Source organism: Variovorax sp. 01N425, from assembly GCF_056399465.1.
Genome location: NZ_JBFTRJ010000029.1, coordinates 1 through 47,824 on the forward strand (window position 1 = coordinate 1; position 47,824 = coordinate 47,824).

36 protein-coding genes and 1 pseudogene are annotated in these 47,824 nt (G+C 63.1%); 27 read left to right on the forward strand and 10 right to left on the reverse strand.

Translation table 11 applies throughout. The features are described from left to right. The first annotated feature begins 222 nt into the window (after positions 1 to 222). The 3 genes from AC1DSC_RS31260 to AC1DSC_RS31270 all read left to right on the forward strand — a co-directional run bounded on the left by AC1DSC_RS31260 (position 223) and on the right by AC1DSC_RS31270 (position 4,348). Complete coding sequence (locus tag AC1DSC_RS31260) at positions 223 to 1,503, forward strand: transposase (RefSeq protein WP_478131999.1); 1,281 nt, start codon at positions 223 to 225, stop codon at positions 1,501 to 1,503. 312 nt (positions 1,504 to 1,815) lie between these two features. Beyond that, positions 1,816 to 2,631 (forward strand): hypothetical protein, encoded by an 816-nt coding sequence (locus AC1DSC_RS31265; RefSeq protein ID WP_478132000.1) that lies wholly within the window; start codon positions 1,816 to 1,818, stop codon positions 2,629 to 2,631. Between the two features lie 574 nt (positions 2,632 to 3,205). After that, complete coding sequence (locus AC1DSC_RS31270) at positions 3,206 to 4,348, forward strand: protein NO VEIN domain-containing protein (protein ID WP_478132001.1); 1,143 nt, start codon at positions 3,206 to 3,208, stop codon at positions 4,346 to 4,348. Positions 4,349 to 4,507: 159 nt separating this feature from the next. Here the strand turns inward: AC1DSC_RS31270 and AC1DSC_RS31275 are convergent, their stop codons facing one another. Then, positions 4,508 to 4,780, reverse strand: a complete 273-nt coding sequence (locus tag AC1DSC_RS31275) for a helix-turn-helix domain-containing protein (protein ID WP_056586223.1) — start codon at positions 4,778 to 4,780, stop codon at positions 4,508 to 4,510. A gap of 253 nt (positions 4,781 to 5,033) precedes the next feature. On the opposite strand from AC1DSC_RS31275, the gene AC1DSC_RS31280 reads away from it, so the two are divergent. After that, a complete protein-coding gene (locus tag AC1DSC_RS31280; protein WP_478132002.1) occupies positions 5,034 to 5,606 on the forward strand; it encodes a helix-turn-helix domain-containing protein in 573 nt (190 codons plus the stop codon). 264 nt (positions 5,607 to 5,870) lie between these two features. Here AC1DSC_RS31280 and AC1DSC_RS31285 read toward each other — a convergent pair whose 3' ends face one another. The 4 genes from AC1DSC_RS31285 to AC1DSC_RS31300 form a co-directional block, all read right to left on the reverse strand. Further along, positions 5,871 to 8,111, reverse strand: coding sequence for an AAA family ATPase (locus AC1DSC_RS31285; protein ID WP_478132003.1), 2,241 nt, complete (start codon positions 8,109 to 8,111; stop codon positions 5,871 to 5,873). Between the two features lie 276 nt (positions 8,112 to 8,387). Further along, a complete protein-coding gene (locus AC1DSC_RS31290; protein ID WP_478132004.1) occupies positions 8,388 to 9,161 on the reverse strand; it encodes an HNH endonuclease in 774 nt (257 codons plus the stop codon). Further along, positions 9,158 to 11,629, reverse strand: a complete 2,472-nt coding sequence (locus AC1DSC_RS31295) for an AAA family ATPase (RefSeq protein ID WP_478132005.1) — start codon at positions 11,627 to 11,629, stop codon at positions 9,158 to 9,160. Before AC1DSC_RS31295 ends, AC1DSC_RS31290 begins: the two co-directional genes overlap by 4 nt. 226 nt (positions 11,630 to 11,855) lie before the next feature. Beyond that, complete coding sequence (locus AC1DSC_RS31300) at positions 11,856 to 12,779, reverse strand: SOS response-associated peptidase family protein (protein WP_478132006.1); 924 nt, start codon at positions 12,777 to 12,779, stop codon at positions 11,856 to 11,858. A 169-nt stretch (positions 12,780 to 12,948) separates the two neighbouring features. Here AC1DSC_RS31300 and imuA point away from each other — a divergent pair, with 169 nt between their 5' ends. The 4 genes from imuA (at position 12,949) to AC1DSC_RS31320 (ending at position 18,730) form a co-directional block, all read left to right on the forward strand. Beyond that, positions 12,949 to 13,791, forward strand: coding sequence for a translesion DNA synthesis-associated protein ImuA (imuA, locus tag AC1DSC_RS31305; RefSeq protein WP_478132007.1), 843 nt, complete (start codon positions 12,949 to 12,951; stop codon positions 13,789 to 13,791). Then, on the forward strand, positions 13,733 to 15,091 hold the full coding sequence (locus tag AC1DSC_RS31310) for a Y-family DNA polymerase (RefSeq protein WP_478132008.1): 1,359 nt from the start codon (positions 13,733 to 13,735) through the stop codon (positions 15,089 to 15,091). Before imuA ends, AC1DSC_RS31310 begins: the two co-directional genes overlap by 59 nt. Positions 15,092 to 15,101: 10 nt before the next feature. Further along, a complete protein-coding gene (locus AC1DSC_RS31315) occupies positions 15,102 to 18,224 on the forward strand; it encodes an error-prone DNA polymerase (RefSeq protein WP_478132009.1) in 3,123 nt (1,040 codons plus the stop codon). A 128-nt stretch (positions 18,225 to 18,352) separates the two neighbouring features. After that, positions 18,353 to 18,730 carry a thiamine pyrophosphate-binding protein gene (locus tag AC1DSC_RS31320; protein ID WP_478132010.1) on the forward strand — a complete coding sequence of 126 codons (378 nt, stop codon included), beginning with the start codon at positions 18,353 to 18,355 and terminating at the stop codon, positions 18,728 to 18,730. Positions 18,731 to 18,854: 124 nt separating this feature from the next. Here AC1DSC_RS31320 and AC1DSC_RS31325 read toward each other — a convergent pair whose 3' ends face one another. After that, positions 18,855 to 19,097, reverse strand: a complete 243-nt coding sequence (locus tag AC1DSC_RS31325) for a helix-turn-helix domain-containing protein (RefSeq protein WP_015867300.1) — start codon at positions 19,095 to 19,097, stop codon at positions 18,855 to 18,857. 188 nt (positions 19,098 to 19,285) lie between these two features. Between AC1DSC_RS31325 and AC1DSC_RS31330 the strand changes: the two genes are divergently transcribed. The 3 genes and pseudogenes from AC1DSC_RS31330 (at position 19,286) to AC1DSC_RS31340 (ending at position 20,804) form a co-directional block, all read left to right on the forward strand. Further along, positions 19,286 to 19,858, forward strand: coding sequence for a helix-turn-helix domain-containing protein (locus AC1DSC_RS31330; RefSeq protein ID WP_041945567.1), 573 nt, complete (start codon positions 19,286 to 19,288; stop codon positions 19,856 to 19,858). Positions 19,859 to 20,014: 156 nt separating this feature from the next. Next, a pseudogene (locus tag AC1DSC_RS31335) lies at positions 20,015 to 20,257 on the forward strand (transposase domain-containing protein); the annotation flags it as partial. 58 nt (positions 20,258 to 20,315) lie between these two features. Continuing rightward, the gene (locus AC1DSC_RS31340) at positions 20,316 to 20,804 is read left to right on the forward strand and encodes a hypothetical protein (protein ID WP_478132011.1); all 489 of its coding nucleotides are present in this window, start codon (positions 20,316 to 20,318) and stop codon (positions 20,802 to 20,804) included. Between the two features lie 277 nt (positions 20,805 to 21,081). Here the strand turns inward: AC1DSC_RS31340 and AC1DSC_RS31345 are convergent, their stop codons facing one another. Then, positions 21,082 to 21,759 carry a tetratricopeptide repeat protein gene (locus AC1DSC_RS31345; RefSeq protein WP_478132012.1) on the reverse strand — a complete coding sequence of 226 codons (678 nt, stop codon included), beginning with the start codon at positions 21,757 to 21,759 and terminating at the stop codon, positions 21,082 to 21,084. A gap of 249 nt (positions 21,760 to 22,008) precedes the next feature. Then, a complete protein-coding gene (locus tag AC1DSC_RS31350) occupies positions 22,009 to 22,221 on the reverse strand; it encodes a helix-turn-helix domain-containing protein (protein WP_047787280.1) in 213 nt (70 codons plus the stop codon). Positions 22,222 to 22,426: 205 nt separating this feature from the next. Here AC1DSC_RS31350 and AC1DSC_RS31355 point away from each other — a divergent pair, with 205 nt between their 5' ends. The 13 genes from AC1DSC_RS31355 to AC1DSC_RS31415 all read left to right on the forward strand — a co-directional run bounded on the left by AC1DSC_RS31355 (position 22,427) and on the right by AC1DSC_RS31415 (position 43,859). Next, a complete protein-coding gene (locus AC1DSC_RS31355; RefSeq protein WP_478132013.1) occupies positions 22,427 to 22,999 on the forward strand; it encodes a helix-turn-helix domain-containing protein in 573 nt (190 codons plus the stop codon). A 673-nt stretch (positions 23,000 to 23,672) separates the two neighbouring features. Next, entirely contained in the window at positions 23,673 to 24,254 is a 582-nt protein-coding gene (locus tag AC1DSC_RS31360; protein ID WP_478132014.1) for a hypothetical protein, read from the forward strand. Positions 24,255 to 24,261: 7 nt separating this feature from the next. Beyond that, entirely contained in the window at positions 24,262 to 25,353 is a 1,092-nt protein-coding gene (locus AC1DSC_RS31365; RefSeq protein WP_478132026.1) for a relaxase/mobilization nuclease domain-containing protein, read from the forward strand. Positions 25,354 to 25,834: 481 nt separating this feature from the next. After that, the gene (locus tag AC1DSC_RS31370) at positions 25,835 to 26,032 is read left to right on the forward strand and encodes a hypothetical protein (protein WP_478132015.1); all 198 of its coding nucleotides are present in this window, start codon (positions 25,835 to 25,837) and stop codon (positions 26,030 to 26,032) included. A gap of 36 nt (positions 26,033 to 26,068) precedes the next feature. Next, positions 26,069 to 26,197, forward strand: a complete 129-nt coding sequence (locus AC1DSC_RS31375; RefSeq protein ID WP_268969341.1) for a hypothetical protein — start codon at positions 26,069 to 26,071, stop codon at positions 26,195 to 26,197. Positions 26,198 to 26,662: 465 nt separating this feature from the next. Then, entirely contained in the window at positions 26,663 to 38,314 is an 11,652-nt protein-coding gene (locus tag AC1DSC_RS31380; protein WP_478132016.1) for a hemagglutinin repeat-containing protein, read from the forward strand. A 25-nt stretch (positions 38,315 to 38,339) separates the two neighbouring features. Further along, the gene (locus AC1DSC_RS31385) at positions 38,340 to 39,290 is read left to right on the forward strand and encodes a hypothetical protein (protein WP_478132017.1); all 951 of its coding nucleotides are present in this window, start codon (positions 38,340 to 38,342) and stop codon (positions 39,288 to 39,290) included. A gap of 83 nt (positions 39,291 to 39,373) precedes the next feature. Continuing rightward, complete coding sequence (locus tag AC1DSC_RS31390) at positions 39,374 to 39,982, forward strand: hypothetical protein (RefSeq protein WP_478132018.1); 609 nt, start codon at positions 39,374 to 39,376, stop codon at positions 39,980 to 39,982. 76 nt (positions 39,983 to 40,058) lie between these two features. Next, positions 40,059 to 41,807 carry a ShlB/FhaC/HecB family hemolysin secretion/activation protein gene (locus tag AC1DSC_RS31395; RefSeq protein WP_478132019.1) on the forward strand — a complete coding sequence of 583 codons (1,749 nt, stop codon included), beginning with the start codon at positions 40,059 to 40,061 and terminating at the stop codon, positions 41,805 to 41,807. A gap of 9 nt (positions 41,808 to 41,816) precedes the next feature. Further along, positions 41,817 to 42,260, forward strand: a complete 444-nt coding sequence (locus AC1DSC_RS31400) for a hypothetical protein (protein ID WP_150106815.1) — start codon at positions 41,817 to 41,819, stop codon at positions 42,258 to 42,260. Between the two features lie 395 nt (positions 42,261 to 42,655). Next, complete coding sequence (locus AC1DSC_RS31405; RefSeq protein WP_015867286.1) at positions 42,656 to 42,922, forward strand: helix-turn-helix transcriptional regulator; 267 nt, start codon at positions 42,656 to 42,658, stop codon at positions 42,920 to 42,922. Positions 42,923 to 43,248: 326 nt separating this feature from the next. Then, positions 43,249 to 43,359, forward strand: a complete 111-nt coding sequence (locus AC1DSC_RS31410) for an AlpA family phage regulatory protein (protein ID WP_478132027.1) — start codon at positions 43,249 to 43,251, stop codon at positions 43,357 to 43,359. Then, positions 43,356 to 43,859, forward strand: a complete 504-nt coding sequence (locus AC1DSC_RS31415; protein ID WP_478132020.1) for a hypothetical protein — start codon at positions 43,356 to 43,358, stop codon at positions 43,857 to 43,859. Before AC1DSC_RS31410 ends, AC1DSC_RS31415 begins: the two co-directional genes overlap by 4 nt. Before the next feature lie 362 nt (positions 43,860 to 44,221). On the opposite strand, the gene AC1DSC_RS31420 is transcribed toward AC1DSC_RS31415, so the two are convergent. After that, positions 44,222 to 44,545 (reverse strand): hypothetical protein, encoded by a 324-nt coding sequence (locus tag AC1DSC_RS31420; protein ID WP_478132021.1) that lies wholly within the window; start codon positions 44,543 to 44,545, stop codon positions 44,222 to 44,224. Between the two features lie 454 nt (positions 44,546 to 44,999). Here AC1DSC_RS31420 and AC1DSC_RS31425 point away from each other — a divergent pair, with 454 nt between their 5' ends. The 3 genes from AC1DSC_RS31425 (at position 45,000) to AC1DSC_RS31435 (ending at position 46,194) form a co-directional block, all read left to right on the forward strand. Then, on the forward strand, positions 45,000 to 45,260 hold the full coding sequence (locus tag AC1DSC_RS31425; RefSeq protein WP_478132022.1) for a hypothetical protein: 261 nt from the start codon (positions 45,000 to 45,002) through the stop codon (positions 45,258 to 45,260). 114 nt (positions 45,261 to 45,374) lie between these two features. After that, positions 45,375 to 45,524 carry a hypothetical protein gene (locus AC1DSC_RS31430; protein WP_478132023.1) on the forward strand — a complete coding sequence of 50 codons (150 nt, stop codon included), beginning with the start codon at positions 45,375 to 45,377 and terminating at the stop codon, positions 45,522 to 45,524. Positions 45,525 to 45,666: 142 nt separating this feature from the next. Beyond that, positions 45,667 to 46,194 carry a hypothetical protein gene (locus AC1DSC_RS31435; RefSeq protein ID WP_478132024.1) on the forward strand — a complete coding sequence of 176 codons (528 nt, stop codon included), beginning with the start codon at positions 45,667 to 45,669 and terminating at the stop codon, positions 46,192 to 46,194. 259 nt (positions 46,195 to 46,453) lie between these two features. On the opposite strand, the gene AC1DSC_RS31440 is transcribed toward AC1DSC_RS31435, so the two are convergent. Further along, on the reverse strand, positions 46,454 to 47,824 hold a 1,371-nt coding region (locus tag AC1DSC_RS31440; protein ID WP_478132025.1), incomplete at its 5' end, for an IS1182 family transposase.

A 47,824-nucleotide genomic window follows, 5' to 3' on the forward strand; every position in this document is an offset into this window, starting at 1 on the left:
CGGGAGTGGTCCGCCTGCGGACAGCATGAGGCGCGAGGAACGCGGCGCAACGCGCCTGAAACGCGTGAAGCATCGGCGTTCTTGCGGCTTGACGCAGGTCGAACGGCTGAACGTGATCGCGTTTGCACGTTGTTCAGACCTTCCCTAGTGCCGTGCCTCACGTAACGTGCTGCCTGCTGGATGGTCCGGCCGGAGCACACGAACATGACGAGGCAAGTGAGCATGTCAACACGCAGAGAGTTGGTCGACTCCGTCGGCGCTCGGTATCGGCTGGGATCCAAGAGCGAACGTAGCTCGATCCTGGACGAGTTCGTGGCGATCACCGGCTACCACCGCAAGCGCTGCATCCGATTGCTTTCCAATCCTCCGGTGCCGCCGAAGGAGCGCCGTCCAAGCTCAAGATATGGGCCAGTCGTGCGCGAGGCCCTGGGAGCGCTCTGGGAGGTCTCCGATCGGGTCTGCTCGAAACGTCTGAAGGTCATGATCCCGGCGTTGTTGCCGGCGATGGTTCGACACGGAAGGATCACCGACGACGCGAGCTTGCACGCGCAACTGCTCGCGGTCAGTGCGGCCACCATCGACCGCCTTCTCGCGTCTCTGCGACTCGCTGCCAGCAAAGGCAGGCGGCGGGCCGTAGGCCAGAGTTCGGCTGTCCGTCGCGCGGTCCCGATCCGCACCTTCGGCGATTGGGATGATCCTGCACCTGGTTACCTGGAAGTCGACTTCGTCGCCCATTGCGGTCCTCAGCTCGCGGGCACCTTTATCCAGACGTTGGTCCTGACGGACGTTGCCACCGGCTGGACGGAGTGCGTGCCGATGCTGACGCGCGACGGCACCCTGGTCATCAATGCCATCGACAGAGCACGTTCTCTGTTCCCATTCCCGATGCGCGGCGTGGACTTCGACAACGACAGCGTCTTCATGAACGAGCGCGTCGTGGATGGTGTCGAGCGCAGGGCCTTGAGGTCACGCGAGCGCGCGCCTACCGTAAGAACGATCAAGCATGGGTGGAGCAGAAGAATGGGGCTCGTTCGCAGGCTGGTTGGTTATGGCCGCTTCGAGGGCTTGGAGTCCTTGCGCGTGCTTACCAAGTTGTACGCCGCGGCTCGCATCCACACGAACATATTGCAGCCATCGTTCAAGCTGCGTAGCAAGTCGCGCATCGGCGCCAAGGTCGTCAAGCGATATCACCCGCCCGTGCCGCCGGCCGACCGGGTGCTTGCACACGATGCGATCGGCCAGATGTCCAAGAAAAGGTTGGTGCAAATGCAGGCAAACGCCGACCCCGTCGAACTTCTGAGCGAGATCCGGGCTGCTCAGGATGAGCCGGGACGCCGGGTAGATCAACGCGGCGAGGCCGGGGCACTTGGAGTGCGGGGACGGATCATCGGCGCCTTCGTTCCTCCGAGGACCGCCGAAAGCGGAGAGCAGCGCGCGATTCATCGTCGACCATATCGCCGAATCAAGCCCGTGCCCCTCTTCTCGGAGACCGCTATGGAGTAGAAGCCGTGAGGTCACAGTGCAGCCCCGGCTGACGGCAAACCGCTGCAAAGCGACTGCGATAGAGGGGGCTAGCCCGGCTGATGCCGACTGCGGGCCGCCGCTCGGTCACGGCATTTGAATGGCGGCGGTTGCCAAAACATGGCAGCTGGCTTTCGTCAACGGCCGCTTGCTGGCAACTGGACTGCGCAAGCCGTACACACAGCATCTTTTGCGGGCGGCACGGTTGCATGCTCAAATGCTGGTAAGCACAAGGGCTTCGCCCTTGCACCGACTCTTAGGTCAAACGTTATGTCGCTTGTGGCAAGGTCGCGAATGTTCACGTCCACGTTCAATGCGCTGCTTCGGGAAGCGCAGTTTACGAAAGAGATGCTCGGAACTGGCGCAACACAGATTCGTCGCGCGAACTACGCAACCAAGGGCGTCTACTTTCAAGCGTTCACCAGTCTTTCGACGGGGTTGGAGCGGATCGGAAAACTGTGTCTGATGCTCGACCATTTCATCGAAACGGACGGAACATTTCCGACACTGAGAGAGATGAAGCATCAGATCGGTCACAAGTTGGAACTACTGTACGAGCGTTCGCAGGAGGTGACCAAAAGGCGCTCGATTCAACTGCGAATGACGCGCGACCTTTCCGATCCTGTGCACACGGCAATCATGCGCGTGCTACACGACTTCGCGGAAGGCGATCGGTATTCAAACATCGACGTCCTTGTCGGAGGGAGTTTATCGGCTGACCCCGTTGGAAGGTGGTTCGACGAGGTCGATACTCCCTTGTACAAGTCGCGCGTGTCGCAAAGGAGAAAGGACCAGATAGCGCGCAACGCGAGAATCGGCGCTCAGCTGCCTGGTGCTATGTCAATGGTTCGGCACACCGCCGAGACAGGCGAAGAAATCACCAACTTTGAGGAGGGTAGCCTGCGAACAGGTATGTGGGAGGCGGTTGCTCCCTATCGACAGTTAGCGGTTCTACAGGTCATTCGATACTGGACGGAACTCATCGGAGAGCTGGGGTACGCCGCACATGCCGTGCCGGGGGAAGCCGTACCGCGTTTCGGTGAGGTTTTTGCAATGTTCTACAACGAAGACTCATATCTCAAGTCAAGGAAAACATGGGAGAAGCTCTGAGACGGGACAACCTAGCATGACTTTCCATCGGGCCGCCTTTGGCATCCGCTGAATCCAATCGTTGGATGTCAGTCTTGGTTCTCTGAATTCATCCCCGACTTTGACTGCGCCAGGTCGAGAGCAGCAGTACCCGATCGCAAGCAGCGGACGTTCAAGATGCCGCCTGCAGCGGTACGCCGCCAATATTGGAGCTGACCCCCTCAAATCAGCTGTCGGGCCGGCAAGATTGCCGGAGCTCGGATGATTGCTGCGAGGCAGGCACCGTGAGGTCAAGCTGCGGCCACAGCCGACAGCAATCGCTGCATTGCGGACGCCAGAGGTAGTTTTGCCCGGCCAAACGCTATCGCGACGCCGTGCAATTGAGCCGGCCCAACCCTCAGCTTCAATGTGCGCGTACAGGAGTCTGGCGAATCTAGGTACCCAAGAAATTGTCCAAGGTACTCCCGGCTTTCACACCACAGGCGGAACACCAGCTTGCAAAGAGCAGACGTCCAGAAAGTTCTCGCCACGTTCAATTTTTGAAATGTATGACTGCCCTATTTATCACCGCTGAGGCGGCTCTTCCCAAACGCTGATGGCTGTTGAACTTTCGCGCCTCCAAAGTCCCGCTGCCATTCAAGCCGCACTGGACGAGTTTTCCCGCGTCGGTCGAACGGCGTTTCTGGTGCGATATGGGTTTGGAAAGTCGCGCGATTTTCTGGTTCGCGATGGGAAAACCGGGCAGTTGTGCGATTCCAAAGCCATCGTGGGAGCCGCTTTCGGCCATCAATTTCCTGACGAGGGCCCGCTCAAACCTGCGGACTTTTCCGGCGGTGAGGCCACCGTCGTTCCCAAGCTGCAGCGCCTCGGCTTCGAGGTCGTGCGCATCGGCGAGGACTGGACCTCGGACGAGGTGGAGGCCACGGTCGCTTCCTATTTCGAGATGCTCCGGCTAGAAGCGGCGCAGCAGCGCTACACCAAGACGGAGTTCAATGCGCAGCTTCGCCAACACTTGCGCGGGCGTAGCAAAGGCTCGGTTGAGCTGAAGTACCAGAACATCAGTGCCGTCTTGCACGACCTCGAACTGCCCTTTGTCCGCGGCTACAAGCCTCGTAGCAACGCGCAACTCCTGTTGCGGCAGGCGGTCCAGCAATTCGTCGTGGATCAACCGGGTCTGGTGTCCCAGGTTGTCGATGCGATGGAGGAGGTCAAGACGCCGGGCCAACAGGCTTTTCACGCCTCCTTGGTGGGGCCTCCGAACCTTGAGACCGTGGTGGAGGTGGCCGAGCCAGGGCCCAAAGTGAGGTTCCCGCGCAAAACGAACTGGGCTCAGCGCGACGAAGCGAACCGAAATCTTGGCCGTGCCGGTGAACAGTGGGTCATCGGCTTCGAGCAGCGGCGGCTCGCTGACGCCGGGTACCCGGAACTGTTCCAGCAGCTGGACTGGGTCTCGGACCGCCTCGGTGACGGGATTGGCTACGACATCCTTTCGCATGAGCGGCCCGGCGAGCATCGCTTCATCGAGGTCAAGACCACCAACGGTGGCCATGCCTCCTCATTCATCATCAGCCGCAACGAGTTGGACTTCGCCGCAGAGGCGGAGGAGGCGTTCCATCTCTATCGTGTGTTTCAGTTCCGCGAGGAACCGAAGCTCTACATCCTCAAGGGCAGCCTGGCGAATCAGGTTCATCTGGAACCCCTCGACTATCGAGCGTCGTTCCGACGTTTGGTCGGGTGATCTGCAATGACTGAGAAATCGTGCCCCTTTTGCGCCTTGCCTGCTGAGCGTGTCTTCGGGCAGAACGCCCATGCACTCTGACTTCGGAGCCGGTCAGCGGCATCTACAGAGATGGCTTCAATCGGAGAAGCAATTGCCCTGGATGATCGGCGAGATCTCCTACTCGGCCGCCGACTTAGTCCGCAGCTCCTTCTTGTAGCGCTTCATCAAGGAACTCATGAGTTCCGACGGCTCTACCTCGAGCCCATTGCACAAGAAGATGAGACTGGTCAATGAAGGGCTGGTCGTGGCTGTCTCCAATTTGGCAATGAATGTGCGATTGAGGCCCGACGCAAAACCGAGCTCTTCTTGATTGAACCCGCGCACTGCCCGCCGAGCCTTCAGCTCGGCCGCAAAGGCTTTCAATAGTGCGGGATCCTGCGTCGATCGCATGCAGCGAATCTCGCCGCATGGACTTCTTTATGCACCCGCTTGTATGGTACATAATGGGTTGCGCCGCTGCGCTTCAAGCCTTGAATGAACCGCTTCTCGTGCCGGTTGCCTCAGTTGCCAAGCTTCCCAGCTTTACCGCTGCCAACGAGTTCAAATGACGCGTCGACAAGTTGCCTCGCCTCTGCCAATGGCCCGAACCCTGCGGTTACCGGTCTCGGTCACGCGAGCCCGACCGCGGCAACCCGCACCTGTCGTGCGCAGCCTGTCTGCAGCGCGCATCGGGACGCAGGTGAGGGCGCTTCGCATGGCGGCCGATGTGTCTGGCGGCGAGCTGGCCAGGACCTCGGGGATTTCTGCCTCGATGCTTTCTCGCATCGAGCGCGGTTTGGTCTCGCCTTCGGTGGAGACCCTGGAGCGTCTCGCGAATGGTCTTGGGGTGCCGACGTCGCGGTTCTTCGGGGATCAGGCGCGGCGGACGGACTTTTGCCATGTGCGTGCAGGACATGGTGTCTTGGTCGATCGCATCGGCGCGGTGGCGGACTACCGCTACGAGCTGCTGGGCCATTTGCTGTCGGGCAACCTGTTCGTCGAGCCCTACCTGGTCACGTTGTTGCCCGGCGCCGATCCCTATGTGACCTTCCAGCATCCGGGTCTCAAGTTCCTGTACTTCCTGTCCGGTGAGGTCACCTACCGCTATGGCGGCAAGTCAGTCGGGGTGGCGGCAGGGGACTCGCTGCTGTTCGATGCGAGCGCACTGCATGGGATCGAGGCCATCCAGACCCAGCCGGTCTCATACCTGTCGGTGGTGTTCACGCTGCGAGAGTAGGCTGTTATTGGCGGCCTTGCCGCGCAGTGCGCGGCGATGCGGATGCCCATTCTCTCGGTGTCCTGCGAGATCTGATCGATGAGTTGGAGCGCGAGCTGCAACTCGGCTGGCGCAACGGTGACTTTTTCGATGTCCTGGTCCTGCAGGGAACGGACCTCGTCCGCGTACAGGATCTGTTGCAGGATGAGTCCGTCCTCCACGGGGCGGACCTGAACGACATGCTGCTTGGGCCAACGCTATCGCTCAACTGCGATGTTCGACCCACTATTGCGAAGCGCGAAGCGCCTCAAGATGCATCGGATCGTTTGCGGCGATCAGCGAGACGAGGTCCTGCACCGCGCCCTCAATGTCGCACATGAGATCATTGTTGGTGGCTATCCGCTCGATGTTGTTGCCGTGGCTGAAGTAGTGCAGGACCTTCAAGATGCGCTTTGACTTCTCGGGGCCGAATAGACGGTCGGCTCGAGTGTCGACGCTGCCGTCGGGATACTTTGCGTACGTATAGAGTTCAACGAAGCGGCGCACGGCATTGGGGACATGCATGAGGACCTTGAAGTCGGTCTTGTCTGGCGCCTTCTGGAACTCGTCGAGAACCGAGAATAGGAAATGGTACTCGGATGAGTACTTCGCCATCGAATCCGGCATGTTCACGAAGGTCGAAGAGGTAGGTGACAGGCGCTTCACCAAATAGTTGCGCACCTTCGTCTGCTTGGTCGGACCGATCTCGCGCAGCAAGCCGAAGAATTCGAAGTTATGGGTAGAGAGGAAGACCTGTTTGCATTTCGTCTTCCACTCGCCCGTTCCGGCAGCCTGCTCGAAGAAAACATCCTTGATGATCGAGTTGACTTGAAAGATGTGGTTGCTATCCAAACTAGAGATCGGGTCATCAATGAAGACGATCGCCTTGTCGAACTCTTTGATCTCCTGGAGTTTGGTGAGGAAGAACGAGAACGCGATGGCCGTCTTTTCCCCCTCGCTTAGATGCTTGGCAGTGGTGCCGTTGCGGCGCACGAGTTTGAATCGCTCCTCGCCATTAAATTTCGTCACGGCAATCTGCACGCCGTCGGAGCCCAAGAGCGTCTCGATGCGCCGATTGATCTCTTCGCGTCCCTTTTGGGCTTGGCTGATCTTCGCCTCGAGGTCGAGCTTGTGCTTGTCGATCGCGTCACCCAGCTTTTGAAATTTCTGTACGCGGGCCTCCCATTGGGCCTGCTTCTTGGCTCGGTCGTCGATTCTCTGCTTCTCGACGAACTCTTGGGCGTAGTGCCACTTGGCACGTTTGATGGCATTCGCCTTCTCGACCTGGAAGTGGTCTGCGATCTTGTTGTGCTCGGTGATGATCGCGTCGATCTCGGCGCCTGCGAGTATCCAAGCGTCCACGACGCCATCGGGCATTTTCGGCACGGTGCGCGAGACGAAAGGCGATGCGATCTTTGCCTCCACTTCCGCCGCGAGGATCCCTGCCGCCGAGTCGTGGGCACCGGCCGCCTTTTTGACCGCTTCGTTGGCCGCGCGGAAACGGTTCCTGAATTGGGCCGAGACCTGCCGCGGATTGAAGTCCACGAAATCCAGACGGGCGCCCTCTGCATCCTTCAAGAAGGCTTGTAGCTCCGACTTAAAGTCGGCCTGCGCCTTGGAAAAGTGGGCTCGGAGGGCGTCAAGCCTCTCGCCTGCGAGCTTATTGCCGCAGAACTCGCAGTCTTTTTTGTGCTCGTGCAAGTCCAGCCCGCGCTCAACCCAGTTCGCCACTGACGGGTTCTCGGTCAGGTATTGGATGGCGTTGGCGAACTCCGGTGTCTTGGCTAGCAGAGGCCCGGCCTGCTCCCAGAGCCCGACAAGCCCGGACTTGGGGTTGACCTTCGCCACCGAGGGGAGCGCGTCCTGATAGGAGGTGTGGGCGAGCTTCGTGTCCGCTTCGAGCTGCTCGGGCAGGAGCTTGTAGTTCTCCATGCCCAGACTCACGAGTTGGATGTCCGGCGCCATTTGAGTCGCCGTGTAGATGCCCGTAAGCAACAGGGCCGCTTTCGTCGCCGCGGCGGCCGTCTTCCTCGCGTCGGCGAGTGCCTCAGCATCCGCCTTCGCCGCCTTTTGCTGGTTTGCGATCGCTTGAATGATGCGCCCCCGTATTTCCGTGAGCCGCGCGATCTCCTTTTGGGTCTCCTCCGACTCGGACCCCAGTAGCAGGATGGGCCGGCTGGGGGAGCCACTAAAATTCAGGTTGGCGTGGATGAAGTCCGTATTGAAGACGCGCACCAAGTGACCGCATGTCTTCGCATTCACTTCCGTCACGTTTCCAGTGTCTGTTTCGAACAGGAAGCTGTATCCCGTGATGTCCGGGTCGTAGTCGCCGCGCTCGAGGTGGGCAAACAGGCGCGACAGCGTCGTCTTGCCGGAGTAGTTCCAGCCGTAGATCAGGTTTTTGATACCAAACTCAACGGTATCGGCTGACGACGAGTAGTCGCCATACACCCCAAGTCCTTTGATCTTCTTGATCCCCTTCAGCATTGTCCCTCCTGATACAAGCGGCGCCAGGTTGAAAAACGTTGCCGAAGCGAGGCATGAAGTAGCTCGGGCAGCGAGAGGCCGCTCTCTGGCGGCTCCGACCCAAAGGCGCCGATCGAACTCGCACCACTATAGGGTTATAGCTTTCCATCGTAACGGAATGGGTCGGAGGCCATTCGTCAGACCGATGGCGAATCGGCGATGGCTCCCTCGGATGTTGTAGTCGACAGGCGCGTGCTTGCCTCGCATGCATCCCGCTTTGTGCGCATGCAGATTGTCCTACTCGAGCAGACGCACGACGCTTTGGTCAAGCGCGGCACGGAAGGCTTCGAACCGTTCCAGGCGTAGGCCGTCGGCCTTCGCCTCGAAGTTGCGGATCTGCTCAATTGCGGGCGCCAAGATTGAGTTGTTCGCGACCAGGGTTTCCTTTGCAGCAATGCGGTGCAGCAAAGATCGACACAAGTGCCGCCCCTGGGCCGTCAGCCCGGTGAAGAGTACTACGGCGCTTACATCGGTCTCCGACCTCATGTAGCGAACGTGTTCATCGTATCGATGAAACCTTGGGTGGAACGCATCTGTGAACTCCCGGGCCCTCGGGTATCGGCGCCGCGCCTTCGCGATGGTGCCCCACACGCTATCAGTCTTGGCGCCATTGCAGTCGCTGCAGGCCACCGCCAGATTCCAGAACTCGAACGAGAACTGCGGATAGTGCCGCCGCGGTAAGACGTGCTCGATGGGCTTGGCGTACGCCGTGCTAACCAACCATCGGCGGCAATAGCAGCATCGTCCACCCTGCAACTCCAACAGCCTGCGCCTGAAGGCAGACTTGATGGCGGCGCCCTTGACGGTCCCCAGCCCCGTGACGTCCATCAACGAATCCAGCATCGGCCAAACGTCGACAAACGGACGTAGGCGCGCCTGAGTCCATAGGCTCCGAAGCAGTTCCTGCGTTCGCGGGACATGCTTCTTGGTTCCGTGCGCCCGACCGAGGTACAGCTTGATTTCCACGCGCATCTCAGCCCGCGAAGGATGCGTTCCTTTGAACCAGCTCATTCGGCGATTTTTCGATGGATTCCAGCCAGCTCATCGAGGGCTGCTCGAGTGCGAGCGACGAGTTCAAGGTCGTCCCGCGCATGCGACAGCTGTGCCGAGTCCGCCTGCCGAATAATTCGGTCCATCAACTCCAGCTCTTCGTGCAACGACTCTGCGGTGGGAAGGTCCGTTTCATGTATTGGCGACTTGGCGTTTACACGTTGGATGGCCGCCGACACCATCAAAGCGCATCGCTCATGCACCTGCCGATTGTTGGCCGTGTAGGTCCGGAATCCATCGAACAAGGCAGTCTCGACCGATCGACGCTGACGAACACTGAGTTCCGTCAGCGCATGCCGGCGGGCGACGAAGCACTGGTCGTCACGATGCGTCGCGCTGGCGACGATGACGGGCGAGTGCGTTGCCACGACGATCGAGCAACCCAGTCCGGAGCCGACGATTTCCAACATTGCCGGGATGGCGCGCTGCCAGCTCACGTGAAGACTCAACTCGGGCTCGTCGACCAGGACCACGGTGTCGTGGCCAGCGTAGGCAGTGAGCTTGAGCGCAAGGGTCAGCAGCTGCTGCTCACCCGAGCTCAACTCGCCAAAAGTCGTGATCGAACTTTGCGATTCCTGCCGCATGAGACCAAGCGCGTACTTGCTGGGAGCCGCGCTCTGAAGGATGCGCGCGTTCTCATCAGTGCTTTCCGTAAGCTGCTGCAGGTCTGAGTAGCGTGAGCGGTCGTCATCGAACGAGCTCTTCAGATCGAGTGGCACCAAGTAACGACGCTCACCGAAGCCGAGGTGCCTTACGACTGCATTGAAGACCTCGAGCCGTTGGGCACTCACGTGGATCTCGCGAATCATGCGAATGACGTCCGCCGAAGTGCGGTCCAGCGCGATGCCGCGTTCCGAAGTGCGGGCTCCGACATAGATGAAGGATTGCCCGTCGTTCTTGGGCCGCTGAAATGGGAATCTATCGGTCAATCCGAACGAGATGCCCACGACGCGCTGGCCTTGCTGCACCAGACGTTCTGCCAGATCACCGAGCAAAACGCTCTTGCCCTCGCCGTTGTTGCCGATGACGTAAATGCGTGTGCCAATGTCATGTCCTTGCCGCAGTGCCCGTAGCACGGGCTCGCAGTTGAGCAGTGGCATGAACGTCTTGCGCTTCTTCTCCGTCTCCGCGCCTCCGAGATAGACGGACGCGGCGAGCTTGTAGGCGTTCTTGGCGAGTTCTCCGGTACGAACGCGCCGACAGACACCTTCAACATCCCGGTACCCGTCCTTGAAGTAGGCCTCCAGCGTCGCCTCGAGGTCCTCGGAGCCGGATCGGCGCTGTTTTGCGAATCTTGGAGAAGGCCACCCGTCTGGCTCGCCAAGCGACACGATGGCAGCCACGAACGCCATGAGTGGGCCGATCTCGCGAAGTTCACCTCTGCCGGCGAGACTCTTCGCATCCACCATAAGCACATGGTCGCTGGGCTTTTCTTCTCCGAGGAGCCAAGCCGAAACCTGCTTGCTCGATCCATCGCGGCGATCCTGGGGCAAGTCAATCACCGCCAGCAGCCGACCGCTGCGAACGAGGTGTCCTCGGAGGGCGCCCCGCCACCCCATGGCCGATCGATCGGCACCAGGAACAACGATCAGTCCCACGTTGAAATCGGATCTGTTCTGCAGCAGTTGGTCCAGCGCCTCTAGCGAGGTTTGGTGGTCAGCCCATCTTGGTGAATGTGGTCGCTGTCTGGTGGCAACTCGGCGTGGATGATCAACCAACAGAAAGCGATGAGCAACGAAAGAGGCAAGATCATCCTCACGGGGCGGGCGGTCCTCCGCATCAATGCCGTGCAGGTCGAGTCGAAGACCGATAAAGAAGCTCAGACGGTCCATTGCCGCAATGCGCGCGCTCGTCTCCACATTGAGGACAGCGTGCCGCAATACCGCGAATTCGCCTGTCGTTGCAAAGTACTCCGAGACGCGTTCGATCCGTGGGGAGAGGTGCGCAGCCAAAGCGGCCGCCGTATCGCCACTGCGGTACCCGGTCGCCGTCAGGCGGCTGACGACTCGATGAAACACCTCATCGAAGCAGCTCAGCAGAAATTCGCGCCGGGAGCCCCAGGCCCCTTGGAAGTGATTGAGCAGCCTGACGATGCCGCCGAATGCTTCGATGGATCCGACCTCGCGGGGAACGTCAGCTTGGCCGGAACTCCGGAAGACGCTGGCCAGTGCATCGCAAGCGCCAAACCATGTTTGCTGAAACTGATGCTCATCCTGGGGTGGATTTGCCGTACTGAGGACCTCAAACGCTTTCCGCACTTGGTCGGTCACCTCGCCGGTCAAAAACCCGGGCGAATGCGCCGCGCAGGTGAGCCCGAGTACCATCAGCGCGAACTGCTCGAACCCCCCTTCCCGCAGCCCGGAGGGGACGCGCAGCAGGCGAAGTGCCTCCCAGAACTTGGCCGTCTGCACGGCCCGCTCATCAATCATTCTTTCTTCCTTGGAAGACTGCCAGCTTCGGCTGGGGCTATGGGGCCAGCATTACACCATCAAGCCATCGCGTACCGTTCGAATCAGAACGGGACTTTGCGAATATTTCCCTAGGTTCGATGTGATCTCCAGTTGGCCGCTTCCAGCGGCGGCCGTCGTTCAGCCACTGGCTGACGAACAGCACCCTGTCTCGAGCTCCCATCGAGAAAGCAGTTGTACGCGCGCTCTATGCCGCCAGCTTGTTCTCGTAATACGGCCGCTCGCGATCATCAAGGATCGCGTACGCGGCGTGGAGGTTCGCGCGATCCGGCTTCAGCCAAGCATCGACGTTCTCCGCCTTGATCGGGATGATGCAACGGTCGTGCCCGGCGGCGGCAATCTCCTCCGGCGGTTCATCGGTGATCGCTGCGAACGAGAGCAGGTCCGGCTCGCCCGGTCCTAACCACTGCGACCAGAGGCATGCGACCAGCATGTCCTGCTGGGGCCGCGGCCGGAATTCAAGCACCACATCTTCGCCGTCTCGTTTGACGTGTTCATAGAAGGCATTGACGACCATGATCCCGTGCGACAAGCCGAACAGGTCCTTCCAGAACCCCTCTAGGTTGTCGCGCCTGGCGTTGTAGGTGCCCGGGTAAAGCGAATCGAACTTCGCCAGCTTGCCGGCGGGCCGGCATTGGTAGCGCATCGGCTTGACCAGCCGCTGGCCGTCCTCCCAGATCATCACCGGCGCGTACCCCCCCGGAAAGATCCGTGCGTCTCGCGGTTCGAGCTCGACACGGTTCAGGTCCGCCAGTTTGCCGAGATCCCATTCGATCTTCGCCGTGGCGATCCGCACATCCTCCGCGGCCTTCTTCGTTTCCTTGACCTGGAGCTTGCGTTCGGCGTCGGCGAGGCGCTTGCGCTGCTTGAAGAAATCCTGCTCGAGCGCCATGGCCTGTTCGGCATTGAACGCGTCGATCAGGCCCTTGATCTCCCGCTCCTCGTCGGACTCCGGGTTCATGAACGCCGCGTCGACGGCCTTCGGAATCTTGATCCTGAGGTTGCCCTGGCGCTCGTAGTACAGCTTGGCGAACGCGCGCAGCGACAAGACGCCGCCGAACAGGCGGAAGAACCGCTTGTAGTCCGCGCGGATCTGGGCTGAGTAGCACATGCGTCCCATTGTGGCGGCGGTCCCGGCTTCGCCGGACGGGGATTTTCCTTGGGAGTGCAGGCGGGCCGGATTTCACAAAGTGGCATGGGCGGGGCAAATTTGTAAACCTTCTTGCTCACTCGCCTATGCCGGACGGATACTGTTCATCCATACAGCATCTGGAGTCCTTGTGGCCATCCCCCTGTCATGGGCCGATGGCGATGAAGCGCCGTCGGCCCGCGAAAGTTCACCGCCGTCGGAGCGGCCATGGCGCCCGGCCGTCGTGCTGCCGCACGCGGTCGAATCGGCCGTCTGGCGCGGCGATGCGCTCGGCACGCCGGTCACTTCGGCCGTGAGCACAGGGTTCGAACGCCTGGATGCCGAACTGCCGGGCGGCGGCTGGCCCTGCCAGTCGCTGACCGAGGTGCTGCAGGTCCAGCCCTCGGTCCTCGAATGGCGGCTGCTCGCGCCCGCCATGCGCACGCTGGTCGCACAGGGCCGGCAGATCGTGGTGATCGGCCCGCCGAGGGCTCCGCACCTGCCGGGGCTGCACCACCTCGGCCTCGACGAGCGCCACCTGGTCTGGATCGCCGCCGACAAGCCGGTCGAGCGCCTGTGGGCGACCGAGCAGCTCATCAAGGCCAATGCCGCCGGCATGCTCGTGAGCTGGCTGCCGCAGGCCCGCCAGGAGCAGATCCGGCGCCTGCAGGTCTGCGCCCAGGGCTGCGACGGACCCGTCATCCTGTGCCGGCCGGCCGCCGCCGAGCACGAGGCCTCGGCCGCCCCGCTGCGGCTGCAGGCGCGCTTCGGCCTCGACTGGGAGCTGCGCATCCACCTGCTCAAGCGCAAGGGGCCGCCGCACGAGGGGGAACTGACGCTTCCCTCGGTGCCCGGGGGCTTGGAGGCCATCCTCACGCCGCGTCTTCGCCACCCGAGCCGCCTGATCGCGGCGCGTCAATCCCGTGAGCTTTCCCATGCTGTGGGCAGCCCTTCTTCCCGACAGCCTGCCGGCCGACCCGCAGCCGCGCACTGAGGCACTCGACGGCCTCGCAACGTGGTGCCTGCAATTCACGCCCCGCGTCGCGGTCCTCGAAGCGCTTCTGCCGTGCCCGGCGGTCGTGATGGAAGTCGAACAGAGCGTGCGCCTGTTCGGCGGCAAGCGCCGCCTGGTCGAGCGCGTGCGCGAGGAATGCCCCGACCTCGGAGTCCGGCAGCTGAGCTGGGCGCCGACCAGCCTCGCCGCGCTCGCGGTGGCCCGGGCCGGTCTCTCGAACGGTTTCGCGAAGCCGCTCACCCAATTGCTCGATGCGCTGCCGATCGAAACCCTGACGCAGGTCGCGGCTCACCAGGCGACGCTCGCCCGCCTGGGTTGCCGCACGCTGGGCGAAGTGCGGGCCTTGCCGCGCGGCGGCCTGAGCCGCCGCTTCGATGCCCAACTGCTGGCGGCCCTCGACCAGGCCTACGGGCTGCGGCCGGAGACCGAGACCTACCCCTGGGCACAGCTGTCGGAGACCTTCCGCGCCAGGCTCGAGCTGATGGCGCGGGTCGAGCACGCGCCGGCCATGCTGTTCGGGGCGCGCCGCCTGATGCTGCAGATGGCGGGCTGGCTCATGGCGCGGCGGTCCGGCGTGACCGCGTTCACGCTGCGCTGGTGCCATGACGCGATGCGCGCCAGGACCGCCGGTGACGGCGGCGAACTCACCGTCCGCACCGCCCAGGCCACGCGCGACACCGAACACCTGATGCGGCTGCTGGCCGAGCACCTGGGCAAGGTCGAGCTGCTCGCGCCCGTGGGCGACCTGGAGCTGCTGGCGACCGAAGTGCAGTCGCTGGAGGAGAAGAGCCGCTCGATGCTGCCGGAGGCACGGCAATCGGGCGAGAGCCTGGCGCTGGTGCTCGAGCGCATCGCAGCGCGGTTCGGGCCCGACCGCGTGCTGCGCCCGGTCCTCCTCGAAGACCACCGGCTGGAGTGGATGTGCCGCTGGCGTCCGGCGCCCGAACCGGCGCCGCGCACGACCTCCCGCACGGTCGACGTGCCGCAGCCGACCTTCATCCTGCCGAAGCCGCTGCGTCTCGCAACCCAGCACAACCGGCCGATCTACCAGGGCGTGCTGCAGCTGCTCGCCGGGCCGCACCGCGTCGAGGGCGGATGGTGGGACCGCACGCTGGAGGGCGACGGGAGGAATCGGAGTGACGGTGCGCAAGAGACCACGCGCCAGGCGAGCCGCGATTACTGGGTGGCCGTGAGCGAGCACGCCGGCGTGCTGTGGATCTTCCAGATGCGTCTCGCGCAGGACGAGACCGCCTGGTTCCTGCACGGCACCTTCGCCTGAGAGGCCTCCCGTGGACCTGCCCGAGTACGCCGAGCTGCGGTGCGTGAGCAACTTCAGCTTCCTGCGCGGCGCGAGCCAGCCGGACGAGCTGGTCGAGCGCGCGAAGCAGCTGGGCTATACCGCGCTGGCCCTCACCGACGAGTGCAGCCTGGCCGGGGTCGTGCGCGCGCACGTGGCGGCGAAGGACCAGGGCCTGAAGCTGCTGATCGGCAGCCAGTTCCTCGTCGAGGCCGATGAACAGGTCGACGCCGAAGCCGCGCCCTTCACGCTCACCGTGCTGGCCTGCCATCTCGAGGGCTACGGCAATCTTTCGGCGTTCATCACCAAGCTGCGCCGCAACTCGGAGAAAGGGACCTACAAGCTGCCGCTCGCGCAGATCCGCGGCGCCGAACTCGCCGGCTGCGTGGTGCTCGCCTCCCCCCGGCGCATGGCCACGCCGGCGCAGGTGGGCTGGCTCGGGACCTGGTTGCTGCGCGAGTTCCTCGGGCGCTGCTGGTTCGCCGTGGAGAAGCTGCGCCTGCTCGACGACGAGATGTGGCTGCATCGCCTGGGCGAGATCAGCGCGGCGACGGAGATTCCGCTCGTGGCCGCGGGCGACGTGCATTTCCACGTGCGCTCGCGCAAGCCGCTGCAGGACGTGATGACGGCGACGCGCCTGGGCAAGCCGCTGACGGACTGCGGCCTCGAACTGCAGCCCAACGCGGAGCGGCATCTGCGCACCCGGCTGCGGCTCGCGCAGACCTATGCGCCCGAGCTGCTCGCGGAGACGCTCAAGGTGGCGGCGCGCTGCAGCTTCAGTCTCGACGAACTGCGCTACCAGTATCCCGACGAGGTGGTGCCCGCGGGCGAGACGCCGGCCGGGTACCTGCGCCGCCTCACCTACGAGGGGGCCGGGCGCCGCTGGCCCGGTGGCATTCCCGCCAAGGTCCAGGCGCAGATCGAGCACGAGCTCGCGCTCATCGCCGAGCTGAAGTACGAGCACTACTTCCTCACCGTCGCCGACATCGTGATGTTCGCGCGCTCGCGCCACATCCTCTGCCAGGGCCGCGGCAGCGCCGCGAACAGCGTGGTCTGCTACTGCACGGGCGTCACAGAGGTCGACCCGGGCCGCATGAGCGTGCTGTTCGAGCGCTTCATCTCCAAGGAGCGCAACGAGCCGCCGGACATCGACATCGACTTCGAGCACGAGCGGCGCGAGGAGGTGCTGCAGTACCTCTATGCGAAGTACGGGCGCGACCGCGCCGCGATCACCGGGGTCGTGATCAGCTACCGGCCGAAGAGCGCGATCCGGGACGTGGGCAAGGCCCTGGGGATGTCGCCGGAGACGGTGGACGCGCTTGCCAAGGGGCACCAGTGGTGGGACGGAGGGGCGGTGCGGCCCGAGCGGCTGCAGGAGCTCGGCTTGTCTGCGGATTCACTGCAGGTGCAGCAGCTGCTGCACCTCACGGAGCAGCTGATCGGCTTTCCGCGGCACCTGAGCCAGCACACGGGCGGCTTCGTGCTCACCAAGGGGCCGCTGTGCCGCATGGTGCCGATCGAGAACGCCTCCATGCCCGATCGCACCGTGATCGAGTGGGACAAGGACGACCTCGACGCGCTCGGGCTGCTGAAGGTGGACTGTCTCGCGCTCGGCATGCTGACCGCGATCCGCAAGGCTTTGGATTTCATCGGGCTGCGCAAGGGCTGTGTATTCGGCATGCAGGACATCCCGGCCGAGGACGGCACCACCTACGACATGATCTGCAAGGCCGACACCATCGGCGTGTTCCAGATCGAGAGCCGCGCGCAGATGAGCATGCTGCCGCGGCTGAAGCCGCGCTGCTTCTACGACCTGGTGATCGAGGTCGCGATCGTGCGGCCGGGGCCGATCCAGGGCGGCATGGTGCACCCGTACCTGAACCGGCGCCAGGGCCGGGAGCCGGTGGTCTACCCGAGCGAGGCGCTGAAGGAAGCGCTGGGCCGGACCCTGGGCGTGCCGGTGTTCCAGGAGCAGGTGATGCAGATTTCGATTCTGGCGGCGGGCTTCACGCCGGGCGAGGCCGATGGCCTGCGGCGGTCGATGGCGGCGTGGAAGCGCAAGGGCGGCCTGGAGCACTACTACGCGAAGATCGTGGACGGCATGACCGTGCGGGGCTACGAGGAGAGCTTCGCGAAGGCGATCTTCGAGCAGATCAAGGGATTCAGCGAGTATGGGTTTCCGGAAAGCCATGCGGCGTCGTTCGCGCTCCTGGTCTACGCCAGCTGCTGGATCAAGTGCCACCATCCGGCGGAGTTCCTCGCGGCCATGCTGAACTCGCAGCCGCTCGGGTTCTATTCGCCGTCGCAGCTCGTGCAGGACGCGCGGCGCCATGGCGTCGAGGTGCGGCCGGTCGATGTGATGTACAGCGACGTGGACTGCACCTTGGAAGACCTCGCGCATGAACCGGCGGTGCGGCTCGGACTGCGCATGATCGGCGGGCTCAAGTCGGCCTCGGCCGGGCGCATCGTCGAGGCCCGCGCGCAGCAGGTGTTCGACAGCGCGGAGGACCTGGCGCTGCGCGCGAGGCTGGAACTGCATGAGATGAAGCTGCTGGCCGCCGCCGATGCGCTCGCGAGCCTCTCGGGCCACCGGCGCCAGCAGGTCTGGGAAGCGGCGGGGCTGCGCGCGGCGCCTGCGCTATTGCGGGACGCGCCGGTCGACGAGGATTTTCTGGAACTCGAGGCGGCGCCCGAGGGTGAGGAGATCGTGTTCGACTATGCCTCGACCGGCCTGACCTTGCGCCGGCATCCGCTCGCCCTGCTGCGCGAGCGCCTGGCGCGGCGCGGGCTCATGACGGCGCGGGATCTCGACGGGATCGACAACGGCGAGCAGGTGAGCCACTGCGGCATCGTGACCTTGCGCCAGCAGCCCGAGACGGCGAAGGGCACGATCTTCGTGACGCTGGAAGACGAGACGGGCGTGGTGCAGGTGATCGTCTGGAAGAGCCTCAGGGACGTGCAGCGCCAAGAACTGCTGGGCGCGCGGCTCATGGCTGTCCACGGCAGGTGGCAGCGCGAGGGAGCGGTGAAGAACCTGGTTGCGACGCGGCTGGAAGATCTGACGCCGCTGCTGGGGCGGTTGGCGGGGGCGACGGTGAGCCGGGATTTCCGGTAGGAATCGACGTAGTAATGGCCTACCTGCGGCGGCCGCCGACATGGTGACTGACCTTGCCGCTGCGGCCGCTTCCATCGACACGCCGGCTATCCGCCAAGGCGGCCAACTTCACGGCGGAGGACTGACGCATGGCCCTGCAGATCAACGGCGCGCAGGCGCTGGTGCGCTTGCTTCTCGCGGCGCAGGTGCGCGAAGTCTTCGGCATTGTTGGCGGCAAGCTGGGGCCGCTGCTGCACGCCGTCGCGCAGCAGGAGCAATTGCGTTTCGTCGGGGTGCGGCACGAGGGCACGGGGCCCATGATGGCGGCCGCAGCCCATGCCGCACCGGGGCGGATCGCGGTGGCGCTGGGCGAGAGGGGGCCGGGCGGCCTCAACATGGCCTCCGGTCTTGGCGTGGCCTTGAACAACAACCTGCCGCTTCAATGGACGTCGGTATGTCTCGCTTTTGAGACGAGGACTTCCGAATCACCGGTAGCTAGGCGCCGGCTCCAGTCAAAGTCGCTATAGCGTCCTCAGGTGCTGTTTGCAGGCGCGGCACCGGTCCAAATAGAGCGGCCGGCGCACTCAAGAGAGGTCTGTATTGGGGGCGCAGAAGGGCGCGAGACGCTTCGGATCGTTGATCCGGCGGCGACTATTCCTCGAGAAGCTGATACGGCCTGAGATTCAGTGCCAAAGCGAGACGCTCGAGATTGTCGAGTGAAATGTTGCGAGCCTGACGCTCAACGTGGGCGACGAACGTCCGATGCAGTCCTGCTTCGAACGCCAAAGCCTCCTGGGACCACCCCTTTGCTCCGCGCTGGCGGATCAAATTCAAAGCAAGCACCTCCCTCGCCGAGGCTTGGGGTTGCTTCGAAGAATTCCTTGGACTGGTCACGGGGGAAGTCTTCGAGAAAGCTGCTTTTACGTCAGCCGTGTTTGAGTCACAATCGAAAGACCTGATGGCTCTACAAGAGGTCTGTGGTCATGCGAAACATTCGGGTGCCGTCGCCATTTCCCACTGTGCATTTGCCGAAACTGCCGGCGTCGGTCACACGCGTTCGGCCGAGGCAACCCGCTCCTGTCGTGCGCAGCCTGTCTGCGGCGCGCATCGGTGCGCAGGTGAGGGCGCTGCGCATGGCGGCCGAGGTGTCTGGCGGCGAACTGGCCAAGACCTCGGGGATTTCTGCCTCGATGCTTTCGCGCATCGAGCGCGGGCTGGTCTCGCCTTCGGTGGAGACCCTGGAGCGTCTCGCGAATGGTTTGGGGGTGCCGACGTCGCGGTTCTTCGGGGACCAGGCGCGGCGCACGGACTTCTGCCATGTGCGCGCAGGACATGGTGTCCTGGTCGATCGCATCGGCGCGGTGGCGGACTACCGCTACGAGCTGTTGGGCCATCTGCTGTCGGGCAACCTGTTCGTCGAGCCCTACCTGGTCACGCTGCTGCCCGGCGCCGATCCCTATGTGACCTTCCAGCACCCGGGCCTGAAGTTCCTGTATTTCCTGTCCGGGGAGGTCCGCTACCGTTACGGCGGCAGGACTGCGGAGGTGAGGGCAGGGGACTCGCTGCTGTTCGATGCGACCGCACTGCATGGGATCGAGGCCATCCAGACCCAGCCGGTCTCCTACCTGTCGGTGGTGTTCACGCTGCGGGAGTAGGCTGCTCTTGGCGGCACTGCCGCGCAACGCGCGGCGATGCGGATGCCCATCGATGGTTCCCCCGTGAATTCGCTGCGGGCCGAATTCACCTCTCTGCCCGGCTCTATTTCTCGGTGTTCGGCATGCCGAACATCGAAAAAATCTCGAACGGGTAATCGCAAGAACGACCTGCATCTCGGCCCGGACAATGGCGGGCACAGCGCGGCGGTGATTTACACCTTGATCGGCTCGGCCAAGCTCGTCGGCCTCGATCCGCAGGCCTACTTGCGCCACGTGCTCGAGCGCATCGCCGGCCATCCGAGCAACCGCATCGACGAGTTGCTGTCGTGGGCGGTCGCCAGTGAGCTTGCCAAGGCGGCGCCGACGAGCTCACCGCCGACCGACAGGCTCGCGGCCTGAGCGCATCGCCGCTGGCAAAATCGCCAGCATGCGTGTCAAGCAGATCGAAGATCTCCCCATGGCCACAAGCGCTGAGCTGTACCAGCTCAGCTGGGTCATCGAGCAGCTCATGGCCGACCCCAGGCGCATCGTGCAGGCGCGCTCGCAGCTGCACATGGGCCAACTGGTGAAGTACTGGGACTGGGGCACCGGCAAGCTGCGTGAGGCTCGCATCGCGGCGATGAAAGACCGGCAGGTCACGCTGATCGACGAGCAAAGCAAACAGCGCTTCAGCGTGCTGTACGCGGCCGTCGTGCCGGTCGAGGATCAGCAGGCAGGCGCGTCACCCTCACCAGCGACCGCAGCGCCGCTGAGGCCGCCGCCGGAGATCCATCACAAGCAGGACTTCCGCGTCGGCCAGCGCGTGAGCTTCACCGACCAAAGCCTCAAGCGCCACGTCGGAGAAATCGTTCGGCTCAACCAGCGCACAGCCACTGTTCACTGCGACGGCCGCGCATGGCGCGTGGCGTTCGCTCTGCTTCAGCGCGTCGCAGACATCACGCCCTAAACGGTCCAGCCGTCAACAACGGCCTCGAGCGGACTATTACTCAGCTTCTTGAGATCTACGGTGATCTCAGGTTGGAAAAGCCGAGGGTAGTTCTCACCTCCCATCTGTTCGATCAGAACGACAATCACATGGACCAGATCCCACATGCCTTCTATGCGGGCTCTGGAACTTTCCGCAGACGTTCGGGGGAGCCACCCTCTAAGGCCGCGTCGCGCTGGCTTCAGCTCGTGCTCAACTGCAATCTGGGCTGCCGCACCTGCCGTGGGCAGTTCGGGTGCTACGTGCCTTCCTCTTCGAGACATTGAGCGATCGCATCATGAACTGCCACTTTCTCCGGATCCACTGGATAGCCGTAGCTCCCTTGCCGATGAAAAGCCGCCAGGTACCGGTGAGCCGAAGACAGGCCCCCCTCTGCAGCTGATGCAATCCACTTGGCACCAGAGAGCTGCAAACCGGGATCGTCGCTCAAGATAAGCTGGGCTCCGACAAGACACTGACTGAGCGGATCGCCGGCCTGTGCAGGCGCCAAAAGAAGATCGATCGCACCAGATTCATTTTTCGGTACGAGTTCGGAATGCCCGCTCAACATCAGCATTCCCAGTGAGACCATCGCAGGAAGGTGGCCCTCCTCAACGAGCTCGCCAAGCATAGCGACTCCGCGTTGCGGCTGCCGCTCCACTTGCCTTCCGCTAATCAGATACGACGCCAGCGCGCGTTTCGCGTCCTGGCTGCCGTTGTTGGCCGCGGTCTCACACCACTTGAAGGCCAACGTCTCATCCTTGTGTCCCGTAAGTCCGACGGAGGAGAGAACGGATAAAGCACATTGGGCGCCAACATCTCCTTCTTGCGCAAGTCGTAGACACCTGGCATGTGCTTCGGCGGATTGTTCGGGCAACGAGAATCCTTGCTCGCGCAAATACGAGACGGCGTTCTTTCGCGACATCGCATCTTTCACGGACATAACCTTGCGATCAAGACGGACCAAGTGGCAACGGAGCTACCGGATAAGCAGGATCCGGCGGCATTTTTACGTGCAGGGTACCCGGGCTGCAGCTTAAAAGGCGAACGGCTCGGTGATGTCGGGGGCCCACTGCGCTCGATTCGAGCGCGCTGATGGAATCGAGCCATTCATCCGCGTGCCGTGTCTTGTCTGTTAGTGGTCTTTACACAGCGTGGGTGCCAGCGAACAAGCCCGCGTGATTGACTATATGCCAGCAAACAACTCGCTCAACGGCATTCCTAGTGCGGTTGCGAAGGTCTGCAGTGCATCAAGCGACGGGTTGGCTCCGCCCGTCTCCACCCTGCTCATGTAGGTGCGCGCGAAACCGCATCGATCGGCGAAGGCCTCTTGGGTCATGCCGGTAGCGATCCGCAGCAGGCGGATGCGTTCTCCAAATCGACGACGCACAGACTTCATGTGCGACGGATGGTCGTGTCATGTGATTTAATCGTGAACACACTAATCGTGACATCGAAGATGGGCATCAGCAGATGAATGCATCGCCAGCGGCAGCGAAATTCAAATGACGCGTCACCAAATTCCCTCACCTCTGCCCACGGTTCGGCCCCTGCGGCTACCAATCTCGATCACACGCGTCCGGGCGCGGCAACCAGCACCTGTCGTGCGCAGCCTGTCCGCGGCCCGCATCGGCGCGCAGGTGAGGGCGCTGCGCATGGCGGCCGAGGTGTCTGGCGGCGCGCTGGCGAAGGCCTCTGGGATTTCTGCCTCGATGCTCTCGCGCATTGAGCGCGGGTTGGTCTCGCCTTCGGTGGAGACGTTGGAGCGCCTCGCGCAGGGCCTGCATGTGCCGACCTCACGCTTCTTCAGTGATCAGGCGCGGCGCACGGACTTTTGCCATGTGCGCGCAGGACATGGTGTCTTGGTCGATCGCATCGGGGCGGTGGCGGATTACCGCTACGAGCTGCTGGGCCACCTGCTGTCGGGCAACCTGTTCGTCGAGCCCTACCTGGTCACGCTGCTGCCCGGCGCCGATCCCTACGTGACCTTCCAGCACCCGGGTCTCAAGTTCCTGTACTTCCTGTCCGGGGAGGTTAGCTACCGTTACGGCGGCAGGACTGCGGAGGTGAGGGCAGGGGACTCACTGCTGTTCGATGCGACCGCACTGCATGGGATCGAGGCCATCCAGACCCAGCCGGTCTCATACCTGTCGGTAGTGTTCACGCTGCGAGAGTAGGCTGTTCTTGGGGCCTTGCCCCGCAGCGCGGGTGATACGGATGCCCATTCGATGGTTCCCCCGCGAATTCGCTGCGTGCCGAATTCACCTCTCTGTCCGGCTCTATTTCTAGGTGTTCGGCATGCCGAACACCTAGAAAGTCTCGAACGGCAGCATCAGCGGAGTCTTCTGCTTGATGGGGCGGTGAGTAAGCCATGCAGCGGCTGTGTGGGCTTGCTTTGCGAGCGGAATGAATTTTCGGATTCGGTAGCCTGGACGCGGCGGTCGCAGGACGACTTCGAAATTTCGAGGGCAAAGTCCTAGTGCGGCTACGAGGGCGGGCCCGTTCCGTCTACTTCCGTAATGTTCGGCGTGCCGAACATTGATGGAGGCCTTCGAGCTGTCGATCGACGGCAACGCTCCGGGGCCGCGAAACGGCGAGGTGAGACTGACGCTGGAATTCCGAGGGCAACGTCCTTGTGCGGCCATGAGGGCGGGATCGTTCCGTCTACCTCCGTAATGTTCGGCATGCCGAACATTGATGGAGGGCGCCGAACTGCCGATCGACCGCAACGCTCCGGAGCCGTGAAACGGCGAGGGGAGTTCGACGCTGAATTCCGAGGGCAAAGTCCTTGTGCGGCTATGAGGGCAGGATAGACTGCCGTCAGACATTGTTAACAGCGACGGCGTTGCAATGACCAAGACCTCTCGATCGAGCCGTGTGATCGCCACCCGGGTGCCGCCCGAAACGAGGGCGTGCTTCGCCGCACTGGCCGCGCGTCATCATCTCAGTGCGTCGAGCCTGCTCGCGAAAATGGTCGACGAGGTCCTCAAGACCCACGGCGACACCTCGCCGGGCTCGGGTGCACAGCGATTCCCACACGAATCGGAAAACCGCCCCCGCGTGGCGGATCGCATCACGCTGCGGCTTCGCCAAGGCGATCGCGCGCTGGCGACAGAGCGGGCCCATTCCCGCGGGATGAAGACAGCCAGCTACCTGGCCCTCCTGATCCACAACCATGTGCGTGACGCGGCCGTGCTGCCGCCGAACGAACTGGACCAGATCAAAGTGACCGGCGCCCGACTGGCTGCGCTGCAACGACAGCTTCGAACGTTCGGCACGCCGAACACTCAGCCAGCGACGGTGGCACCGGACCTCAGTGAAGCGATTGCGTCAGTCCGGCGGGAAGTCGAAGTGGCACGCGAAGCCACGGCCGCCCTCGTGCGGCGCAACCTCATCAGCTGGGAGACCGGCGCCGGGAGTGCCCATGCCTGAACAGAGGATGCGCGCAGGCCGAAGCGACCGCGGCCCGGCCGGTGCGCCGCGCGACATGACCCTGGACATCGTGAGCTACGGCCGGCGAGGACCGGGCGGCACGCTGCGCCTCGGGGCCGACCAGATCGCGCAGATCCAGCGCACGGTGGGGCGCACGCCCGAGGTGATGGTGAAGGTCTCCGGCGGCGGCCGGGACATCGGCGGCGTCGAGGCCCATCTGCGCTACATCGGCCGGCACGGCAAGCTGCCGATCGAAACCGACGAGGGGCTGACGCCGCAGGGCCGGGGTGCAGGCAAGGAGATCGCGGCCGACTGGCAGCTGAAGCTTTGCAGAAGCCAGTACAAGCCGAAACCCGCGCCGGGGCAGAAAGACACGCGTGCGAAGCTGGTGCACAACATCGTCCTGTCCATGCCCGCCGGCACGCCGCCGGACAAGGTACGGGCTGCCGCCCGCGTCTTTGCGCGCGAGAACTTCGCGCTGCAGTATCGCTACGCCATGGTGCTGCACACCGATCAGCCGCACCCGCATGTGCACCTGGTGGTCAAGTGCGAGCACGAGTTCGAGCCCGGCCAGCGCCTCTACATCCGAAAGGACACGCTGCGCCAGTGGCGCGAGCAGTTCGCCGCACTGATGCGAGAGCAGGGCGTGGCGGCCAATGCCACGCCGCGCCAAGTGCGAGGGCAGACCCGCAAGCCGTACAGGGATGCGATCCATCATCGGCTGCGCGCGCTTCGGGCATTCGGGCAACTGCCCTTGAGCGACCGAGCCAGGCATCGGTCGCCGAAGACCTCGACCTTCATGCGCGCCAAGCTGGAGAGCCTGCTCCAGGCACTGAGGTCGGGGCGAGGCGCCGTGGATGACGGCCAAGAGAAGATGCGAAACACCCGGCGGGCAGTGGTCGCAGATTGGCGCGCCACAGCAGATGCGCTTCGCAGACGGGGCGAGACAAGTCTTGCCGACCAAGTGGATCATTTCGTCGCACGAATGCCGGACGTGCAGACCGAAGCGCAGCGATTGGCGGAGCGTTGGAGAGGGGCGGAGAGAAGTCGAGTGCTGGAGCACGCGAAGGACCAGCCCATGCTGCCAAAGATTCGGTGAATGGCTGCGCTCGTGCGACTGGTGAGGCAAGGCTTGCGGCTGTGGCACGTGAACCTTCGTGCGATTGGATGCCCCGCAACTTCGCGCGCACCGAGGTCCCTCACAGCTGCAAGCTTTCGAGCTGCCCTGCCTGCGGACGTGCCTTGTCTTGGCCTCGCTGAAGAATGGCGCCACCTGACCCAGTCGTGTGCGAAATTGGTAAGGGCGAATGCGGCCAAAGTCCGGAGTTTTGTGACCGATCAACGTCCATTCATGAAAAGCTACGTCCTTGCTCTCGATCTCGAAGGCACATTGATCTCAAATGCGATGAGCCAGATACCGTGGCCAGGTCTGGCTGGATTCCTGAATCGTTGCGCTGAACTTTTTCCCCGCATCGTCATGTTCACCCCACTGTCAAGGAAGAACGGTTCAGGAAGATCGCGCGCTTATTGGTGGACGAGGGCGTCGCGCCCCCCTGGTTTGCGGAAGTGGAATACATCACTTGGCAAGGCGAGACAAAAACCTTCGGTTTGTCCCTGGCGTACATCCACATCAAGTATTGCCGGTCGATGACTTTGAGAAGTACGTTCATCTCGGCCAAGAAGCACAGTGGCTGCAAATTGAGCACTTTGACCATCCCTACAGTTCAGCGGATACCGGCCTCGCCAACATGCTCAACACACTGGCGGCGCGTATTTGATAGATGACCTTCGGCGGGCGAACTGAGTTTTTCCACGTGGACGCACTTAGCGCATCACGGGGCGGCTTACAAAACTATCAATTTGCAGAGATCAACACCCGCGTTCTGCTGCTGGCCAAGCTTGTCGAGGAAACCAAGTCCGTTCGAATCTCTCTCCCAGAATGAAGGGGCGGACTTTCGGTTGCTGCGACTGCACGCCGACCGGGTCCGTGTCGGCTATCGGGGCTGAGGCAATACCCTCGGTGTGGCTGTTGCGGCACCTCACCCGCGCCGCCATCGCCGCCTCATTTCAGTCGCGGTATCAAGCGACGTCAGCAACTGGCTCCGGGAGCCAGTTGGTCGTGTCGCCCGACACGCGGTCGTCGTCGTCGGCACTTGTCGGATCGCGTTGGGAGTGCGCAAACGCATCCCGCAATGCTGCGGGCGACCATTCGTCGTATTGGACCCACACATCCCGCAGCGAAATGTAGGCCGTATTGATTACGTTCGGCCGGCGGTCTCGCGAACAGGTCGGATCTGTGAATTTGTACCGCGCGTCCTCGCGCACCCGTTCCGCATAATCGCTCCCCGTCTCGTGCGTCTTGTCACAAAAGACGTCGCAAGCAGACAACACCGAGGGAGCGCCGAACAATGAATCGTCATCTGCATCGCATCATCTTCAACGCCGCCAGAGGCATGCGGATGGTGGTCCAAGAAACAGCCAGCAGCACGGGGAAGGGCAAATCCAAACCCACGGGCGGGCCCGGCGGCGCGGGCGCCGCGGTGAAGGCTGTCGCGTTGCTCGGTGCACTGGTCGCGCTTCCTGGAGAAGCCCAGATCGTCGGCGCGCCCAACGTTCCCGCCAACCTGCGGCCCACGGTGCTGGTCGCGCCCAACGGCGTGCCGCTCATCAACATCCAGACGCCCAGCGCCGCCGGTGTCTCGCGCAATGTGTACCAGCAGTTCAACGTGGCGCCCAACGGCGCCATCCTGAACAACAGCCGCACCAATGTGCAGAGCCAGCTCGGCGGGTTCGTGCAAGGCAATCCGTATCTCGCGACCGGGCCTGCACGCATCATCCTCAATGAGGTGAACGGCGGCAGCCCGAGCCAGCTGCGCGGCTACATCGAGGTGGGCGGCACGCGGGCCGAGGTGATCATCGCCAACCCCGCGGGCATCAGCGTCGACGGCGGCGGCTTCATCAATGCGAGCCGGGCCACGCTGACCACCGGCACGCCGCAGTTCAATGCCGTGGGCGGCCTGGACAGCTTCCTCGTGCGCGGCGGCACCATCACCATCGACGGGGCGGGCCTGGACGCCAGCAAGACCGACTACGCCGCCATCCTCGCGCGCGCCGTGCAGGCCAACGCCGGCATCTGGGCCAGCGAACTGAAGGTGGTGACCGGCGCCAACACGGTCAGCGCCGACCACAGCCAGGTCACGCCCACCACGGGCACCGGCACGGCCCCCACCTTTGCCCTGGACGTGGCCGCGCTCGGCGGCATGTACGCCGGCAAGATCACCCTCATCGGCACCGAGGCCGGCCTGGGCGTGCGCAACGCCGGCACCATTCAGGCCGCGCCGGGCGCCACCGCGCTGATGGGCGCGGGCCAACTGGTGGTCACCAGCGCCGGGCGCCTGGAGAACATCGGCACGCTCCAGGCCACCGCCGATGCGAACCTCGCGGCCTCGGCCCTCGCCAACAGCGGCCGCGTCAGCAGCGGCGGCAACCTCAAGATCACCACGCAGGGTGACCTGGCCAATGCACTGAACGGCACCGGCGGCACGCTCGAAGGCGCGCGGCTGGAGCTCGCCAGCACCGCGGGCGACATCGACAACCGCGGCGGCACCCTGCGCCAGACCAGCAGCGCCGGCCTCGGGCTGAGCGCGCCGGCCTTGAGCAACACCAGCGGCGGCGTCATCGGGCTGGAGCCGGTGGCGGCTGCGCCGTCCACGCCTGGCACCGGCGGCGGCACGGGCGGCACAGGAACCGGAACCGGAACGAGCGGCACGGCCAGCCCGGGCACGCCGACCGCAGGCACGGACACCGGCGCCGGCGGCACCATCGCGCCAGCACCGTACGTGCCGCCATCGCCCGGCACCATCACCGCGGCCGGCACCCTGCGCAACGACGGCGGCAAGATCTACGCGGGCGGCCCCATCAGCCTGCAAAGCGCCAACGTCAACAACAACGGCGGCACCCTGAGCGTCGCGAGCATGGCCGTGAGCCAGCCGAGCTTCGACAACCACGGCGGCACGCTCAATGTCAGCAACGGCTTCAGCGCCAATGTCGATCGCTTCGACAACACCGGCGGCACGCTGAACGCCAGCAGCCTGAACATCGCCACGACCGGCGACCTCATCAACGTCGGCGGCACGCTCACCAGCGCCACCGATGCCACGCTGGCGGTGGGCGGCCAGGCCGACAACACACGCGGCACCATCTCGTCGGCGGGCGCGCTGACGGCCAACGTGGCGGGCGCGGTGAACAACACCGGCGGCACACTGGTGGCGAACCAAGGCGTCGCGCTCGGCGCGGGCAGCCTGGACAACACGCAGGGCAGCATCCAGTCGGCGCAGGCTGCAGTGCAGCTGGGGGTGACTAACCAACTGACCAATGGCAGCAGCGGCACGATCGGGGCGGCCACCGACCTGAAGGTGCAGGCGGGTTCACTCGTCAACTCCAATGGCGCCAGCCTGCGCGGCGCGAACGATGTGAGTGTCGCGGTCGGCGGGGCGATGACCAACGACGGCAGCATCACGGCCGGGCGGCACACGGCGGTCGCCGCAGGCAGCCTGCAAAGCGGCAGCACCGGCGTGCTGGGTGCCGGCATCCAGAGCGACGGCAAGCTTGGCGCAGCGGGTGACCTGGTCGTGACCACGAGCGGCGCCTTGGTCGCCAATGGCACCAACCTGGCGGCTGGCAATGCCACGTTGCAGGGTGCAAGCGTCGATCTCTCGGCCAGCCAGACCAGTGCGGCGAATATTGCGGTTACGGCGACGCAGGGCAACGTGACCACCGACAAGGCCACGATCACAACGCCGGGCACGTTGAGCGTGACTGCCAACGCACAGCCTAGCCAGACGCTGGTCAACGAGGGCGGCAAGCTCAGCGCCAATCAGCTGGACCTGAATGTCTCCAACCTCGCCAACACGAACGGCGGCGAGATCGTGCAGACCGGCACGAGGGCGACCACCATCGCGACCTCGGGCGCCATCGACAACAGCGGCGCCACGCTGGCCAGCAACGGCAGCCTCGCCCTCACCGCAGCCAGCCTGAACAACCGGGGCGGCACACTGCAGGCCGCCCAGGTCTCCGACCTGAGCGTCAATGTGACGGGTCTGCTGGACAACGGCCAGGGTGAGATCAGTGCGGGCGGCAACACGACCCTGCAAGCCGGCAGCCTTGCCAACGATGCCGGGCGCGTCACGGCTGCCACGGGGGATGTCGCAAGCACCACGAGCGGCGCCACCAGCAACCGTGGCGGCACCATCGCCGCCAATGGCAGTACCGCATTGAATGCCGGCAGCCTGGACAACAGCGGCGGCACCGTGTCCGCGCTGAACCGCCTGGCGGTCAATGTCCAGGGCGCAGTCGACAACACGGCCGGCACGCTGGCGGCCACCCAGGAGCTGGCCCTCGACGCCGGCTCGCTCGCCAACGACAAGGGCTCGATCCAGTCGGCCCAGGCCGCGACCCAGGTGAACGTCACCGGCGCTTTGACCAATGGCCAGGGCTACATCGGCGCCGCCACCGACCTCAGCGTGCAGGCGGGCAGCCTGAGCAACGCCGCGGGCGGCAGCCTGCACGGGGCCAACGACACCACCGTGGCAGTGGCTGGCCTGCTCGCCAACGACGGCAGCATCACGGCCGGGCGAAATGCCACCATCACCACCGGCAGCCTGCAAGGCGGCAGCACCGGCGTGCTCGGTGCAGGCGTCCAGAGCGATGGCAAGCTCGGTACGGTGGGCGAGTTGAGTGTGACGGTCTCCGGGGCGCTCGCCACACACGGCACCAACCTGGCAGCCGGCAATGCCGCGCTGCAAGGCGCCAGTGTCGATGTCTCGGCCGGTCAGACCAGCGCCGCGAACATCGCGATCACGGCCACGCAGGGCGACGTGATCACCAGCAAAGCTACGGTCGTCACGCCGGGAACCCTGAGCGTCACCGCCAACAGCAAGGCGCCGCAGACCCTTGTCAACGACGCGGGCCGGCTCAACGCGAAACAGCTCGACCTGAAGCTTTCGAACCTCGCCAACACGAACGGCGGCGAGATCGTGCAGACGGGCACGGGCGCGACCACCATTGCGACCACCGGCACCCTGAACAACAACGGCGGACGCATCGCGAGCAATGGGCAGGACCTGAGCCTGGGTGGCGCCAACATCACCAACGCCGGCGGCAAGATCGAGCATGCCGGTGTCGGCACGCTGAGCATTGCCGGCGGCAGCTACAACGGCACCAACGGCCAGGTCACGGCCAATGGTGCGCTGACCGTCGCGATGTCGGGCGCGTTCAACCAGGACGGCGCGACGGCCGCAGTCAGCGCCAAGCACATCACCATCGACGCCGGATCGCTCGGCAACCGCGCCGGCGCCCAGATCGTGCAAACCGGCGCCGATGCCACGCGCATCACGGTGGTGGGCGCGCTGGACAACGGCGGCGGCACGCTGGCCAGCAATGGCAACACGACCGTCGCGGCCGGCAGCCTGTCCAACCAGGGCGGCATCCTCCGCGCCGCCGAGGCCTCCGATCTCGGCCTGACCGTGGGCGGCCTGCTCGACAACAGCAGCAAGGGCGTGATCGGCGCGGGCGGCACCACCACCATCGCTGCCGGCAGCTTGAGCAACAACGCGGGCAGCGTGACCGCTGCCGAAGACCTGAGCGTTACCGTCGGCGGCGCGGCCTCGAACGTGGGCGGCACGTTGGCGGCCAACGGCAACACCACGCTCGTGGCCGGAACGCTGGACAACAGCAGCGGAACCGCCGCGGCGGTCAATGGCAACCTGAGCGTCACGACGTCAGGCGCGACGACGAACAACGGCGGCACGTTGCAGGCCGGCGCCGCGACCACGCTGCTCAATAGCGGGCTGAACAATGTCGCGGGCAAGATCTTTGGCAACAGCCTGGCGGTGAACACGCGCGCGAACGGGCAGAACAATGCGCTGGACAACACGCAAGGCACGCTGGCGGCCACCACCACGGTGGCCGTGAACTCGGGCGCGCTCATCAACGCTGCCGGCCTGATCCAGTCGGGCGGCGCGATGACCATCGACACGAATGGTCAGTTGCTCACGAACACGAATGCGGCCGGGTACATCAATGGCCAAGGCGGCATCAGCAGCGGCGGCACGCTGAACCTGACCACCGGGTCGGTCAATAACAACGCGGGCTTCATCGGCGCGAAGAACGCCGTGACGGCCAGCACCCAGGGCTTCTCCAACACGGGCGCAGGCTTGGTGCTCGGGCAGTCCACCGTCGCCATCAACACCAACGCGGCCGCCTACGACAACACCGGCGGCCGCACCCTGGCCGCGGGCGATCTGGCCGTGAACGCCGGGACGCTGACCAATACCAGCGGCCTGATCCGCTCGGCGGCCACAACGACGCTGAACGCCGGCCGCATCGTCAACACCAGCACTCTTGGCACCGAGCAGGGCATCGAAGGCCTGAATGTGGCCGTTGGTGCCGGCAATCTCGACAACAGCTCGGGTGCCATCCGCGCCGACGTCAACGCCACCATCACCAGCGGCGGCACCGTCAACAACACGAATGGCTTGATCTCGGCCGGCAACACGCTCGCCATCGCCGATCCCAATGCCGCCAACCCCGGCGCCAAGACGCTCAACCTGGTCAATACCGGCGGCACGCTGGTGGCCGACAAGAGCCTGAAGATCGATGTTGCGAACTTCAGCGGCGATGGCCGGGCCGTCTCGGGCCAGAACCTGAGCATTGCGCTCCAGCAGGACATCGTGAACAACGGCGAGGTGGCTGCCAATGGCAACCTGAGCTACACGACGACGGGCAACTTCACGAACAACGGCAAGCTGCTGGCGGGCCAGACGCTCACCGTGGGCGGCAACAACGTGGACAACACGGCGAATGCGGAGATGTCGGGGACGAACACCATCGTCAATGCCGGCGGTACGCTGACCAACCGCGGCCTGATTGACAGCCGCGGCGAAACCGAGATCAACGCAGGCGCGCTGAACAACATCGGCACCGGCCGGATCTATGGCGATGCGATTTCCATCTCGGCCGGCACGCTGCTCAACGACAGCGAAACCGCCAATGGCGTGACCAAGGCGGGAACGATCGCATCGCGCGGCGACCTCGACATCGGTGCGGGCACCATCACCAACCGTGAGCACGCCCTGATCTACAGCCAGGGCAACATGTATATCGGTGGCGCCCTCGATGCCAACCGTCAGGCGATCGGCCAAGGTGGGACGCTCGACAACCTGAACGCCGACATCGAGTCCATTGGCGACATGTCCATCTCGATGGCGCAGGTCAACAACCGCGATGTCCACATCCAGAAGGGCGCGCCCACGGTAACGCCCAGCACCTTGACCGGCATCGCACCCAACACGCTCGTGGGCAGCGGTGTCGGCAGGACCACGACCTATCCATTGGACGAAGTCAATGTCGACCCCGTCAACGGTTTCGTCTATCTCAAGGCTACCGGCGAGCTCGTCGGCATCGGAGGCTACGCCGTCTGGCACAACGCCATCACGACCACGGAAGACACGGCGACCAACATCGACCCCGCCCACTTGGTGGCGGGCGGCAGCATGACCGTCAACGGGCGCCTGTACAACGAGAACAGCCAGGTGCTGGCCGGCGGGACGATCACGGCCACTGACTACCAGTCTTACCAGCTGACGGGTACGCGCACGATCACGGGCTCTGCCACCGTGATCGACAACAAGGGCCAGGTGCAGGCGATGAATGTGCCTCTGATCCTTCCGCCGCAGACCATTTCGCTGGGCGCCTACAAGTACCAGGAAAACATCAATGCGGCCGCCGGCTACAACGCGGGCGTCGCCCCGGTCGGCAGCGGGACGGGCGGGGCGACCGGCAAGGGCGCGGTGGGCGGCGGCCAAGGGCCGGCCACCATTGTCGAAGTGCCGGCGAATGTGGGCGACACAGTCAAGGTCGACGGCCAGAGTGCTGGCAGCGCGACAGGGTCGACCGGACCCGATGGCACGACGGCAACGCAATTGGGTACGGGCGCCACGGACGTAGGTGCCAACGGAGCTGCGACCGGCACCGCTTCGTCGGCCCAAGCCGGCGCAAGCCGGACCGTCCCGATGGTCGTGCGCACCAGCATGCCCAACGTGCGTATCCCGAATGCCAGCCTGTTCAACCTTCGTGCCGGTCCGGGCAGCTACCTGATCGAGACCGACCCGCGCTTCGCCAACTACCGCAACTGGCTCAGCAGCGATTACCTGCTGAACAGCCTCGGCCAGGACCCGAGCAACATCCTCAAGCGCCTGGGCGATGGTTTCTACGAGCAGAAGCTGATCCGCGAACAGGTGGCGCAACTCACAGGCTATCGCTACCTGGATGGCTACAACAGCGACGAAGACCAGTACATGGCGCTGATGGACGCCGGCGTGACTTTCGCGAAGCAATACGGATTGCGCCCGGGCGTGGCGCTGAGCGCGGCGCAGATGGCGCAGCTGACCAGCGACATCGTGTGGCTCGTCGAACAGACGGTGACCTTGCCGGACGGAACGATGCAACGCGTGCTGGTGCCTCAGGTGTATGTGCGTGTGCGGCCAGGCGATATCGACGGTTCAGGCGCATTGTTGAGCGCGGATGCCGCCATCATCGAGAGTTCGGGCGATGTCACCAACACGGGCACCATCGCCGGACGGCGTCTGGTGTCGATCACGGCCGAGAACGTCAACAATCTTGGTGGCCGCATCTCGGGTGGCAGCGTTGCCCTCGACGCCAGGTCCGATCTGAACAATATCGGCGGCACCATCGATGCGCGGGACGCGGCCATGCTGACTGCCGGCCGGGACATCAACATCCGAACGACCACCCAGAGCACGGGCGGGCTGTTGAACAACACGGCCGTGGACCGTGTGGCCGGGGTCTATGTCAGCGACCCTGGCGGAGTCCTGCTGGCCTCCGCGGGGCGCGATGTCAACCTCGTCGGCGCGGTCCTCGCCAATGTCGGCAAGGACAGCCGAACCTTGGTCAATGCGGAGCGGGACGTCAACCTCGGCACCGTCTCTGAATCGAGCACCATCTTCGCCAGCGGCGGCAACAAGGGCCGTAGCTTCAGCGCCGTGTCCTCGCAGAGCCGCGAAATCGGCTCCACCATCGTGGGCAGCGGCAGTGTCGCCATCACCGCGGGCAACGATGTCCGGGCACGCGCCGCTGACGTGTCGGCCGGAGGCACCCTGGCGGTCACCGCTGAGCATGACATCCGCATCGATGCCGGACAGTCAAGCCAAGCAATCCTGACAACCAGCAACTCCTCACGCAAAACGCTCACTTCAAAGAGCAGCAGCTCCGAAATCAAGGCGCAGAGCGACACCACCGTGCTTGGCAGCAACTTCTCCGGGCAGAACGTGGTGATGTCCGCGGGCAATGACCTGGGCGTCCGCGGCAGTCGAGTGTCTGCAGAGAGCCAACTCGTGCTGAGCGCGGGTCGCGATGTGCGCATCGAGAGCGCGCAGGAGCAACATGCGACCGGCAACGTTTCGAGAAGCAGCCAAAGCGGCTTCAACGGAGTGAAAGACAGCCTGCTGTACGGAAAGGGCTACAGCAGCAGTTCCAGCAATCGCAACGAAATGAGTGCTGGCACGACACAGGTCGGCAGCACCATCAGTGGCGGCAGCGTCAGCATCGATGCTGGGCGCGATGCCCAGATCGTGGCGAGCAATGTACTGGCCGACACGAACATCGCCATTACTGCCGGCCGTAACATCGACGTGCTGGCGGCTCAGGATACCTCTGTGTCGGCAACTGCCAGCAGCGGCAAGAGCCGCAGCTTCAGCCCGTCGCCAGGCCTTGCGCCACGCCATACGGCCTACAGCAATGTGAAGGGTTCGGAGGACGGTACGGGCGAGTCCAGCACCGCCGTCACAAGCCTGATCAGTGCCAACGGCGGCAATCTCACCATGGTGGCTGGCCTGGACTCCAAATATGCGGGCACTGGCCAAGGCAACATCACGGCCGAAGGCGCGGATCTGCTGGCCAAGAACAAAGTCGCCTTGTCTGGCAATGCAGTGAACCTCAACGCCGCCACGTCCAGCGGCAGCAGCAAGCACCACGCAGAATCCAAGAGCCACACCATCGGTGCGCAGCTGAGCGGCATCGTGGGCAGCGCGATCACCAGCGCCTACGATGCGGCGCAGGAGTCGCGCAAGACCGATGACAGCCGGCTGAAGGGCGCCTTGGAACTCAAGGCTGGGTACGACGCCTACAAGCTGGCCACCGATGGGGCGTTAGGGAATGGCATCCAGGGACTGACGGCTGCGGGCACCGGCGGCGACCCCAGCGGTGCGGCCTTTGGTGTGAGCGTGAGCGAAAGCCGCACACGTTCGCGTAGCGACACGGCCGAGGTCTACAGCAACCAGCGCGGCACCAACATCCAGGCCGGCAGCATCGACATCACCGCGCGCGAGACCGACATCAACATGCAGGGTGCCAAGCTGCAGGCTCGCGATATCGCGCTGGACGCGAAGCGCGACATCAACATGCTCGCCGCGGAAAACAAGGCGGCCACCCTCAGTACCAATTCGGGCAGTTCGCTCGGCGGGGGCGTGACCTTCGGCTTCGGTTCGCAGAACGGCTTCAGCATCCAGGTCAATGCCGGCAGCAACCAGGGCAAGGCCACGGGCATCGAGACGCGCCGCGACAACACCCTCATCACCGCCACCGACTCCGTGAAGATCAAGAGCGGCGGCGACGTGAACATGAAGGGGGCGCAGATCACGGCCGATTCGGTCAAGGCCGACATCGCAGGCAACCTGAACATCGAGAGCCTGCAGGACAGCACCACCTACAACAGCAACCAGAGCAGCAGCGGAGTCGCGCTCAGCCTGTGTATTCCGCCGATCTGCTACGGTCAGTTCGTCTCCGCCACGGTCGATGCCTCCAAACAGAGAGTCGACCATAACTACCGCAGCGCCACCGGGCAAAGTGGCATCGCTGCGGGCAATGGCGGCTACGACGTGTCGGTCAAGGGCAACACCGACCTGAAGGGCGGCGGGATCACCAGCACAGCGCCCGAAAGCAAGAATAGCTTGGTCACTGGGAGCCTCACGACCAGCGATCTGCAGAACCGGCAGAACACCAATTCAAGCAGCAGCGCCGTCAGCCTGAGCTTCAGCTATGGCACGGGTGCAGCGAACAACGTGCTGAGCAACGTAGCTCGGAGCGCGACCAACACCGTGCTGGCGAATCTGAACGGAGGCAAGGGACTGCCTGCGGATAACAGCCAGTCCAGCCAGACCTTGAGCGTGATCAGCCCGGGCAACATCAAGATCGTTGGCACAGGCGTCAAGGAGATCGACGACAAGAGCAACGCCAACGTGGCCACTCTGACAACTAGGGATCCGGTTACGGCCAACGGCGCGCTCGTCAATACGCTGACCTTGCAACAGGCCAAGGAGATTCCGAGACTGCAGCAGCAAGCGCAAGATCATCAGCGCGCAGCTCAGCTCGTGGGCAGCGTTTTGAGCGGCGTGATTGGAGACGTGAGCCAGTCGTTAAATCAACAAGCGCAGGCCCAAGAGAATGCAAGAGCGCTCGCTGCTGGAGAAGCTCCACGGACTGTGACCAACTTTGCAGATGGTTCGTTGGAAAAAACTGTACTGCACGGGATTGCCGGGTTCATCCAGGCCAAAGTCGGCGACGGCAGCGGTTTGGCGGGGGCCGCTGCTGGTGTTGTCAACGAGCAGTTGCTGCCTGCGATGGAGAAATACTTAAAGGAGAACGGCTATGACTACAACGACCCTTCGTTAACGGTTGAGCAAGCTGCACAGAAGAAGAGTGACTACAGCGCGCTATTGACGGCCGCTTCGACTTTGGTGGGTGCGGCTGTTGGCACGGTGGCTGGCGGAAGCTCGAGTGCCGGCGTCGGCGCGACAGTTGCCAACAATGCAACGGTCAACAATTTTCTAAAGCACGACCAAGTGGCCGCGATGAAGAAGGAGTTCGCGGCGTGCAGGGCCAAGGGGGAGTGCAATGATGAGGAAGTCCGAGCGATCGCGGGCAAATATGCTGCCCTCTCGCAGAAGAACATCGATCTGATCAAGTCCTACATCAAGGCCGGCGACGTCGCCAGTGTCAGTGCCTTGGAAAGCCAAGCAGCCAGTGCTGCCGACGTGGATTCGGCCATCCCGTTTGGCTATGCCCAGATGTCAACCGTATTCCAAGGCTGGCAGAACAACGTGAACGTCTTGGGCACAGTTGGCGGGGTGGGGGCACTGGGTGGCACTGACGTCCAACAGGCACTGGAAGTAGCGAAGTTCCGACAGACCTACTGCGGAGGGCTCAGTGCTGGAGCTTGCGACGCAAGGGTGGACGACGCTATTGCCGACAGAGCGACGCGTGCCTTGATACTCGGAGCCACCACCGTCGCGATTCCGACGGCCATACAGGCCCTAGGAGGATTACGCCCTGTCAGCCCCTCCAGGAATTCTGTTCGGCCAACGGAGATCACCAGCGACGGGGATCTTTCAAATGTCTATTCGACGCAGAATCAAACCGTCGTCCATATGCCCATCAGGGGCACTTCCATTGAGGACATTTCTGGGGCAACAGTATTCACGATGCCCCCACAAGGACAAAGAATCTCGGGGCAAAACGCCGGGGTGCGGCTTGGGGCTTGGGGTGAAGGTCCGAGCGGCCTCGGTACGGAGATCATTGAGCAACTGTCGCCAGGGACCAGGCCCCTGCAAACCGGCGGAGGCTATGGTGTGGATAGCATTGGCGGGAAGATTAATACGGAGAACAAGACGATTCCCGCATTCGAGATCAAAACGACTGATACCGGGAATCGGCAGCCTGTCGACAAACCAAAGCCGCTTCCTGAACGAGTGAATGATTGGGTCAATGAAGCCGCGAATACAGGCATGATCAGTGGACAGCGCGTTAGCGCAGCTGATAGGGCGTATGCAAGGGGGCTACAAAATTTGCTTCGCGAAGGCTATACGATTCAACCTTACGTAGTTGAAGTCGCTGTCCCACCGCAAGGGCAGAGTGCGCGTCCGACAGTAACCGTAGTTCCGTGGCCTGTTCCCAAGGGGTTACCACGTCCTGGCACCGCACCTTGATCATTTTCGACTCCGAGGAGAAATCTTGCACATCGACCCACCGCTCGTAAAGACACTCGATTCCTGGCCTTCGTTGAAAAAACACCTTCGGATGAATGAAGAGTGGCTGCAGTCGTTTGAATCATCTGACCTTCAAACTCTTGGCGACTACGCGAGCACGGGACGAATTGTTCACACATCCATATTGACGGGTCATGAGGAAGTGGTGAGTCATCCCTCGCGATCCGCGTTTCTAAGTGGGGCGCTCGAAACGACGTCGATAGCAAAGGTAATGCATGGGTGCCGACTGGCGCCTGCTGATACGGCACGTGATCAATTTGCGCTCGGAGTTCTCTATCGAGAGCTTTCGTTCTTGCAGACCGTATTGGTTGAATCCGAGTTCCCCGCGCGCTTTGGACGGAAGCTTTGCGGCATGTCGGTTGGATTCGCCGGTTGGTTGGGTCTTGCCGCCGCGGTGGGTGATTTGGTCGTTCTGGAGCGCTGGGCTTCTTTGGCCGTAGATGTGACGAGGCGCGGCTACTTGCGTGACGCCGATTCGCGCGGACTGTTGCAATGGATCTTGCGTTTGTGGTGCGATGTGCGGCGCATCGACTATCCGGGTACGAACTATCCGCGCTATGCAGTAGCAGAGGAAATACTGCAGAACTGGGACACTCAGGACTCCGAGACCCTCGGAAAATGGCTCGTGCAACTGTGCAATCAACATACTCGTTTGACTGGCGTTCAAGAGTTCGCCGATTTTTCAAATAGCTTCAGCCATTTTCCCGTTGACGTGCTGATGTTGTTTCGGTTGCGAGAGCAAGCAGGCCTTGTGAATCCACAGGTCAATCACCCACTCATGAAATTCCCTTGGTCGCGCTTGTGGCCAATCGGACCTGCGGTACCAGACGAGCTGCTTTCTGGTCTGTACCATCGACTCGAGAGTGATGAAGGCCTAACGGTGCGAGGCTTGTATCGACAACTTTCCACTTCCTAGCAGGCATGTGTTCGCACGCGTTGTCTGATTCTTGCGCGGCACTCTCGCTCTTCTACGCGCTTAATGTCCGCGATGAAAATTGAATGACGGCGTTCGAAGCTGCATTCTCGCCAATCCTATTGATTCTCCAGATGCTAAAAAATAGGTTCTCCGCGCCAAGTCTTGCATTGCTGGCTGCGTTCTGGCTGGCCGGTTGCGCATACGACGGCGCTGGCTATCCCAAGCCCGAATACAACTATGCGGCCCAAGCAGGCGATTCGGAGTTCTTCTTCGAGTCCGAATTCGGAACCAACTCGCAGTTCAAAGCCAAGACAGAAGCCGTGCAGGACGGCGACGACTGCCTCGACACCAAACGGGTGGCGTACCTGCAGCAGATGGACTCCTACCTACGCAGAGCGGACGCGCCGGGCCCTTGGAAGATCGCGGCCCCTGCCGATAAGCCGATTCTGATCGCGGGTCAGTGGACGCGCTATTCCTCAGCTGGCTATGACTATCTGAGCCAGAGAAAGACCGTCATGCCGGCGACGAGTTGTCCCTGGGCGGCAAAGATCTTGACCCCGAAGCCCGGCGCGAGATACCGAGTGCGCCTTTTCAAGGCCGGGCCAATGGCATGTTCACTTTCGGTGACTTCGATGGACGGCGCGCCGGTCGAAACGAAGGATGCGCCGAGCTGCGCGCGTCCGCCCAGATAACCCGCACCACAAGCAACCTGACGGCATGACCGCATGGCCGTTGCCCCTTTGCGCGCCGCGTAAGAGCACATTCCAAATGAACACCCAAAATAGACCGCTTGCGCGTGCGCTGTTGACAACGGCCATCCTCGGCCTGCCGTCGCTCGCGTCAGCCCAACTGGCGAGCACTCCCCAACCCTTCGTCGAACAGCAACGCCAGCAGGAACGCGAGCGCGCCCTGCGCGAGCAGAACGAGCGCACGGTCGACCTGCGGCTGCAGGCCGCACCGCCCGCACCCACTCAGCGCATCGCGGCCTCCGAAGCGCCGTGCTTTCGCATCGGCCGCGTGCTGCTGGTCGGCGAGCAGGCCGAGGCCTTCCAGTGGGCGGTCTCTGATCTGTCCGGTCCCGAAGGCAACGATTCACCGGTCGGCCGCTGCCTCGGCACCGCCGGCGTCAACGTGGTCCTGGCCCGCGCCCAGCAGGCGGTGATTGCCCGCGGCTTCGTCACCACCCGCGTGCTGGCCGCCCCACAGGACCTGTCCACCGGCACCTTGACCCTGTCGCTGGTGCCCGGGCGCATCGCGGCCATCCGGACCACGCCCGATTCCTCGGCCACGCTGCTGGGCAGCGGCGCCTTGCTGGGTTCCGCCATTCCCGCGCGAGCGGGCGACCTCTTGAACCTGCGCGACATCGAGCAAGGGCTGGAGAACCTCAAGCGCGCGCCCACGGCCGAGGCCGACATCCAGATCGAGCCCTCGACCGCACCGAATGCCAGGCCAGGCGACAGCGACCTGGTGGTCAAGTACGTGCAGGCCAAGAAGTGGCGCCTCACCTTGAGCCTGGACGACAGCGGCACCGAGGCCACGGGCCGCTACCAGGCCGGCGCCACGCTGTCGCTGGACAACCCGTTCGGCCTGAACGACCTGTTCTATGTCAGCGCCAACCACAACATCAACGGCCACGTCTTCAGCGATCCGGCCAAGGGCACCGAAGGCCAGACGGTGCATTACTCGCTGCCGTACGGCTACTGGATGCTGGGCCTCACGGCCTCCAACAGCCAGTACCACCAGCGCGTGGCCGGGTTGAACCAGGACTATGTCTACGCGGGCAAGACCAACAACGCCGAGGTCAAGCTCTCGCGCCTGCTGTACCGCGACCAGAGCCGCAAGACCACGCTGGCGCTGAAGGGCTTCCGGCGCGAATCGCGCAACTTCGTGGACGACACCGAGGTCGACGTGCAGCACCGGGTGGTGGGCGGCTGGGAGCTCGGGCTGAACCACAAGGAGTTCATCGGCGAGGCCACCCTGGAGGGCACGCTCGCCTACAAGCACGGCACGGGCGGCTTCGGGTCGATCGCGGCGCCGGAAGAAGCATTCGGCGAGGGCAGCTCGCGCATGCGGCTGTACACGGCGGAGGTGAGCCTGAACGCGCCGTTCAAGCTGGGCGACCAGAAGCTGCGCTACTCGGGCCTGGTGCGCGCGCAGTGGAACCGCACGCCGCTCACGCCGCAGGACCGCTTCGCCATCGGCGGGCGCTACACGGTGCGCGGCTTCGATGGCGAGACCAGCCTGATGGGCGAGCGCGGCTGGCTGATCCGCAACGACATTGGCTGGGCCATGGGGCAGAGCGGGGCGGAGCTGTATGTCGGTGCTGACTACGGGCATGTCGGCGGGCGCTCCACCGCGGACCTGCTGGGCCGCAATCTCGCGGGCGCGGTCATCGGCGTGCGCGGGCAGTGGAGCAAGCTCAGCTATGACTTCTACATGGGGGCGCCGATCCGCAAGCCCGAGGGGTATCGCACGGCCAAGACCACCTTCGGCTTCAACCTGAATGCGAGTTTCTGATTAGCGATCATGCCCAAGGGCACACCGAATTCGTTCTCGATGCGAGGCATCTGGCGCATGGAAGACCGCTGGGAAGTCACACTTATCCGGCAAGGCCAGCGCCATCGCCGCGTGTTCTTGCTCAGTACGCACGGTGGAGTTCGTGCTTCGTTGAAAGTCGCCAAACAATGGCGCGATGAGATCGAAGCCGAGAAGCCGCTCACGCCTCGCCATGTACAGGCAGCCAAGCCGCGCGTCGATTCGCCCAGTGGCATCGCTGGCGTGACTTGCATCCGTTGTACCCCCGATGGCAAACCGTCGATCTGGCGAGCACAGACGCGCATTGGTGATCGGAACGTCAGCAAGTCGTTCAGCGTCGGGCGCTATGGTGCCCGCGCGTTGGACCTGGCGATCTCCGAGCGTGACAAGCAACTCGAACAAATGAAGCAGTGGCTGGAGTCGCGCCATGCATGACCTTGGGCGCACCGTTATCCGCATGAATTTTGCAGCAGTCCACATTCCTCAGCGCCCTTGAGGTGCATGGGCACCGTAGAAAGCAGGAAGGACGATGGTGATCGACGAAGGATCGATATCCGACCGTTGCGGCGGTCTCTCCACCAGGCCATCCCGCAATTTTCATATGCACTGTCAAAAGTGATAGTTGTCGAATGACATACTTCGTCGCACCCTAGACGCAGATCCAGGCGGAGAACTTTTCGTGGGAGCAGGCCGCCCCTGGGTCCGACAGCTGTTCAGGGCGCAGTCACTCTTGCCTGGCACTGGTTCTGCTCCTATTCGAGCTCTTCAAGCCGGGGACTTCACATCCAACGATGCACGGCCTGAAAGCACGGCACCCAAAAGGATCTGTCATGGAACTCGACGCCCACGTAAACCGCCGCGAACTCGGTCCGCAGACCGTCGGTATGCCTGCATTCTTTCGCATGGCTGACGTGATTCGCATCACCGCACTGAGTCGCGCCACCGTATACCGAAGAATTGCCGAAGGCAAGTTCCCGCCTCCCGTGCACCTGGGAGGCCGCGCCTCTGGATGGCCGCGTGCAGCGCTTCAGCGCTGGATCGATGATCCGGACGGCTATTCGAATTCGCCCATCACGCATCCGAGTCGAATGAACTGAACGAAGCGAAACTCTCCGCGTCCTTCGCGGACCGGACTTCCCTAGCAGATTTGTCAGTTGTCCGAAGTCGAGCTTGTCGCACGCTCGGCGCAAATCCATGCGGATAACAATTTTTAAGAACCGCCGGATTGGGCTGCGATTGCCGGGGCGAGTCCGAACGGCAGCGCTGCTCTGCTTTGTCCAGAGTCTTCAAGTCAGAAATTCAATGTCCGCAAGCACGCCGCCAAGGCTCGACCCAATTTCAAGGAGTTGTCATGCAATTGGAATCCCATGCCAATCACCGCCATGTTGATCTGTCGAGCGCGACAGGCCCCGCATTTTTTCGCATGGCCGACGTGATACGGATCACCGCACTGAGCCGCGCCACCTTGTATCGCAGGACTGCCGGATGCAAGTTTCCGCCTCAAGTGCATTTGGGCGGACACGCCTGTGGATGACCTTGCTCACGCAGACCGTGATGGTCCGGGCGAACATCGACGTCGACCGCATGAGCGCGCAGCAGAAGGTTGATCTGGCTGACGAAATCCACGTCCAGCAGCCCAACCTGCTGGCCTCCATCCTCGTGTTGCCTCGCTACGGGGTCGACATGCTGCAGCTTGAGGTGCCGATCCACGTTCTGCTGGTCGCCTTCCAGGCCATGAAGCACTGCGGGCACGCCGTGCCGACGATCTCTGAAGACGTCCAGGAAACCTGCTTGCAGCGGCTGACGGCGACGATGCAGTTCACCGAGGACGTGCCGCCAGACCTCGTCGAGCAGATGATCACAAAGTTCTGCGTCGACCACCCCGAGCGCTACCTGCTGGCGTTCGTGTACGGCTATCTCGGCGAGCACGACCTGCTGCGCGTGAGAACTGACGCCGAGAAGTTCTTGCTGCTGGCCGCACTCAACCTCGTGGAGTGCGTTGCCTACGTCGGAGCGCAGTTGCAGTCCAAGTGAACCGCGTGGGGCCGGTCAAGATGGGATGACTGGACGCTCACATTTTTCCCGACACGGACTGGAGCGATCCGCATTGGGGCATCTTCTCCAGCAAGATTGGTTCGATTGAGTTCAACGTGGGAAAGGCAGACCCTGTTCAAAGCGTCGGACTGCATGTGCGTGCCGGTGACGAAATTGTTCATGGCATCCTACTGCTCTGCGGCAAACTCGAATGCCAAGCGATAGACCTGAGCGACGGTAGTTTTCTGGAGCAGTCCGATGATCCCGCGCGCAACCTGCAAAGGTGGCGTGAGTACCGAGATCAGATCGTTGGCAACCGCACTTGACCAGCGCGATACCCGAGAACGGCCAGGAGCGGACCCTCAACCCTGCCTCCCGTCGGGCTTGATTTTCCGTCCATAGATGCACTGGGCAACCAGACTGGCCACCCCGCCAGCGGCACCGTAGAGACCGTAGATGTACAGGCTGTCAACGCTCACGTAGAGGTAGATCAGCGCGATCAGCGGCAAAAACGCAGAGGCGGCGACCCAGTACCACCCCGGTTTCTCGAAGTCCCTTCGGCTGCGCCCGAGGAAGCGTTCGATGACTAAGGACGCCACGAAAACGAGGCACATCGCCCCAAGTACGGGCAGGATCGAGAGCATGCCGGACTGTAAATCAAGATGCAGATATCCAAGCTGGACCATCGGCTAGGAATTCAGCTGTGCATCATGAGCCCGATGTCTTCAGGGGCGACGCCGAAATGCATTGCGAATCGACCGTCGCGCCAGCAATGCTCGACACCATGTCGGTTTGATGGTGGAAGCCCGCATGATCCGAAGGTCGCTCCGGGCCCTTTGTGCCTTCAGTTCGTCTGGCTACAAGTCGGGCACGACCCGACATTCGCCGACGAGGCTCAATTTGCTTGGAAGCTGACGTTCGAGGCGGGTACACAACAGTTTCGGGCCAACCTGGGGCGGGTCGCGCTGAAGCGCGTGCACACCAACCGAAGGCGCGTCAACAATTGCTAGATTCGGTCGGGTGGCGACTAACATCCCGGGCAATCAAGGCATGACGGATAAGCTAGACAAATACACCGATGCCCTCACTGCACTTTTGCATGAGGCGATTCGCTGCTCACCCGAATCTTGGACACGAGGCGTGCTCACGATTGACTGCGATGGCAGCCGTATCAACTACGGGCTAAAAAGCGATCAGTCGGGCGACAGGGCGAACATCTCTCAAGACCTTGCGCAGCTCTGCGAGCAGTACTGGGCGGTTTTTCAGGAGCACGGCGAAGCCTGGCTGGAGTCGACTATCGAGTTCTATCAAGAAGGTGGGGCGTGGAAGTTCAATGCGAACTACAAGCGACCTGAGAAGGCCCGAGCGACCTCCAAACCCTCTTGGAAGTTTTGGCAGTAGGTCGACTGCGCTTCCCGGCCAGGAGCGGACCATTCGGCACGCCGGCGCGATTTCTCTATTTCACCAAGGCAGGCGCCCGCACAGTAGCAGGTACGTTGCGCAAAAACTTGCACCATGACTTTCATCGTCCTTGCTCTCTACGCCATCGCCTACCTCGCCGGTTCGGCGGGAAGCCGGATCATCAACCGGGTATCGGGGCGGACAATCGTCAAGAGTTCTCGGCTGGTCGGGTTTCTTTCCTGTCCGTTGCCACCGTCGCAATAGCAGCATTAGTGCTCTCAAAGGCACCCGCGGGAGCACCCGGTTTCATAAGGGACCAAGCCGTGGGAGAGATCGCAATTGCGCCCGCTGTGGTTGTCGTGATTGTTGTAGCGGTGGCTGCTTGGTGGAGCAGACGAAAGGCAGCATGAGATACAACGGTCAAATTGGCCGAGTCGCCCTGTCCATTGAGCATCCGATCTTGAGCGACATACATCGGGCGGCGTCGGGCACGATCCAAAAAAGGAGCAGCCGAAATGAAGTTCGACTTGCCGCTTTGTCTGAATTCATCAGAAAGTTGCGTTGCCGCATGAAGGTTGCTCTCCTCGCCGCCACGGCCATCGCGGTCGTCGGATTTACCGTTTCAGCACGCGCGGACACCGCCCAGCACCTACAAATGACCTCTGCCGGCCGGCTACTCGCTCAGATTGACATGTTGGATGACAACTTATGTGCTGCCTTCCGAGGTCAAATGCAGGAACGCTTTCGGGCCGGGTTGGCTGCGACATGTGGAACGCCGATCAAAGGGCTTGAGTTCCACGCTTTATTGAGAATGGCTGGCACCCCACGCGACAGCGATGCCTACTTCCCCTCACAAGAAGCCTGTGACGGTTTCACACTGGCCATTTCTCGAGGATCGTTCGCCACAGTGGTAGACCGCTGCCAGCATCGTTAGAAAATCACATGCCGGCGCAGACTTGAAGGCCCGTTTTGCGCACGGAACGCTTGCTGAACGAAGGGCGTGCACGCAACCGACAGACCGGCAACAATCGGCCGAGGTTGTGTGGAAACGCTCTCGGCGCTCCAGTATGCCGAGCATTCGCGTCGCGAGGGCCACCGCCAGCCTCGCAGGCCATCCAGTCGTCGTAGGCGGGCACGAACGGGTTTGAAGCCCAGCGGGCCCTCTGCGCGCCGTTGAAGCGCGGTAAAGAGGCTCATGCCCCCACCAGCCGCACCGCCTTCATCATTCTTCTCATTCCCAGGATGGCGATCACTCGCTTGAGGTTGTAAGCCAGCACATGCAGGCTCATCTCGGTGCCCACATGCGCCAGCGTCTTCGTCAGGAAGTGCGTCGAGCCCATCCAGTGCTTCAACGTCCCGAAGACATGCTCCACGGTGCGCCGTCGCAAGGTCATGGCCTTGGGCTTCTTGTCCAGCCGCTGCTGCGCACGCTCGAGTACTTCTTCATGTTCCCATCGGCGGATGCGTCGGAAGTCGCCTATCGTGCATTGGTCTTTGATCGCGCATGTGGGGCAGGCGTTGGTCCAGTAGACATGGGCGTTGAGCCCGTTCTTCTCCAGCGTGCTGAACCGGTAGATGGCCCGCTCGTCCGCTGGGCACTGGTACTCATCGTCCTTCGCGATGTAGATGAAGTCGCTCTTGTCGAAGCGACCCGCAGCCTTGGCGCCCGAGGTCATGGGCTTGGGCACGAAGGCCGTAATGCCCGCGTCCTCGCAGGCCTTGAGCTCGGTGCCGTTGAAGTAGCCACGGTCGGCGAAGGCCTGCAGCTTCTTCGTGTCCATGGCCTCACGTGCCGCCTTGGCCATCTTGCTCAACTGGGCCCGGTCGTTGCCGATGTTCGTCACCTCGTGTGCCACGATGAGATGGTGCTTGGCATCGACCGCTGTCTGCACGTTGTAGCCCACCAGGCCCGAGCCCTTGGCCTGCGAGTTCATCGAACGGGCATCGGGGTCGGTGGTGGAGATCTGCCCGTCGGGCAGCTTCTTCAATTGCTCCTGGGTCTCGTCGAGCTGGCGCATCTGCGCGCGCAGGGTTCGGATCTTGTCCTGCAGGCGTTCGGTCTTCGCTTCCACCTCAGCAGGCTGTGTGCGATCCGCCGTCTCCAGCGCGTCGAGGTAGCGCTGGATGCTCTGTTCGATCTGGCGCTGGCGTGCATCGATCTTGGCGGGGGTGACATTGCGGTCGCGGCTGTTGACGGCCTTGAACTTGCTGCCATCGATGGCCACGATGGCCTGCGTGAACAGCTTGAGCTCCCGGCACATGCCCACGAAGCGCTTGCAGACGTTGCGGATGCCCGCCCCGTTGTCGTGACGGAAGTCGGCAATGGTCTTGAAGTCCGGAGCCAGCCGGCCAGTGAGCCACATCAATTCGACGTTGCGTTGGGCTTCGCGTTCCAGGCGCCGGCTGGACTGGATACGGTTCAGGTAGCCGTAGATGTAGAGCTTGAGAAGCACCGCCGGGTGGTACGCAGGCCGACCGGTAGCAGCTGGGTCCGCGCCTTTGAAGCCGAGTGCCTGAAGATCAAGTTCCTCGACGAAGGCGTCGACGACTCGCACCGGGTTGTC

What these genes read in the sequence shown, in the direction of transcription:
- AC1DSC_RS31360 (WP_478132014.1), top strand. Translation starts at nt 23,673, where the DNA reads ATGACCAAGACCTCTCGATCGAGCCGTGTGATCGCCACCCGGGTGCCG.
- AC1DSC_RS31350 (WP_047787280.1), bottom strand. Translation starts at nt 22,221, where the DNA reads ATGAAGTCTGTGCGTCGTCGATTTGGAGAACGCATCCGCCTGCTGCGG.
- AC1DSC_RS31265 (WP_478132000.1), top strand. Translation starts at nt 1,816, where the DNA reads ATGTTCACGTCCACGTTCAATGCGCTGCTTCGGGAAGCGCAGTTTACG.
- AC1DSC_RS31365 (WP_478132026.1), top strand. Translation starts at nt 24,262, where the DNA reads ATGCGCGCAGGCCGAAGCGACCGCGGCCCGGCCGGTGCGCCGCGCGAC.
- AC1DSC_RS31295 (WP_478132005.1), bottom strand. Translation starts at nt 11,629, where the DNA reads ATGATTGATGAGCGGGCCGTGCAGACGGCCAAGTTCTGGGAGGCACTT.
- AC1DSC_RS31270 (WP_478132001.1), top strand. Translation starts at nt 3,206, where the DNA reads ATGGCTGTTGAACTTTCGCGCCTCCAAAGTCCCGCTGCCATTCAAGCC.
- AC1DSC_RS31430 (WP_478132023.1), top strand. Translation starts at nt 45,375, where the DNA reads ATGACTTTCATCGTCCTTGCTCTCTACGCCATCGCCTACCTCGCCGGT.
- AC1DSC_RS31395 (WP_478132019.1), top strand. Translation starts at nt 40,059, where the DNA reads ATGAACACCCAAAATAGACCGCTTGCGCGTGCGCTGTTGACAACGGCC.
- AC1DSC_RS31390 (WP_478132018.1), top strand. Translation starts at nt 39,374, where the DNA reads ATGACGGCGTTCGAAGCTGCATTCTCGCCAATCCTATTGATTCTCCAG.
- AC1DSC_RS31310 (WP_478132008.1), top strand. Translation starts at nt 13,733, where the DNA reads ATGCTGTGGGCAGCCCTTCTTCCCGACAGCCTGCCGGCCGACCCGCAG.
- AC1DSC_RS31340 (WP_478132011.1), top strand. Translation starts at nt 20,316, where the DNA reads ATGGCCACAAGCGCTGAGCTGTACCAGCTCAGCTGGGTCATCGAGCAG.
- AC1DSC_RS31285 (WP_478132003.1), bottom strand. Translation starts at nt 8,111, where the DNA reads ATGCTGAAGGGGATCAAGAAGATCAAAGGACTTGGGGTGTATGGCGAC.
- AC1DSC_RS31380 (WP_478132016.1), top strand. Translation starts at nt 26,663, where the DNA reads ATGAATCGTCATCTGCATCGCATCATCTTCAACGCCGCCAGAGGCATG.
- AC1DSC_RS31300 (WP_478132006.1), bottom strand. Translation starts at nt 12,779, where the DNA reads ATGTGCTACTCAGCCCAGATCCGCGCGGACTACAAGCGGTTCTTCCGC.
- AC1DSC_RS31405 (WP_015867286.1), top strand. Translation starts at nt 42,656, where the DNA reads ATGGAACTCGACGCCCACGTAAACCGCCGCGAACTCGGTCCGCAGACC.
- AC1DSC_RS31400 (WP_150106815.1), top strand. Translation starts at nt 41,817, where the DNA reads ATGCCCAAGGGCACACCGAATTCGTTCTCGATGCGAGGCATCTGGCGC.
- AC1DSC_RS31435 (WP_478132024.1), top strand. Translation starts at nt 45,667, where the DNA reads ATGAGATACAACGGTCAAATTGGCCGAGTCGCCCTGTCCATTGAGCAT.
- AC1DSC_RS31415 (WP_478132020.1), top strand. Translation starts at nt 43,356, where the DNA reads ATGACCTTGCTCACGCAGACCGTGATGGTCCGGGCGAACATCGACGTC.
- AC1DSC_RS31290 (WP_478132004.1), bottom strand. Translation starts at nt 9,161, where the DNA reads ATGAGCTGGTTCAAAGGAACGCATCCTTCGCGGGCTGAGATGCGCGTG.
- AC1DSC_RS31320 (WP_478132010.1), top strand. Translation starts at nt 18,353, where the DNA reads ATGGCCCTGCAGATCAACGGCGCGCAGGCGCTGGTGCGCTTGCTTCTC.
- AC1DSC_RS31275 (WP_056586223.1), bottom strand. Translation starts at nt 4,780, where the DNA reads ATGCGATCGACGCAGGATCCCGCACTATTGAAAGCCTTTGCGGCCGAG.
- AC1DSC_RS31420 (WP_478132021.1), bottom strand. Translation starts at nt 44,545, where the DNA reads ATGGTCCAGCTTGGATATCTGCATCTTGATTTACAGTCCGGCATGCTC.
- AC1DSC_RS31260 (WP_478131999.1), top strand. Translation starts at nt 223, where the DNA reads ATGTCAACACGCAGAGAGTTGGTCGACTCCGTCGGCGCTCGGTATCGG.
- AC1DSC_RS31410 (WP_478132027.1), top strand. Translation starts at nt 43,249, where the DNA reads ATGGCCGACGTGATACGGATCACCGCACTGAGCCGCGCCACCTTGTAT.